Source organism: Bacillus sp. ZY-1-1 (assembly GCF_003047165.1).
GTDB lineage: Bacteria > Bacillota > Bacilli > Bacillales > Bacillaceae > Bacillus > Bacillus velezensis.
Genome location: NZ_CP027061.1, coordinates 3,425,806 through 3,482,560, shown reverse-complemented (window position 1 = coordinate 3,482,560; position 56,755 = coordinate 3,425,806). Strand labels below are relative to the sequence as shown.

Below are 56,755 nucleotides of genomic sequence, written 5' to 3'. Positions count from 1 at the left end.
TCGAAAAAATTGAAGGCACCCAAACCGTCCGCCTGTATACGGCAATCGGCCGCCGGTCGCCGCTGTACGCGGGAGCGTGCGCCAGAAGCATTTTATCGTTTCTGCCGGAAGAGGAGATTGACACATACATTCAGAAGACAAAGCTTACCGCAATCGCCTCAGGCACGATGACGGATCGGGCTGAACTGCTTCACTCCATTGAAAGATCCTTGCAATCAGGTTATACGATCAGCTATTCGGAATTAGAAGATTATACGGCGGCGATCGGGGCGCCGATTTTCAATCACGAAGGTAAGGTGGCTGCCGGAATCAGCATCGCCGGCTTCGAAGCCCGGTTTTCAGAGGACAGGCTGCCGTATTTAACCGAAAAGGTCAAAAACGCCGCACAGCATATTTCTGAGAAATTAGGTTATTGACCGAGCCAATTTTTCTTCACTCGCGTACATTACAATATCGATAGTAACGAGTGGAGGAAAGTAAATGGGACTTGTTTATACGGCGCTGGGGGATTCTTTGACGACGGGGAGGGGATCCGGGCCGTTTTCCGCCGGTTTTGTCCAGCGATTCGGGCGCATGATGGCAGAAGATTTACAGACAAGAACCGACGTATCCATCTTTGCCAAATCAGGCCTTGAGACGGGAGAAATTCTCGGGCTTATGTCCTTCCCGTATATTCAGAGGCGGATTCAGGCTGCTGATATGATTACGATTACAGGCTGCGGCAACGATTTGATCGATTCGGTTCAGGCATATCAGCAAACATCGGACGCTTCGGTATTCACCAGCGTGTCCAGTCACTGCCATGAGAACTTTGAAAAGATGATAGCCAAGATTGCTGCCTTAAAAGGGCCGCACCCGTCTCCTTATGAGATACGCGTCTTCAATTTATACAATCCTTTCCCGGGCATCTCCATTGCAGAAAAATGGATATCCTCTTATAATGCGCACCTCAGCACACTCGCATCGGCGCCGCACGTCAAAATTGCCGACGTCCACAGCGCTTTCAAAGGAAAAATGAATGAATATCTTTCTTATGACCGCGTACACCCCAACAGCAAGGGGTATGAAGTCATGGCATGCGTCCTGCGGGGGCTCGGATACGGAAGCCTCGCCCGCTCATAAACCGCGCGCTCCTTTTCATGGGGAGCGCGCTTTTCGTGCTCCTTAAAACAAACTTAAAATTGTCCGACTTTCGTTCTATCCGCGCAAAAAGTACGCTAGAATAATGGGGGATAAAGACAGAAATAGAATTGTGTTCAAAAAATGATAACAGAAAGGATGGATTGCTTTGCTGCGCGCCTTAAAACTGTCACTCGCGATGCTGATTATTATACTTGCGGCCGCCGCATTTACGTATGCGGAACATACCTCCGTCATACAGCCGGTTATGCTCGTGTTTCTCGGTGCGGTCATGTTCATTCAGGGGCTGGAGGAAAAACGGAAAGAAAACGACGGCTCCGGGAAATTCAATATCTATACCGCCGTTTTTGTATGGTCGATCTCCTTAATCGGTTTTACGCTTCACGCGATCTGAGTCTGATAGATCCTGAAAATGCTCCACAACGGGAAATGGTGAATAAAAACGGTGCAGTAAGGCTTTCCACTCCTGATATTCCGGCGATCCGCGAAAGCCTTTTGTATGATCTTCTAATGTCTCCCATTCCACAAGCAGCAAATATTTATGCGTCTTTTCCATACATTTGGACAAGGAATGGGACAGATAACCTTTCATGCCCGCGATAATCGGCTCCGCCCGGCGGAATGCCTCTTCGAATTCCCCCTCAAGACCTTCTTTTACATACAGCATGGCTGCTTCTCTGATCATCTGAAATTCCTCCTTTTTTTAATAGATACATTGTATAAAAATATGGGCCGTGACGGCCGGAAAAACAAAAAAATTTTAAACGCTATGAGAAAAAAATCCTTGCCAGCCTGATTTGGTTTAGGAGAAAATAACAGTTGGAAGGCAGGGGAATAGACAGTGAAAAAAGGGTTATACCTATTACTTTTACTCGCAGGAATCATAGGTTTGATCGGCTGCTCGAAAACGGAATCGGCCGAAGACAGAATGAAAGATTTCGTAAAAGACTGGAACGGCGGTCATTACGATAAGATGTACCAAAGCCTCACCCAGGATGAAAAGAAAAAACGATCCAAAAAGGATTTTGTAAAACGATATGAAACCATTTATGAACAAGCAGGGGTCAAAAATCTGAAAGTCACTGCCGAAAAACAGGACGAAGACGATAAGAAAAAAGATGACCTCCAGCACATCGATTATAAAGTCAGCATGGATACAAAAGCAGGGAAGGTCGCTTTTGAAAACACGGCCGTCCTGAAAAAAGAGAAAACAGACGATGGAGAATCATGGAACATTGACTGGAATCCTTCTTTTATTTTCAAACAGCTTTCCGATGACAAAACCGTGCAGATCGCAAATGAGGAACCGAAGCGCGGACAAATTTACGACAAAGACGGAAAAGGTCTCGCCGTGAATACCGAGGTGCCGGAAATCGGCATTATCCCTGGGAAACTCGGCAAGGATAAAGACAGCGTGATCAAAAAACTGTCTGAAAAACTGGACCTTTCTGAAGACGATATCAAAAGCAAACTGAACCAGGGCTGGGTAAAAGACGACTCCTATGTCCCGATTCAAAAAATCAGACCGGATGATGAAAGCAAGGTCAAAAGCCTGCTTGCATTAGACGGCGTGACGAAAACGAAAGTCAGCTCCCGCTACTATCCGTACGGCGAAAAAGCGGCCCATCTGACCGGCTATATTAAAACCATCACAGCGGAGCAGCTGAAAAAAGCGAAAGACGGCCAATACAGCGATACTTCCAAAATCGGCATCGCCGGCCTTGAGAATGTATATGAAGACAAGCTGCGCGGCAAGACCGGCTGGAAAATTTACGTCCCGCAAACAGGTGAGGTCATTGCTGAAAAGAAAGCCGAAAGCGGGCAGGATATTCATGTAACGATTGACATGAAAACGCAGACGAAGCTGTATGATTCTATGAAAGATGACAGCGGAGCGGCAGTCGCCCTCGAACCGCAAACGGGAGAGACACTCGCGCTCGTCAGCGCACCGTCTTATGACCCGAACGGCTTTCTTTTCGGCTGGAGCGGAAAAGAGTGGAAAAAGCTGAATGAAGATAAAAACAATCCGTTTTCAGCGAAATTCAACAAACTTTATGCGCCGGGATCAACGATTAAACCGATTGCCGCGGCAGTCGGCCTGACAAACGGCACATTGAAAGCATCGGAAAAGAAAAAAATCACCGGAAAAGAGTGGCAGAAAGATTCGAGCTGGGGCGGTTACCATGTCACACGCGTATCAGAGCGCCTGAATGAAGTGGATCTCGAAAACGCGCTGATCACATCGGACAACATCTACTTTGCGCAAAATGCCATAGATGCCGGAGCGGACGCGTTTACAAAAGGATTAAAAACATTTGGCTTTGATGAAGAGATTCCGTACCAATTTCCGATTGAAAAGTCCTCAATCGCTAACGGCAAGCTTGATTCCGAGATCCTTCTCGGAGATACGGGCTACGGCCAGGGGCAGATGCTGATGTCTCCGCTGCACTTAGCGGCTGACTATACCGCATTTGTAACAGACGGAAATCTCGTCAAACCGACATTGATCAAAGACGGAGAAAAAACACCGCAAATCTGGCATAAGCAAGTGGTGTCGAAAGCCAATGCCGAAGAAATCACGAAAGGGCTGAGAGGCGTCGTTGAAGATCCGCGCGGCTCTGCATATCAGCCGGCCGTAAGCGGCATTACCGTAGCCGGAAAAACCGGTACAGCCGAGCTGAAAACGTCTAAAGAAGATAAAGACGGCAAAGAAAACGGCTGGTTTGTCGGTTACGATTATAAAAAGAAAGACCTCTTGATTGCGATGATGATTCAAGACGTCAAAAAACGCGGCGGAAGCCATTACGTCGTTGAAAAAGCGAAAAAGCAGTTTCAGAATCATTAAATGACGATTTTTGCGGGCTGAAAGGAAAATCGGCCGCCGAAGCAGAATGAAACAGCATGGGCAATTCCTGAAAACAGAGATACAAGAGGCTCTAAGAAAAAGGGGGATTTCACATGCAGCGCATTCAATTGGCTGAAGACCTGGAATTTTCAAGAGTGATACACGGGCTTTGGCGTCTGAACGAATGGAATGTTTCAGACGGAGAGCTGCTGAATCTGATTGAATGGTGTATCAGCCAAGGCATCACCACCTTCGATCATGCCGATATATACGGCGGTTATACGTGTGAAAAGCTGTTCGGCGGCGCTTTGTCCCTTTCGCCTTCAATAAGGGAGCGAATCGAAATCGTCACAAAATGCGGGATTGTCATTGAATCACCGGAGCGGCCAGGAAACAAGTCGCATCATTATAATACGTCGAAGTCTCACATCTTAGCGTCGGCGGAGCAGTCGCTTTTGAATCTGAATACGGATTATCTGGATGTGCTGCTCATTCACAGACCGGACCCGCTTATGGATCCGGAGGCTGTGGCTGAAGCGTTTCACGCGCTGAAAAGCTCGGGCAAGGTCAGATATTTCGGGGTATCGAACTTTAAAGCGCACCAGTACAGAATGCTCGAATCTTATTTGGATGATCCGCTCATCACAAACCAAATTGAAATCTCGGCGTACAAGCTGGAAAATATTCATGACGGCACGCTGGATTTCTGTCTGGAAAAACGCATTCCGCCGATGGCGTGGTCACCGCTTGCGGGCGGGAGCGTCTTTACAGGACAATCAGATAAGGCCCTCCGAATCCGTGCCGCGCTTCGTTCCGTACAGGAAGAAATCGGCGCCGCTTCCATTGACGAAGTCATGTACGCATGGCTGTTCACCCACCCGGCAGACATCATGCCGATTGTCGGCAGCGGAAAAGAGAACCGCATTTCCGCCGCGGTGCGTGCATCCGCGTACAAACTCAGCCATGATCAGTGGTTCAGGATTTATACCGGTGTCCAAGGCTGCGATATTCCATAAACAGAACAAACGCCCGGAAGGTATCTTCCGGGCGTTTGTTTATGTGGTGTGCAATGTCTAAAAACAAGTAAGGTCACTTTGAAGTATAGCCGTGCGGATCAAGAGTAACAAGCGTCATGGCATATTATCTGACACATTTTTCTTTTTCAATACTGTCACACGGCCCAGTGCCAAATTGCCATTTGAAAATGGTTGAATAATCATTGAAAGCGTTTTATATTATAATTTACATCACTTTCCCCGGCAGCACTCCCCATATGCCATACTTCTCACAACTAGAAAATCTGGAGGCGCGTTTCATGTATATGACAGCGAGAGAACAAAAATTAATGAAACATCTATTATTGCAGAACCGTTACGAGACAGTGCATGAACTGGCAGAAGCTTTACAAGTCAGCACAAGAACCGTTCACCGCGAGTTAAAAACAATCAAACCGATGATGGAATCATTCGGTCTGGCACTTGATAAACAGCCCGGCAAAGGACTGAAAGCGGTAGGAAACCCGGAGGACAAACAAAAACTCCTGTCAGACCTGTCCTATGAACAGCATGAATACAGCGCTGAGGAGCGGAAACTTTTAATTCTATGTTCACTATTAGAGTCGCAAGAGCCGATCAAGCTCTACAGTCTGGCGAACGAACTGCAAGTGACAAACGCGACAATCAGTTATGATCTGGATGAGCTGGAGACCTGGATCGCGCCCTTCGGCTTGACGCTGATCCGAAAAAGGGGCTTCGGCATTCAGCTGACGGGTCCGGAAAATGCGAAACGGAAAATCGTCGGCAATCTCATCGTCAACCGGCTTGATATTCAGAGCTTTTTGGAAGCGGTTGAATTCAATATTAAAGGAAAACCTGACGATGCTGAAAAAATGTTCGGCGTCGTAAATAAAGCGGAACTTTTGAAAATGGACCGGCTCTTGATTCAGCTCAAGGAAAAAATCGCGATCGCCTTATCTGACAGCTCATACATGGCGCTTGCGGTTCATTTAACCTTTGCGATGGACCGAATCAGACTCGGAGAAACCATCACGATGGAGGCTTCGGAACTAAAAGCGCTGCAGCAGACGAAGGAGTACGGCTCTGCGATGGAAATGGCAAAAGAGCTTGAAAAAGCGTTCGGCGTTTCAATTCCGGAAGCTGAGATCGGTTATATCACCATTCATTTGCGGAGCGCCAACCGCCAATACAAAACGGAATTCAAACCGGAAAACATTGAAGTTGAAACGGCCTTGCAAACGAAGCAGCTGATCGGCTTCATTTCTGAAAAAATCAAAATTGATCTGACGGAAAACGGTTCTTTATACGACGGTTTAATCGCCCATCTGGAGCCTGCGATCAACCGGGTGAAAGAAAATATCGACATGTACAACCCGATGACCGAGCAAATTAAACGCGACTACTTTCTGCTGTACATGGCCGTAGAAGAAGGAATGGAAAAATTCTTTCCGGGGCTTCTTTTCTCTGATGATGAGATCGCTTTCATCGTTCTTCACTTCGGCTCCGCTCTGGAAATCAAACGGGAAGAAGCGAAGATCAAAGCGCTGATCGTCTGTTCCAGCGGCATCGGGTCGTCCAAAATGCTCGCATCCAGACTGAAAAAGGAGCTTCCGGAAATCCGTTCCTTTGATATGTCTTCCCTCATCGAACTGAAGGACCGAGACATCACCGCGTATGACATGATCGTATCCACCGTTCCGATCCCGTATGGAAACATTGATTACGTCATGGTCAGTCCGCTTTTAAACGAAGAAGACGCTGATCAGGTGAAGCAGTACATCAAAAGAAAAATTCCGCTGATTCTTGACAAAAAAAGAAACGGTAAAAGAGAAGAGAAGCAGCCGGAGACGCCTGATATGCTGGAAGCGGCCGGCCGTATGGCACATTATGCGGCGGTTATCCAAAGCGTGCTGCGGAACTTTTCGATCAAATCCATTGAGTCAAACACGGCGTACGAACTGTTTTTGAATCGTTTGTTTGCCATGCTTGAGCAAGAAGGATTTGTCCGTAATGCCAAACAAACCGCACAGCGCCTTGCAGAGCGTGAACGACAGGGCGGACTCGGCATTCCGGGAACGGCGATGGCGCTGTACCATCTCAAAAATGAAGAAATTGTCACGCCTTTTTTCAAAATTTATGATTTGACGGCTCCATGCAGTGTCAAAGGCATGGACGGAAATTCCCTGACCGTCGGCCGCGCTTTGGTGATGATGGCGCCGGCTGATATGCCCGCTGAAGGGTCGGAAATACTAAGTGCGGTCAGCTCGGCCATCATCGAGTCCGAAGACAGTATAAAAGCCTTCCAGACGGAGGATGAAGCCGATTTATACAAACGTTTAAACAAGCTGTTTTATCATTTCATTCAGGAGAAAGGACAGCGGTAAACAGAAAGCGCACACCTCATATGGGGTGTGTTTTTTTCTGCATGTATGAGGGTAAGGGGAAGGGAAGAAACTAAAAACATGGGACTATTGTATCATTCACGAATGGAATAGTTCTAAAACAAAATTGTTTTACAAGTTATATTTTTTGGTTTAAAATGGGTTGCGTGAGGAAGAAAATCTGACAGAGTTTTTTGTGATTTATGATTATGGGAGATGAAAATATGGAGACATTACAGCATATGATTCTGCATGACATTTCAAATAGCGAAGAGATCGAAGCTGTAAAAAGCGGTGCGCATACCCTGACCTACGCGGAATATCGAAAACGAATCAATCAGCTTGCACAAGCGCTTCTTGATAAAGGAATAAAAAAAGGCGACAGAGTGGCGATGCTTTGCAAAAACGGCCACGCGTCATCCATTGTCATGTTTGCGGCACTCGAAATCGGCGCGGTTGTTGTGCCGGTCAGCTGGCAATTAACACCTTACGAAATGAAAGGCATTTTAGCAGCCTGTGAACCGAAAGCTGTCTTTTTCGGCACTGAATTTAAAGAGATTATGGAAGAAGTGCTTCCTGCGCTGGTATCTTCTCTTAAACTGAAGGTCGAGACAGGAGCAGCTGCGGAGACAACGCCTGAGTTTGACGCTTTATTGACAGGCTCCGGTGATACACCGGATGTCGAAACGGTGTCTGAAAACGATACGGCATTGCTGATGTTTACCTCAGGTACAACCGGCAATCCGAAACGCTGCATGATCACTCACGGCGGCATATACAACTACGTAAACGCGACATTGGCTTACACGGGGAGAATGCAGCATGTCCGCTTCTTAGCATGCCATCCGAATTACCATACGAGCGCGATTATCTGCCAGATGGTCGGCACGATGAGCGGAACGACATTCATTATGACAGACAATCAGGACCCTGTGGAAAACTTGAAGCTCATCGAAAAAGAAAAAATTCAAACCATCATGGCGCTGCCAGTCTATTTCACATACCTGCTGAAAGCATGGGAAACGCACCAGACTGACATGTCTTCTATCGTTTATATGATGACGGGAGGCACAAAGGTGCCAAGCAGCCTGATCCAGCAGTATCTCGACATCGGCATCCCGCTCATGCACGGATACGGAAGCACGGAAGCGTGGGGCATCAGCTCTTGGAATCCGCAAATGGGAATGGATAAAGCCGCTTCCGCGGGTAAACCGATGGAAGAAGTGGACGTCCGCGTTGTAGATCCGGAAACAGGTGAAGTCCTTCCGCAAGGCTCAATCGGAGAAGTCGTTGTGACAAGTCCGTTTTTATTCAAAGGCTACGAAGGTAACGAAGAAGCGACACGAAAAGTGCTGAAAGACGGCTGGTTCCATACCGGCGATTCCGGCTATGTGGATGAAGACGGATTTATCTTTATCACCGGACGTTATAAAGATGTCATCATCTACGGCGGCGATAATATTTATCCTGACCAGATTGAAGAAGTCATTCAGCAAGTGCCGGGAATTCTCGAAACAGCGGTTGTCGGTATCCCTGATCCGCTCTACGGCGAAAAGCCGAAAGCGTTCATCGTGACAAACGGCAGAGAAGACCTGACAGAAGAAGAAGTGACCCGATTCCTTCAAGAACGTCTTGCTGCCTTTAAAATTCCGGACATTGAGTTCGTCAGCGAACTTCCGAAAAACAACCTTGGAAAAGTGAGAAAAGACGTGCTCCGCAAACAAGCGGTACGTTCATAATAGAGAACAAAAACCCGGCTGCCAGCCGGGTTTTTTTCTTGCGTTCCATGTGAAACATTTTTCTCCGAAAACGTTTTGAACTGTCTCAATCATGTTTATCCGGAAGACAGCAGAGGTAGACAAGAAATATGACAACGAACCAGAAGGAGGAACTTGACATGGAAAACTATCCGAAGGAATTCCCGGCGGAATCACAAAACCGCCAGCCGGGCATTGAAAACGAAATGAATCCGGCGCCTGTTTACGAATACAAAGAATATAAAGGCGCTGACAAATTAAAAGGGAAAACCGCGCTCATCACAGGGGGCGACAGCGGTATCGGACGCGCCGTTGCGGTTGCTTACGCGAAGGAAGGCGCAAATGTCGCGATCGTCTATTTTGATGAACACGATGATGCGGAAGATACAAAAAAACGAGTGGAAGAAGAAGGCGTAAAATGTCTGTTAATCCCCGGCGATGTCGGTGAGGAAGACTTTTGCAATGAAGCCGTTGAAAAAACGGTTGAAGAATTCGGGCGTCTTGATATTCTCGTGAATAACGCCGCGGAACAGCATCCGAAAGAAAGCATTAAAGACATCACAAGCGAGCAGCTTCACAGAACCTTTAAGACAAACTTTTACTCACAATTTTATTTGACTAAAAAAGCGATTGATTACATGAAGCCGGGCAGCGCGATCATCAATACGACATCCATTAATCCTTACACAGGCAACCCGCAGCTGATTGACTACACGGCTACGAAAGGCGCGATTAACGGTTTTACGAGATCCATGGCGCAAGCGCTCGTCAACGATGGTATCCGTGTCAACGCCGTGGCGCCGGGGCCGATCTGGACACCGCTTATTCCGGCGACATTCTCAGAAGAAACAGTCGCTTCCTTCGGTCAGGATACGCCGATGGGCCGGGCAGGCCAGCCTGTTGAGCATGTCGGCTGCTATGTGCTCTTGGCCTCAGACGAATCCTCTTATATGACCGGACAGACGCTGCATGTCAACGGCGGCAGATTTGTGACCACATAAGGAGGCTGACCGATGACGATATCGAAACATGACGTGAATGCATACTATCAAAAAGCGGGAATCGTTCTGACTGATGATGAAGTCGAAGACATTCAAATCATGGATTACGGCTTAGGCAAGCTTGAGGAAACCGGACTTCAGCTGTTTATTTACGTGAATACCGACCGCTACTGTTCGAAAGAATTGGTGCTCTTCCCGCGCCAGACGTGTCCGGAACACCGCCATCCGCCGGTCGGCGGCGAGAAGGGAAAACAAGAGACATTCCGCTGCCGCTGGGGGAAGGTGTATCTCTACGTGGAAGGCGAAAAGACAGAGAACCCAAGCGTCCTCCCGCCGGAAGAAGACAAGGAATACTACACCGTCTGGCATGAGATTGTGCTTGAGCCGGGCGGACAATACACCATTCCGCCGGATACGAAGCATTGGTTTCAAGCGGGAGAAGAAGGGGCGGTCGTTACGGAAATGTCATCGACAAGCACGGATGATCACGATGTTTTCACCGACCCGCGCATTTAAGGATGAGGCTGCACGCCTCATCTTTTTTGTATGGAAAAAAATAAATTTACCTGTATAATGGCTAATAAAGGAAAGAAGGTGCGGTCGTGTTTTCCTGTCAAATCCGGGAACATCTGACGATCAGATTGCTTGCCAAAGAAGATACGGACGAATTGTATTCTGTTATGAAGCGAAATCAAAACCATCTCAGCGAATGGCTCAGCTGGGCGGAAGAACTGGCTGACATCGATACGTACCGCGATGTGATCATCCCCGAATGGCGCTATAAATATGCGGAAGAGAATGGGTTTGACGCCGGAATTTTTGTGAAGGGCCGGTTTTGCGGCATGATCAGCATCCATAATGTCGATACAGTCAATCAAAAAGCAGAGATCGGCTACTGGCTGGATCGAGAGCATGAAGGATTCGGCATTATCACCGCAAGCTGCCGGGCGGTCACCACCCATGCATTTCAGGACCTCGGGCTGAACCGCATCATGATCAGCGCGGCTGAAAAAAACACGAAAAGCAGGGCGGTGGCGGAACGGCTCGGATTTCAGAAAGAAGGACTGACGAGAGAAGGCATTTTTGTACAGGGCGCCTATCATGACACGGTGAACTACAGCATGCTGAAGCGGGAATGGAGCGAAGATCGGCAGAAGAGCACATTTCTTGGTTTAAATGTCTCCCCAATGTGGAAAAGTAACAGCGGAGACGTTAAAAAGGAGTGATTCTTCATGAATCAAAATGAAATCAAAGAAAAAGTGCTTGAAGTACTGGATCATCATAAAGTCGGTTCGCTTGCGACGGTAGAGCAAGGCAAACCGCATTCACGCTACATGACATTTTTCCATGACGGCTTAACGATTTACACGCCGACGAGCAAAGACACTCATAAAGCGGAAGAAATTGAAAACAATCCGAATGTTCATATTCTGTTAGGGTATGACTGTGAAGGATTCGGTGACGCTTATGTGGAAGTGGCCGGAACCGCCAAACTGAACAACTCAGCAGATTTAAAAGAAAAGCTGTGGGATCCGAAACTGGAACGCTGGTTTGACGGAAAAGACGACCCGACCCTGGTGATTCTTGAAATTGAACCGAAGCAGATCAAGCTCATGAATGCGGGTGAAAAAACGCCGGCCGAGCTGGAACTTTAATAAATCATTTGATTATTCAGGGGCAATCTGTTATACTTAACTGCTAAGTGACAACATGCAAATAAAAAAGAAAGTAAACTTCTTTTTTCTGTTTTGATATAGAAGCTTCAGGCTTCAACGGACAGCTTGAAAAAAAGCTGAGCTTATTCTTTTCCTTCTGATATTCGCCCCTAACGAAGAGATGGAAAAAAGACTTTTTGTTTTACAATTCACACCGGCGCGGCTTCGGAGCCGCAGTGACGATTGAGAGGTAGGGCTTTCGTTGTCTTGTGTTCAAGAACTTCCATGGTGTTTACTTTCGAAGAATGATTCTGTCGGAACTGTTAATACGAATCACCCGCAGGCTAAGGCGGGCAACCATATATTATTTATTTGCGTAAGAAAAGAATAAGACAAAACCGCGCCGGACATCCGGGCGGTTTTTTTATGTAAACGGCCGAAACCTTGCCGCAGTCTGCAGAGTCTAATCAGTATGAAAAGATTTGGAGGAATCATACATTGCACGTTATTACTTCACAAGTACTGTTTATCTTCTGTTTTCTGCTGCTGATACATTCGATTGAAACGCTTGCCTATGCAACACGGCTTTCCGGCGCGAGAGTCGGATTTATCGCGTCCGCGCTGTCATTATTTAATGTCATGGTTATTGTGTCGCGCATGTCAAACATGGTTCAGCAGCCGTTTACCGGACATCTGATTGATGCCGCCGGATCAAACGCTCTGTCTGTTGTGGGCGCTCAGTTTCGATTTTTAATATTCGGCTCCACGGTCGGAACGATGCTCGGCATCTGTCTTTTGCCGACATTCGTCGCGTTATTCTCCAGGGCGATTATACACTTGGCGGACGGAGGAGGCTCCGTCATGCAGGTATTTAAAAAAGGATTTTCACTGAACGGGCTGAAGCATGCGCGTTCTTATATCAGACTGCCGTCAGTCTCCTATTTAAAGGGGCTTCAATTCCGAATGATTCCGAAACGCTTGTTTGTCATTAATATGGTCATTACGTCTATTTACACGATCGGTGTTCTGTCCGCTCTGTACGCCGGCCTTCTGGCGCCTGAGCACAGCACGACGGCCGTTATGGCATCAGGCTTAATCAACGGCGTTGCGACTATGCTGCTGGCCGTGTTTGTTGACCCGAAAGTCTCCGTACTGGCAGACGATGTGGCGAAGGGCAAGCGCAGCTACGTCTCCTTAAAATGGACCTCATTGACGATGGTCACATCAAGGGTCGCGGGCACGCTTCTCGCCCAGCTTGTATTCATCCCCGGCGCTTATTATATCGCCTGGGTGACGAAATGGATGTAACGCATGAAAAAAGCTCCTCTGCAGAAGAGGAGCTTTTTTATTGATAATTTCTCAGGCCGCGATCATAAATAAAATTACCGAACGGAATAAAGGCCGCGATAAAACCGGCGGCTGACCATTTCACATGCCATTTGACAGTAAACGCCGCATACGCCAGCACCGCCAGATAAATGATAAACAAACCGCCGTGAATGGAACCGGCAATGGTGACGGCGAGCGGATGATGAGCCCAATACTTCAGCGGCATCGCGATAAACAGCAGCACCAAAAGCGACATTCCTTCAATAAACCCCATCGTGCGAAGTCTGCCGATCGGCGTGTGTAACATACAGCTCCCTCCTGTCGGACATCTTTTTTCCTCTATACTATAAGCAAAGGGCAGTCCTAATATGACCATTTCGCGTCAGTTCCTGAAAAAACCTTCATGATTTCTGCCTGTTGTTCTTGTCATTTTTCGGATTTCTCTTGATAATATAGCCAAAAGGGTAAGGAAGGACTACAGTCATGAAACTAGATAATGTGGATCTGAGCATCATTAAAGAGCTGCAGCGGGACAGCCGCCTGTCCATGCGGGAGCTGGGCAGAAAAATCAAATTGTCAGCCCCGTCCGTCACAGAGCGTGTCAGACAGCTTGAATCCTTCGGCGTTATTAAGCGCTATACATTGGACATTGATCAAAAAAAGATCGGGCTCCCCGTCTCCTGCATTGTCGAAGCGACGGTGAAAAACGGAAAATATGATCAATTCAAAACCTACATTCAATCCATTCCCAACATTGAATTTTGTTTTCGGGTCGCCGGGGCGGCGTGTTATATGCTGAAGATTAACGCGGACAGTCTGGAAACGATCGAACACTTCATCAACCGCACCTCTCCGTATGCCCAAACCGTGACCCACGTCATTTTCTCAGAAATTGACACAAAAAACGTCCTCGATTAGAGAGAGCGTGAGGAAGTCTGTTATAATAACAGGATGAGTGTGAAAGAAAGAGAAGTGAAAAGCATGTCAAAAACAGTTGTATTAGCTGAAAAACCTTCAGTCGGCCGGGACTTGGCCCGCGTTCTGAAGTGTCATAAAAAAGGAAACGGATATCTTGAAGGCGACCGCTACATCGTCACATGGGCGCTCGGGCATCTGGTAACGCTCGCTGACCCTGAAGGATACGGCAAAGAATTTCAATCATGGCGGCTTGAGGATCTTCCGATTATTCCGGAGCCTTTAAAGCTCGTCGTCATTAAAAAAACAGGAAAACAGTTCAATGCGGTCAAAGCTCAGCTTGTCCGGAAAGACGTCAGCCAGATCGTAATCGCTACAGACGCAGGACGGGAAGGGGAACTTGTGGCCCGCTGGATTATCGAAAAGGCAAACGTCCGCAAACCGATTAAGCGGCTGTGGATTTCCTCTGTGACGGATAAGGCGATTAAAGAAGGATTTCAAAAGCTCCGCAGCGGCAAAGAGTACGAAAACCTGTATCATTCCGCTGTTGCCAGAGCGGAAGCGGATTGGATCGTCGGCATCAACGCGACCCGCGCCCTGACCACGAAATTTAACGCGCAGCTGTCATGCGGACGCGTCCAGACTCCGACACTGGCGATGATCGCCAAACGCGAAGCGGATATTCAGGCGTTCAAACCCGTTCCTTATTACGGTCTCCGCGCGGCGGCTGATCAGATGACGCTGACATGGCAGGATAAAAAAACAAAACAGACAAGAACGTTCGATCAGACGGTGACCGGCCGTTTGGCAAAAGACCTGCAAGGAAAGCCGGCAGTCATTTCAGAATTGAAAAAAACGGCGAAAAAAAGCTTCGCTCCCGGTCTTTACGACTTGACGGAATTGCAGCGGGACGCTCATAAGCGCTTCGGTTTCTCCGCAAAAGAGACGCTGTCCGTGCTTCAAAAGCTGTATGAACAGCATAAGCTTGTCACTTACCCGCGGACGGATTCCAGATTCCTTTCCGCAGACATCGTGCCGACTTTAAAAGACCGTTTAAACGGTATGGAAGTTAAGCCGTACGCCCAGTACGTCAATCAAATACTGAAGCGGGGCGTCAAAGCGCATAAAGGATTCGTCAATGATGAGAAAGTATCGGATCACCATGCCATCATTCCGACAGAGGAGCCGCTGATCCTTTCAAGCCTCAGCGACAAAGAACGAAAGCTTTACGATCTGATTGCCAAACGTTTTCTCGCCGTGTTAATGCCGGCGTTCGAATACGAAGAAACAAAGGTCACAGCCGATATCGGCGGCGAAACATTTACCGCAAAAGGGAAAACGGTTCAATCGCCTGGCTGGAAAGCCGTGTATGATATGTACGAGGATGACGACGATCATGAGGAAGACAAAGACCAGACGCTCCCGGATCTTCAGCAGGGGCAGCGCCTCACTGTCTCATCATTGAAAGAAACGAGCGGTCAGACGAAACCGCCGGCGCGCTTTAATGAAGGCACGCTGTTATCCGCGATGGAGAACCCAAGCGCCTTTATGCAGGGAGAAGAGAAGAACCTTGTGAAAACATTGGGTGAAACCGGCGGACTCGGAACAGTCGCCACCCGCGCTGATATCATTGAAAAACTGTTCAACAGTTTCTTGATCGAGAAAAAAGAAAAAGATATTTTCATTACGTCAAAAGGGAAGCAGCTCTTACAGCTCGTCCCGGAAGATTTAAAATCGCCGGCCTTAACCGCTGAGTGGGAGCAAAAGCTCTCCGCCATCGCAGCGGGCAAACTGAAATCCGCCGTGTTCATTAAAGACATGAAAACATATGCGGGCAAAACGGTGAAGGAGATCAAAAACAGCAGCCAGACTTTCAGACATGACAACATTTCAGGCACCGCCTGCCCTGATTGCGGCAAAATGATGCTTAAAGTCAACGGCAAACGCGGCACGATGCTCGTATGTCAGGATCGTGAGTGCGGCAGCCGGAAAACGCTGGCAAGAAAAACAAACGCCCGCTGTCCGAACTGTCATAAGAAAATGGAGCTTCGCGGCCAGGGCGAAGGCCAAACCTTCGCATGTGTATGCGGCCACCGGGAGAAACTGTCCGTCTTTGAAAAGCGGAAGGCGAAAGATAAATCCGGACGCGCATCCAAGCGGGACATTAACTCTTATATGAAAAGCCAAAACAAAGAGGAGCCGATGAACAACGCGCTGGCAGAACAGCTGAAAAAACTCGGCCTGGATAAATAGATCAGAGAAAGGCAGCATTTGTAAAGAAATGCTGCCTTTTGTTGTGTTTTTTACTGTAATGGGAATACGATCCATGTGAAGAGGGAAAAGGTGAGAGGCGGCGCTTCCATTTAAAATTTTCCAATGTGAAAAAATGCTAGTATTCTTTTATCGTTTCCTTTATAGTAAAAATACTTTGTGAAAAAATAAGATATGGGTCTAAAAAAGGATTTGTAAAATAGGAGGATGGACTGTGAAGCAATTCGTTTTTCGTCTGATGATCCTTTTGATTTCGATCGTTCTGACGGCGGGGTGCGCGGAGGCCGGCACTGAAAAACAGACGGCGGCCGAACCGTCCGGACCGCTTCAGCCCGCAGAGCATTTTATTTATCATAAATTGATGAACGGGCGGGGGATGATCCGGACGAACATATCCGGTGAGCCGGAATATTTATCTGAGTCTCTCGGACTATGGATGGCATTTTTGCTGAACAGGAAAGATGAGCGGCAGTTTCAAGCGCAATATCAGCTTCTCACCGATTCGTTTCTGACGAAAAACGGGCTCGTGTCGTGGAAGATTGACGGGAATAAAGCGAGCGGCACCAATGCCTTAATTGACGATTTCAGAATCATGAACTGTCTGAATGAGGCCGGAACCCTGTGGGGAAACAGTGAATACGGGAAAACAGCGGTGCAGATCGGGAAGGCGCTGGAAAAATACAATACAAATGACGGGTATTTTACGGATTATTATGATGCCGCTTCAAATGCCGCATCAAAGACCGTGACCTTGTCCTATGTTGACCCCGGCGCCTTACAGATGCTCAGAGAAAAAGGGATTATCGATGAGAAAACGGAAAACCGGAACTTTGATGTTCTCAATCATGCGCCCCTGAAAAATGGTTTTCTGCCGAAATCATTCAATACCGAAACAAAGGAATACAAATATGACAGCGAAGTGAATGTCATCGACCAGCTGTACGCCGCCGTGAATCTGAAGCGGGGCGATGGCAAGGCTGCCGCGCTGTCAAAATGGATGATAGAGGAATTTAAGTCGCGCGGACAGCTGTACGGACGATACAGCGCAGACACGAAGGAGCCGGCGGTTCAGTACGAATCACCGTCCGTTTACGCCCTGGCCGTTCTTTTTTTAGCAGAACAAAAAGCTGATCCGGCTGTCATCAAGCCGCTTTATGAAAGAATGACTTCATTTGAAACACTGGACACGCTGAAACCCGATTACGGCGGCTATATGAGCGGGAGCGATACACATTCTTTCGATAACCTGCTGCCGCTTCTGGCTGAAAGGAAATTGTTTAATGAAAATATCATTCAATGAATCACAAAAACTGTGCAGCTACACAGCAGTTATGCTGGTGCTGCTGTCTTTTTTTATTTACTATGCGTCTCAGCAATCCGCAGGGCTTCTGATAACCTGCATCACATTGCTTGTTGCGGGAGCCGGTATATGGTTCGGGGCAATCTACGCGCTCGTCATGACCTTACTCGTCTTATTTGTTCTCGGCAGCCTGCTCCTGTGGTTTCAGACCGGGAGCTTTATGGCGTCTGCCGATGCCGAAAGTCTGCAGGTGCTGGTCATTTGGGGGATTGCGCTGCTGCTCTTTTCTTACATAGCGGGAAGGATTCACGAGTTGGCGAAGGGGCTTGAACGCTCAGTGAAACAGCTGCGTGAAGAGATTACGAGCTTTGTCGCCGTCGACAGGGTGACCGGCTTTGACAACCATCTGCGGATGAAGCTGGAGCTTTCCGAGGAAATCAAGCGGGCGGAACGCTACGGCAATTCCTTCGTCTTTTTGCTGCTGCACATGCATTATTTCAAGGAATTCAAATCCCTGTACGGAGAAAAAGAGACCGATCGGCTGCTGGCGTTTATCAGCCGCCAAATCCGGTCAAGCGTTCGGGAAACAGACAAAAAATTCAGGCCGTCCGCCGAACGGTTCGGCATCGTGCTGACCCATACGCCTGAAGAAAACATGCCGGCCGTTCTGGCGAAGCTGAAAAAGGAATTGGATACGTACCGGCTGCAAAACGGTAAATACGTCTCCATCACCTTCCGTGTATGTTACTTGGCGTACCGAAAGGATTTACAAACGGCCGAGCAATTTTTAAATGAACTGGAAAACGAGATGATGATGAATGAACTCTAAATGGATACGTCTCTTACTCTCGGCGCTTTTCATGATTTCGGCCGTTTATGTTCCCCGTCCGGCGGAAGCAAAAGACAAAAAGGACGGTATTCTCATTATTTATACAAGCACGGACGGCAAAGAAACCGCTGAGGTCAAAATGCTTGATCTGACCGCGGGCCATTTCTCATCCGCCGTCACTGTGAAAAGCGACGGAGACATCACAGCCGCGGACTTCAAAAAGAATCGGCGCGTCATCTATTACGGCGTCACGAAAAAAAAGCTCAGCACATCATTTGTGTCACTGATCAGCAGCATGCCGCAGCAGCTTATCAGCATCGGCTATAACGCCGGACAGTTCCGCCAATTTGCGGGGTTGTCCCTGACAGAAAAAGAAACGGTATACCGCATTTACGGCAAAAAAGAAAAAACAGACATGCCGCTTGAAAAAGGGATGTCCGTGCTCGGCGTATCGGGAGTAAAAGGAAAGTCCCTTTATACATACCGGTCCGGTGACGGCAGCACCCGCCCTTTTATGTGGAAAACGGCGCGCTCTGACTATTATTTCGGTGTGACGAGCCTGTTAAATGATTCGTTTCTGACGGCGAAATCGCTGCGCAGCGCATTCGGAGAATCACAGGGCGGCACCCTCCTTTATTTGCGGCTTGAAGACATCAGTCCGATGTCAGATGAAACATTGCTTTACGAAGCGGGCGCTTATCTGCATAAAAGACACATTCCGTTTATTCTGGCGGTCATTCCGGTCTATCTCAATCCGGAAAACGGAGAAAAAGTATACCTGGCGGACAAGCCGAAAATGGTCCGCGTCCTGAAAAAACTTCAGCAAATGGGCGGAAGCATCATTATTCACGGCTACACGCACGCATACCGATACAGCGAAACGGGAGAAGGCTTTGAATTTTGGGATGCCAAAGCGGATCAGCCGATTACGTCAGAAAATGCGGATGATACTCCGGTCAAGCTTGAAAAGGAACAGGATTTTCCGAATGAAAAAGCGTACCGGGCGTATGTGAAGCCTTTCCGTGAAAAAGAAAACATCTACACGAGAACGAAGCTGGAGCAGGCGATTGACGATCTGACAGAGCTCGGCCTTTACCCGCTGTCATTCGAAGCGCCGCACTACACGATGTCTGAAGAAGGCTACAAAATCGCATCTTCTTATTTCTCCAGCATTTTCGGACAAGTGCAGCTCAGCGGCGCGACGTGGAAAACCTCGGGCGCCCCTCCGTTCGTCTCAAAGCCGGCTATGCTGGACGGGATGACGCTGTACCCTGAAACAATCGGTTATGCCGATAACTCAAAGGAAAATCCGCTCGGAGATATGGAGAATCATATTTCTCAGATGATTGATTTCGGCGGCGGAACGGCGGGCGGTTTCTACCATCCGTATCTCGGCATGAAATACCTTCCCGAGCTCGTCAATCAGATGGAGCGGATTCCCGGCGGCGAGTGGCTCGATCTGAAGAAAACGAAGCAAACGGTAACGTCGGACAGCGTCAGGATCAAAACGGACGGAGACGGAACCATTCATGTGGAAAACAAGATTCATCCGGTAACGGCCTTTTTCAATCATCACCAGCAGACGCCTCTTGAAAAAGCGCTTTGGATTCTCTCCGGCGTGGTGTTATTGTTTATCATCATGTTCGCCTGCTACGTCCTTTATTTGCGCGCCACATTAAAAAAACGAATCTTTAAGGAGAGAAGAAGCCTTGAGTAACATTCTGTTTTTTATCTCATTAAGTTTAATATGGGTGATGCTTCTCTATCACATGTTTCTGATGCAGGGCGGATTCAGGCATTATATGACCTTCGAACGGAACATTCCGAAATGGCGCGCAAAGATGGGGGAGCTCCCGAAGGTCAGCGTGCTCATCCCCGCGCATAACGAGGAGGTCGTCATCAGGCAGACGCTGAAGGCGATGGTGAACCTGTATTATCCGAAAGACAGGCTTGAGATCATTGTCGTTAATGATAATTCCTCCGACCGGACGGGAGACATCGTCAATGAATTTTCCCGTCAGTATGACTTCATTAAAATGGTCATCACAAAGCCCCCGAACGCCGGAAAAGGAAAATCTTCGGCGCTGAACTCAGGGTTCGCGGAATCGAACGGAGACGTGATCTGCGTGTATGATGCGGACAATACGCCGGAAAAAATGGCGGTGTACTACCTGGTTCTCGGTCTGATGAATGATGAGAAAGCGGGAGCGGTTGTCGGGAAATTCCGTGTTATCAATGCGGCGAAAACGATCCTGACGAAGTTTATCAATATTGAAACCATCTGTTTTCAGTGGATGGCGCAGGGCGGCAGATGGAAATGGTTCAAAATCGCCACCATCCCGGGAACGAACTTCGCGATCAGGCGGAGCATTATCGAACAGCTCGGCGGCTGGGATGATAAGGCGCTGGCGGAGGATACCGAGCTGACCATCCGCGTGTATAATCTCGGCTATCATATCCGCTTTTTCCCGGCGGCTGTGACATGGGAGCAGGAGCCTGAGACATGGAAGGTCTGGTGGCGTCAGCGGACAAGATGGGCGCGCGGCAACCAGTACGTCGTTCTTAAGTTTTTATCCCAATTTTTCAAGCTGAAACGCAAGCGGATCATCTTCGATCTGTTTTATTTCTTTTTTACGTATTTTTTGTTTTTCTTCGGTGTGATCATGTCAAACACGATTTTTATCATCAATCTTTTTTACGACCTGCATCTGACAGTCGGGTTTTTGGCGATGATTTTGTGGATACTGGCCTTTTTCCTGTTTATGACTGAGGTCATGATTACTTTAAGCATTGAAAAAACAGAAATGAACAAACAAAACTTCTTTATCGTATTTCTGATGTACTTTACATACTCTCAGGCTTGGATCGTGCTCGTCATCTGGTCATTATTCACAGAGATCAAGCACCGATTGTTCAAGCAGGAAGTCAAGTGGTACAAAACGGAGCGATACAATCAAAATAAAAGCGGGTGACCTTTTTGAAAAAAGCGATATTGATAACTGGCCTTTTGCTATTGATGTATAACGGGCAGGCGGCCGCGGCCCGGGAGCTGAAAACGGACGGTTCCGCTCTCGGAACAAGCGCCGGCGCAAAAGAGCAGCAGGCGCTGACTGGCGATCTGATGACACTGTACGGGACGAAAGACAGCTCAGAGCTGACCTATCAGATTCCTGCGGGAGCTTCGAATGCCGATCAGTCGCTTCTGATTGATTACGAGGCGTCAAACTTATTAATTGCCCCGTCTTCTTTAACCATCGCCATTGATGATGAACCCGTCAAATCCATAAAGCTTGACGGCAGCTCCAAGCGGAAAACGGTGAAGCTCAATCTCAGCAAAAGCCAATCCGCCCAAGGCTATCACAATGTATCATTACGATTTTACGGCGTATTAAAAGAGGGCGTCTGCGTCAGGCAGGATACGTCAGGCAACTGGATAAAAATTTATCCGGACAGCCGCCTTGTGCTTTCAGAAGCAAGCAAGTCAAAGGGAGCGGATCTCGGCCATTTCCCGTATCCGTTTGCCCAATCAGGCAATACGGGTGAAGAAACCGATATTATCCTTCCTGACAAACCGACCTCGGCGGAAGCTGAAGCCGCAGTCAAAGCAGAAGGATTTCTGAAAACGGCAGACAGCAGGCTGAAGGTATCCTATGTAAAAGAATCCGATGCCGGCAAAATCAGCAATCCGTCAATTGTCATCGGCGCTGATCAGCATTGGAACGGGAAAATAAAAGAGCTTTTCGAACGGGGGAACTTCAAAGCGGAAGACAACAAACTCCTTCTCGCCGAACGGGTTCTGACATCAGGGGACAAACGGCAGCCCGTCCTGTTTGTCACGGCGCACTCAGACAAAACGCTGGCGGATAAAATCCGCGTCATCACAGACAGCGCTTATTCAAGCCAGCTGGGCGGAGATACTTTGACAATCGGCCGCCTTCAGCCCGCTGTGGAAAAGACAGGCAATAAACTGACACTAGAGGACTTCGGCGCGGGAAATGTAATGGTCGGATCAAACAAAACGGCGTCAGAGCACTTCTTTTACCCTGCGGCGGCCGCTGTTGATAAAGACGGTAAGGTCAAGCTTTCACTTACATTAAAAACGTCGGAATCGATCCGGACGAAGGCGGATTCAGATGATGACGCTGAGAGAGCGGAGCTGAACGTCATGGTCAACGGACAGCCGAATGCGGTGCGTCTTGATGATCTCGGCAATCAAGATAAAGACGGCTTTTACCACGTCTCCATCCCGATTGATCCGAAGCTTTTGCGAAGCAGCAGGTACATTGATCTGCAATTTGTCACATCAGGTTTGAAACATAACAACCCGTGTATCGACCGTGACGAAAATAAATGGGTCTATATTGATAAAAGCAGCATGCTGACGTATCCGGTAAGTGATGCGGCGCAGAAAGCGGATTTCGGGCAATGGCCGCTCCCGTTTGCGGGCGGCGTGAAAGAGAAAACAGTGATCGTCATCCCGGATAATGTAAACATACAGACACTGAAAGAACTTTCTCTGGTGGCGGATTCATTCGGAAACGGCTTTACCGTAAAGACGGCATCAGACATGAAGGAAGCGGATGCCAAAGGCCGGAATGTTGTGTTTATCGGAGGCCTGCCGCAAATTCCGCTTTTGAAATCAAACGCCTCTAAGCTTCTCGTGCCGTCAGACCGCAGCGGCGCGTACGATGTTTCTTCGTTTCAGATGCTGAATGAGACAACGAAACAAGTCGCGTTTACCCAGGAATCACCTTGGGACTCCGGCCGAAGCATCGCTGTTTTTGCTCCGTTATCAGGCAGCGGCGCGTCTGTCACAAAAGAGCTGATCAGCTTTTTAGACAGCACAAGCGATGCCGCAACCGTCGTCAACGAAACGGCCGGCAAGCAGCTGTTTTCAAACCATCAGCAAATCAAATCCGACGACAGCAGTCCGGCGCCTGATACGAAAAGCCGTTCCGCAGCACTGAACGTCACGTATATCGCTGTTTTCGCGGCGCTTATAATTATTGCGGCCGGTCTGATCTGGCTGACGGCAAGAAGGAAAAAAAGAAAAGCGGATAATGAAAAAAGTGAAGAGTAATGAAGGAAAAAGAGGCCGTTAACAGGCCTCTTTTTTTGTATTTTTATTTCCATTTTTGGCGGTGATTTTTTTATTTTTGAAACAGCATAAAAGCCCCTTTACAACTGAACGGGACGGGAGTATGATCTCTTTTATAATCTATATCGCTTAATCTGTAATCAGAGCGGGGGAACCAATTTGCGGCGCGTCATGCCGCTTGGGGTGAATCCTTTTTCAGGTAGGGCCAACTCTCATCAGCCCGAATCCGACAGCTAACCTCGTAAGCGTTCATGAGAGGAGATGAATGAAACCTGTGCACGATTATGGCGCAGGGGCATCCGTTTGCCTCTGTGTCTTTTTGCTGTGCCGAAATATGGCATGCAATCGTTATTCAGAGACATCATAGCAGTAAGGGTTTGTAAATCAAACGGAAAATGAAAAAAAGGGGAAGACAAAAAATGTACCATTCAATCAAAAGATTTTTGATTGGGAAACCGCTGAAATCACAGGCGGCCGGAGAGCAGAAACTCACGAAACTCAAGGCGCTCGCCATGCTTTCTTCAGACGCGCTGTCATCAGTTGCTTACGGAACGGAACAGATTCTGATCATTTTGGCTGCGGTAAGCGCGGCCGCGTTTTGGTATTCCATTCCGATCGCAGCGGGTGTTCTCATTTTGCTGCTTGCTTTGATTCTGTCCTACAGACAGATTATTTACGCTTATCCGCAAGGCGGGGGCGCTTATATGGTGTCAAAAGAAAACCTTGGTGAGAAGCCGGGCCTGATTGCGGGGGGCTCATTGCTTGTTGATTATATTCTGACTGTTGCGGTAAGCATTTCTGCCGGAACTGATGCGATTACATCGGCATTTCCGGCTTTGCACCCGTATCATTTGCTCATTGCTGTTTTGCTTGTGATTCTGATTATGATTTTAAATTTGAGAGGGCTGTCAGAGTCGGCGTCCATTTTGGCGTATCCCGTCTATCTGTTTGTGGCGGCGCTTGTCCTTTTGATCGTCGTCGGACTGTTTAAGCTCATGACGGGGCAGGTTCATCCGGCCGAGCATACACCGATCGGCACGCCCGTAGCGGGCATCACGCTGTTTTTGCTGCTGAAGGCCTTTTCATCCGGCTGCTCGGCACTGACCGGTGTGGAAGCCATTTCAAACGCGATCCCGGCCTTTAAAAATCCTCCGGCGAAAAACGCGGCCCGCACTTTGGCCATGATGGGGATTCTGCTGGCGATCTTATTTACAGGGATTACGGTGCTGGCGTACGGCTACGGCACGGGTCCGAAGCCTAACGAGACCGTTATTTCACAAATCGCCGCGGAAACTTTCGGACGCCATACGGTGTATTATTTCATTCAAGGCGTTACATCATTGATTCTCGTGCTTGCGGCGAATACGGGCTTTTCCGCTTTTCCGCAGCTGGCGTTTAATTTAGCGCGCGATCAGTATATGCCGAGAATGTTTACGGTACGAGGCGACCGATTAGGCTTTTCAAACGGAATCATCTTTCTCGGTATCGCGTCCATCCTGCTCATTCTTTTATTCGGCGGCCGCACGGAACATTTAATTCCGCTTTATGCCGTCGGCGTGTTCATTCCGTTTACGCTGTCGCAGACGGGAATGTGCATCAAGTGGATCAGGCAGAAGCCGAAGGGCTGGGCGGTAAAAATGCTGATCAACTCATGCGGCGCCGCCATTTCATTTATGGTGCTGTGTATTTTATTCGCGACGAAGTTCAATCTTGTCTGGCCGGTGCTGTTATTCATGCCTGCTGTCGTCATGCTGTTTTTCGTCATTAAAAATCACTACACCGCGGTCGGCGAACAGCTACGGGTCGTTGATCAGCAGCCTGAGGAAATCAAGGGAACCGTCGTCATCGTGCCTGTCGCCGGTGTCACCACCGTCGTCCAAAAATCGATTCAGTATGCGAAATCATTATCGGATCAGGTCATTGCGGTTCATGTTTCCTTTGACAGAGAACACGAAAAAAAGGTGGAAAAGCGCTGGGAAGAGCTTCATAACGGCGTCCGCCTCGTCACCCTGCATTCCTCATACCGCAGTCTGGTTCACCCGTTTGATAAGTTTTTGGAAACGGTCGAACAAAAAGCGAAAAAAGAACAGTTCTCCGTGATGGTGCTGTTTCCGCAATTTATTACGAAAAAACGCTGGCAGACCATCCTTCACAACCAATCAGCCTTCTTGCTCCGCGTCCGGCTGTTTTGGAAGAAGGACATCATCGTCGCCACCCTGCCGTATCATTTTAAAAAGTAACGGAAAGACCGCAGGCTGAAATGCCGCGGTCTTTTTTGTAAAGGAGGGCGACATGGCACAAGGCGCGTTTGTCATCATACAAAATGAGGGGCGGAAGATATTGCTCGTAAAACGAAAAGACATTCCCTTATGGGATTTGCCCGGAGGCAGGGTCGCAGAAGGTGAAATACCTGAAGCCGCAGCCGTCAGAGAGGCCTTCGAAGAAACCGGTTATAACGTGACCATTCTGCATAAAGCCGGTGAGTATGAAAGGCCGGCATTTGAAGATACACAGCATGTATTCATCGGAGCCATTACCGGAGGAACACCGCTGATGAACGGGCGGGAAACCGCCGCATTACGCTGGTTTTCCCCAAACCGGCTGCCGCTGTTCATGGTGCCGAACAGAAAACGGCAAATAAAAGACGGACTCAATGGGGCGGCAAATCGTAAGGCAGTCCTTAAAGACCGAAATTTGTTATCCATCCTTGATCTGCTGAGAAAAAAGCTGAGAGTATAGCCCGTGTTTCAACCCGTATGAAAAAGGGGATGAATACAGGTAAAAGGAGGATGCAGTATGCCAAGTAAAACAGCAGGACACGTAATGACGGAGCTGCTTGAACAATGGGGAGTCGGTCATATATACGGCATTCCCGGAGACAGCATTAATGAATTTATCGAAGAACTGAGACATGAACGAAATAACCTGACATTCATCCAAACCCGGCACGAGGAAGTCGCAGCCCTGGCTGCCGCGGCTGAGGCAAAACTGACCGGGCAGATCGGTGTCTGCCTTTCAATCGCAGGACCGGGGGCCGTTCATCTGCTGAACGGTTTATACGACGCCAAAGCGGACGGCGTTCCGGTGCTGGCGATTGCGGGACAGGTGGCTTCCGATGAAATCGGCCGTGACAGCTTTCAGGAAATCAAATTAGAGCAGATGTTTGAGGACGTGGCGGTATTCAACCAGCAGGTACATACGGCAGAAGCGCTGCCCGATCTTCTGAATCAGGCGATCCGCACGGCTTACAGCAAAAAAGGCGTTGCCGTTTTAACCGTTTCTGATGATTTATTCGCGCAAAAAATCAAACGGGAGCCGGTTTACACATCGCCGATATACCTCAAAGCTGATATAGAGCCGAAAAAAGAACATCTCGTGACATGCGCGCAATATATTAACAACGCAAAAAAACCGGTCATTCTCGCCGGCCAAGGGTTAAAATCAGCAAAAGAGGAGCTGCTCGCATTCGCCGATAAAGCGGCCGCTCCGATTGTGATCACCCTTCCGGCAAAAGGCGTCGTGCCTGACAGCCATCCCCACTTTCTCGGGAATCTCGGGCAAATCGGCACAAAGCCCGCCTACGAAGCAATGGAGGAATGCGATCTGCTGATCATGCTCGGCACATCGTTCCCGTACAGGGATTATCTCCCGGATGATACGCCTGCCATTCAGCTTGATTCGGATCCGGCAAAAATCGGGAAGCGCTATCCCGTCAATGCGGGAATCGTCAGTGATGCGGCTCTGGGGCTGAAAGAGCTGACGGAATACATTGAATATAAAGAAGACAGAAGATTTTTGGACGCCTGCACCGAGCACATGAAGCATTGGTGGAAGGAAATCGAAAAGGATGAAACCGAAGCGACTCATCCGCTCAAGCCGCAGCAGGTCATTGCCCGGCTTCAGGATGCGGCCGCAGAGGACGCCGTCCTGTCAGTGGATGTCGGAACGGTTACAGTGTGGATGGCCCGCCATTTTAAAATGAAGAAGCAGGACTTTATCGTCTCAAGCTGGCTCGCCACAATGGGATGCGGGCTTCCGGGAGCGATTGCCGCAAGCCTTGCCGAACCTGAGCGGCAGTCCATCGCCATTTGCGGAGACGGCGGATTTTCAATGGTGATGCAGGATCTGCCGACGGCTGTTAAATATAAACTGCCGATTACGGTTGTCGTTTTAAACAACGAAAATCTAGGCATGATTGAATATGAACAGCGGGTCAAAGGCAACATTGACTACGTCACCCAGCTGCAAAATATGGATTACGCCGCCTTTGCAGAAAGCTGCGGGGCAAAAGGCATCAAAGTGACGAAACACGAGGAATTGGCTCCCGCTTTTCATGAAGCGCTCAACTCAAATGAGCCGGTCGTCATCGACGCCGTCATCGGCGACGAGCCGCCGCTTCCGGGAAAAATCACTTACGGCCAAGCGAAGGGCTTCAGCAAATACATGCTGAAAAACTTCTTTGAAAACCAAAAAATCGAAATGCCGTCACTCAAGAAAAGCTTAAAACGGCTGTTTTAAGAAGCCGGTGGTTATAAAAAAATTAACAGGCAGCATGCCTGTTAATTTTTATTTATTTACCCAGATAAGCCATAGTAAAAGCCCGGCTTTTTATTTTAGTTTTTTCTTCAATAAGGTCATGTCGGGTTATATGGAATAGGTCAGCCAATCTCCCAGAGAACCGCCCATCTTTTTATAGAACTTTTGTGCACGGTAATTATCAGATGCAGTTATCCACGACATATGCGCATACCCGTTTTCTTTTGTAAATGCCTCACAACTTTTAAACAGTTCTTGGGCTGCTCCTGTACCTCTTGCTTTTTCTGCCACGAATAAATCATTCATTATTGTTATTTTATCTGCTTTCGTCGTACTAAAACTAAAATATAATGTTGCAAAGCCAATAAGTTCCCCATCTTGTTCAGCAACGAATTGAATACCCCTGTTCTTCTCAAATAACATTTTAATCAAATGATGTATCTTTTCAATCGGTGGCTTAGGTCTTTTATAAAAATCCACGATATATAAATACATTAAATCGGTCAATTGTTTTACATCATAGTGTTCTGCGCTTCTGATTATCAAATGTTTCCCTCCTCACTCTTTTTAAATTTTTGTTATGCAAAACTTACGCAAACATTCTAAATAATGAAATATTTTATATTGGTTTTGAATCGGTTTGTTGTTTAAGAAAAAATAAGAAGGCGGAATCATTCTCATGAAGCGCTTAACTCAAATGAGCCGGTCGTCATCGACGACGAGCCGCCGCTTCTGGCATTCAGCATGAGGATATGTATTTAATGCCCGCTCTATTACTTTAAGGAGGGAACAGAGTGCAAGCAGTCAAACAATTGTCATTCATTCCGGAAGTATCGGGCTGTTTTTTATCCGTTAAATTAAATTCATCTTTTAAAGTCTCAGCTGTGCGAGAAGGCTTTATAGTCAAGGCTTTTTTCACTGGTGTACTTATTTGTCGCACGATAAAATTGCAATAACTGAAAGGAGGGGTGCAAGTGATAAAGAGAAAAAGGACTCAGAGGAGTTTAGATAATGGATGATAAAAAGAAAGAGGTTCAAAGAAAATACAGAGAAGAGATTAAGAGAAAGAAACAGCAAAAAGAAGATGATAAAAACTTCACAAGAGAGGCCTTTATTGTTGTGACGATAATCGTGCTGTTTATTTTTTTGAATTTCATGTTCAAAAGTTTTTAACAAAAAACCCCTGATCCCCCACTTGTACCTATGAATTTTATATTGTGCAATGTATGGGATGCGATACTTTTGCTTTTCTAGATATATATGAGGATGAGGATATGTTTGAAGTAACAGGTCCAGATTATCATACTGATAGGTTGTACTATAAAGAATATAGAGTCTATCCAAAAGAGCCAATGAAGGAGAATCCTTTTGGTCCTCCTCAGTTATCAGATTATGATGAGAAATTTGAGTTTGCAAATTTGCCAGACTTAATAAGTGAGATTAGAAATGAAGCAATATATGCATATCGACAACGTATGAATTTATTATGTAATACGGGTATTAGAATGTTAATTGAAACAATATGTAAAGTAAAAGGAATCGATGATAAGAGACAAAGAATAAAAAATGGAAAACCGATTTTCGACAAAAATAATGAGCCAGTCATGGTTCCCATAAGTTTAGAAGAGAAGATAAAAAAGCTTAAAGAAAAAGAAATAATTAATGATACACAACAAAGGATATTCCTTGAAATTAAAGATATAGGAAACCAAACAGTGCATCAATTCTTCAAGCCTAAAAGGTCAGATTTATTACAGTACTTGGAGACAATAGATTCAATTCTTTATAGTATTTTTGAATTGCCGCATATAAAATTCGAAAAACATACAAGTAGTAATTAATAAGTGCTTTTTTAAAAAGGAAGGTGCTACTAACACCCTCCAATCACAACAGAGATAGCTCCCTGCGAGAGCGTGATCATGACGCGGCCGCGTTTGTGGGAAATCACGCTCTGATTCATATTGTAATGGAGGATGGGGAGCATGACAAGAGAAAAACAAACGTATGTTCCTATTCTGATGAAGAGAAGGAAAAGCTCTGCTTTTACATAAAACCGATGTTCTTGAAAATATCAGTGAATTCAAAGAGAAGTATCGGAAAATCGTTAGTGCAGGCATTGCACAGTGGATCAGAGACTTTCAAAACGGTCGAATAGAGGTAAACACTGTGGACGACTTAAAAAAGCTCATAGAGCTCAATATACAGCTTCAGAAGGATGAAGAAATTTAAAAACAAACTCAAACTCAATTAGATGGCTCGGGGGTGGGTGATGATGAGCGCCGTGAGCCTCTATCAAAAAACAGGAAAAGGACCAGTGCTGACGTACACCGTCAAAAAAGGCGGAATATTATCGTCATTGCATAGAAGTCAGGCGTAAGCATGGCCGCCCTGCAAAGGTTGAACGGTATCAAGGACCCGAATTTTTCAAAGTCGGCCAAGTATTAAAGCTGGCGGATTCGGCCGGCTCTCCAACAAAAGGAAAGAAATCATCTTACACGCTGCCGTCAGGCGTTTTTAAAGTGACAAGCCCCTTAACTAAGGGAACAGCTGTGAAACAGATCCAGACGGCTTTAGCGGCTCTTTATTACTACCCGGACAAAGGGGCGAAGAATAACGGAATAGACGGCTATTACGGACCGAAGACTGCAAATGCAGTCAAACGGTTCCAGTCCATGTATGGATTGACTGCGGACGGTATTTACGGGCCAAAAACGAAAGCAAAAATGTTGTCTCTTCTGAAATAAATGAAACAGCCCTTTAATAGGGCTGTACCACAATTCTATATATTTCATAAAAATAAAGAAGTATATAGAATTGTGGTTCGCATCAATGGTAGAATGTGTTTGTTGGAAGCCGTTTCAAATACTTGTAAATTTGTATAAAATTTGAAGGGTAACCTTACGAAGAAATAGTGAAACAACACATTGCCTGATAAACATCGTGCAAAACCCAAATCCTATAGTTCAGTTGGCACTGCATATCCCGATTTTGTGTCATTATGCACTAGATAGAAATGATTAAAATATCCTAAATAATTCAAAAAAGGTGTTTACAACCTTATTTATATCCCATATATTAGAAAAGAAGGAAAAATATTCAATAGGGAGATACTGACGTGAAAAAGAGTAAATTTTTACTTACCACCATGTTCTCTACAACTATGTTGATTTCCGGTTTAGGCTTGGGATTTGGGAAAAGTGCACATGCTGAAGAATTTCCGCAACTTACTAATGAAAAAGTCCAAACGGAAATACAGGAAATGAAAGATGCCGGCATGACAAGTGAGGAAGTACAGAAATTCTATGAAATGAGTAAAGAAGAGTATGCGTATGTACAAGAACATGCAGAAGACTTGTATAAGGATTCCCAAAAAGAAATCAAAGAATTGAAAGCCTCTGGTCAAATTGATGAAGTTCTTCCTAAATACAAGGAGCCTGAATATCAGCCCAAGAACCAAATTGCAGCAAAAGCGTTAGGTACAAAAGGTGATGTTCTTACAAGCTATGAAATTAATTCTGGAAGTTGGTCTATTGGTGTAGGACATGCTGCGGTTGTTTCAACTAACAAATCAAAAACAGTTGAAGCATGGGCGAAAAGCTGGAGCCCTATAAACCAAGATGGAGTTCGCAGATATAATAATAACTGGGGAAGTAAAAAGAAAGTTTATGGTCTATGGGTTAAAGGATCGAATAACAATAAGTATATAAACGCTGCAAAATATGCGGAAAAGCAAGCAGATAATAAAAAGAAATATAATTTCAACTTTTTAAATAAAAAGACAACTGCTAAATTTTATTGTTCTCAATTAGCTTGGCGTTCTTGGAAAAACCAAGGTATTGATATTGACAATGTCAAATGGGACAGCGTTGTAACACCAATGGAGCTTGTAAAATCCAATAACACAACAATCTTTTATCACAAGGGTTAAACAAATTGACAAAAACAATCGGTGCTGCACCGGTTGTTTTGTCATTTCAAAGGGAGGAAAATATGAATAGACTTAAGACCCTGTTTATTTTCATTTGCATACTGATAGTCACAACCTCTTGCGGTCTCATCCAAACTGGGAATGAAAAAGAGGAAAGAAGCAGCAATAAAAAGACTGTATTAAAGGATATTGACAATGCAAAATTTATTGTTGGTTTTTCTAACACTTTAGATAGGGGAAGTGAGATTGGGGTTTACGGTGAAGATGGTGCTAAAATGGATAGCTTGGAATTGAAAGATGGTATAAATTTCACGATGTCTTCATATAACAAAAACGATACGTTCTTCTCATCAAATAGAAGCAATAATCACTTGATGATAGACAATAAAACCGGAAAAATAAACAAAATAAATGAAAAGAGTTTGTCAAAAACAACTGAGGATGAAGGTGCTTTCTTTATAAATAGTTCTGACGGTTATATCATCCATGACATTAACGTTGGATATACAGACAAAGGGCTGGAAAGTGAACTGGTATATTGGAAGGGAAACAGCCGAAAAAACAAGAAACAAATAAAGCTTGACGGAGAACTTGGATCAGCAATCGTCGCTAAAAATAAAATTTATGTCATTTCAAGTGATGAAGAAAGTATGTCCATCCTTTCAATTAACCCAGAGAGAAATAAGCAAGAGAACAAGGCATCCATACCGAATAAAGGGATATACTTCATGGATGAAAAGGATGCATTCCAAGCTCTAGATGAAAATACATTTGTACTGGCAGTTAATGATAACGTGAATGAGAAAGAGAATTCTAAGCTCATATTAATAGACAGAGAGACTCTTAAGGTAAAAAAAGAAGTCGAGATGGAGAAAGGGTTTCATCCTGCAAAATTGAAAATATTAAAAGATAGCATCTTAGCTGTTTCTTTTGAGGGGAAGCTGCAGGTGTTTGATAAAAAAATGGTTAAGAAAAAATCTTTTGATTTTTATGCTGGGGATGATAACAAATTAATGAATGATGTTCAATTCAATGACAGAGAGATGTATGTTTTACTCAAAAACTTTGATATCCAGCGTGATAACAAGCTTGGAGATATCACGTCTTATGATTTGAAATCAGGCAAAAAGGTAAAAACAATCCCGCTAAAAGCAAAAAAAGAGTGGGAAATTGCCCGGTTCGAAATTTTAAAATAAGTAGGAGGTGTTTATATTAGCCCGTTTTTGAGCCCTGCATATATCATACTCATTATTCTTCCGGCAGCTTCTTTTATGCTGGGGATAATAGGGTATTTCATCTTTAAAAAAGTATGGACTATGGTTGTCGTCGTATTGATCCTGTCATTGATATTTATGTTTGTTGTGATAGGGGCAGAGCCAACATTTTTAATTTGGGTGTTTATCATGACGGGAGCCTGCCTTATCTCCGGTTCAATCACTAAGACTATAATGAATTTTACAAAGCGAAAATATTAAATGGTATAATCAAGAGTGTACATCAAAACCATAATCCCAAAAATCCCGCGACGAAAATTGCGGGATTTTTTCGTTTGTGTTTATTGTAGGAAAAGTTATAATATTACAAAAATAGTGATTAGAGGGAGGGATAAGTGTGGACCAAGTTTTACCGTCGTCCCAAGTTGGTGTCAAGATCAATGAATGGTACAAAATGATTCGCCAGTTCAGTGTGCCTGATGCTGAGATTTTAAAGGCTGAAGTAGAACAGGAAATAGAGGAGATGGAAGAGGATCAGGATTTGCTTGTCTTTTATTCATTGATGTGCGTGCTTTCGTCACCAATTGATGTTAGATTCCTTGGAGCCGGAAGACAGATATAGAGATCGCCCTACAGTCGACGAACTGCTTGAAAAAATAGAAAAACCACAAAAAAGACTTACAGGCCTCTTGAAATATTACTCATTGTTTTTTCGTGGAATGTATGAATTTGATCATAAAGAGTATGTTGAAGCGATAAGCTATTATCGCAAAGCAGAGAGAGAGTTGAATGCTGTATCAGATGAAATGGAGCAAGCTGAATTTCATTACAAAATAGCTGATGCCTATTATCAAATTGATCAGCACTTTGTTTCCCTCAATCATTTAAAAAAAGCCAAGCAATTGTTTGAAAAAAGTCAACTATACAAAGTGAAAGTGATTGGCTGTAATATGATGGTCGGTGCTAACATGTACGATATGTACAGGCTGACGGAGGCAGAATCATATTATCGGGAAGCATTAAGTATCGCCCGTGGCTTGGATGAGGAAAAAGTGAAAAGAATTATCGGAGTGATCTTTCATAACTTAGGCTTAGTTTATTTAAGAGGGAAAAATTTGATTGCTGCTGAAGAGAATTTCAAAAAGGCAATAGACGTGAAAGAACATATTGATACAGTGTATGGAGTGAGATCATTATATATGATGGCGAATGTCCTGTACCAATGTGATAAAGCCAAGGAAGCACGTTTCTTTTATGAAACGGCTTTAAATCGTGCTCGGACTTCTAATGAAGAGGAATATTTGGCTAAATTAAAAATCATTAATTCATTGTACGAAGAATATAATGAAACAGAAGTGAAACAAAGCTTAGGTTACTTGGAAGAGAAACGCCTTTGGTCTGATTTCGCAGAGCTAACCGAAAAATTAGGTGACTTTCATTTTGAGAAGAGAAACTATGCAGAGGGAAGAAACTTTTTAAAGAAAACCATACATGCCCAAACACAAATACTTAAGGTTACGGAGGCTATATAATGAAGAAACTTATAATCAGCTCCGCTTTAATCGGTATTCTTTTTACTGGATTATTAAGTGTGACAAATGTTTATACTGCTGAAATGAGTGACTCTGGAACTTTTTATATCGCTGAAAAAGCTATAAATATTTAAGTGTTCTCCAATTTTTGACCTCCACCTTTTAAGACTGGGGGATTTCTTTTTCTTATCCAGTAATCAACATACGCTGCCTCATAAGGTTCTTAACCGTTACTTGTATTGCGTTCACCTTTCCGTTTTGCTGTGAAGTGTTTTCTTGAACGATGCATGCATGAGAAAGACGCCGTCCATTTTTAAGCCTATCTTCAATCATTCAAGGACAAACAAAAGAGCTATCGAGAAGATCTCGACAGCTCCTTTGTTTGTTGAGCGGCTTGCTTGCATATAGTCGTCCTAAACGAAAACGATGATTGTGAAAATCGGCAGCTGGCGAGCGATGGCTGATTAAAAAACTTATGAAGGACCAGTGCAATTCATCTCAAGAACAGCCAGAGAGCGGTCACAACAGCGATCATAAAGTAATCTCCCTCATTCAGTGTAGTTCCATTTTTGACAAACACAAGTGCCGTCCGGTTTGTCTTTGTCCCTTTCGGGGTTTTAAGCGCAATGTTCTTCCCTATATTGTAATAAACAATTTTAAACAAATAATATGCCAGCGAACAGAATAAAAAGAGCAACATGAACTTGCCAATAAACAATATCATGTTTCATTACTCCCTTTTGCATGCAGTTTTTTCGTTTGAATATATGACGGAAAAGTCAGGATGTTATATAAAAGGAGAAGTATTTTACAGAGGCTGGTATTAAACATTAATGAACGGTTCGCCGCAACATCCCCAGATCCGGAATCATTTCAAACCGAAAGAGAAGCCCGAGGATTATTAAAAAACAGCCCCTAATGTGTCCGCTTATTTTTGAACATTTGATCCAAGATGAACATAAAGAGGGTGAATAAGAAGGACACCGTAATCATATCTATCAGAAATATATTAGAGGTTCTTTTTATTAATAGCAGCCATACCACCTGCAAAACTAAAGAAATAGAAAAATAGGATATATATGTCATGATTCTCATATTTGTTACCCCCTTAGCCTAATTTCTCTTTTGTGATCTTATCCAAATTAGTAAAAAGGATATCCAGGCCCGAAAATAAGAAAGTGATGAACAATGAAAGAAGAATTTCTCCACCTTGAAATATAGATATGTTCTCAATGATATGATTGGAAACGTATTGGATTGAGAAGTAAACAGCAGCCCATGCAAAAATGAATTCAAGTATATAGGCTGACCAAGCAGGTAATTTAAAAATATGAGTAATTCCTTTTACAATTGCCATAAGGATTAGCATATAAATTAAAGCTAAAATACTTACGACAACAGAAAATATGTATAAGTCTGAAAGTGAACCATAGATGATATACTCTCCGAAAAAATGATTTACAGTTATAGCTGCAAAATAAATAACTAGGCTAGGTACAGTTATAGCGAAGAACAGGGAGAATCCAATAAGTACGATGAATGCTGCATGAGCTAAGCGGTTGGGCGGTGTATCCACGATCTCTTTTTTTAATAGAAACATAAAAATAAGAGATGAAATCACAAGGCAGCATAAGAAAGTGAGCAAAACAGTAAAAAAGACAGTCATGTGACATCTCCAATGAAAAAGTGCTATTAGAGTGAATCTAACAGCACTTTGCATTTACTTCATACGTATTTTCCTGACGATCATTTATGAATGATTTTAAAAAGCTTTCATTGCTAAAGTTGTCAAATGAGCGAGGTTTTTAGCCTGGCTGTCAGAAAGTCCGGACTTTTTAAGTGAGAGATAAAGATTCTTTTCCACATCAGTCCAGCTTAAGGCGACATACTCGTTCAGCATTTTCTTTAAAACCGGTTCTATATGTTGATTGAAAACGGATTCGAGTTCATTTCTTATTTTCTTTCCCGCTAATTTTTCAACAAGATTGAATAATTTTGTTTTATTTTTCAGCACCTCTCTGATTGCATCTTTGACTGGTTTTGACACAGATGCATCGCTTTGTGCTTTAAGTCCGTAGGAAAATTGCGTATCAGTCTGATAAAAAAATGATTTTGTCGTTCCAGTGGCATTGGCAGTATTATGATGATTTTCTTTAGCTAAGGATGCGGGGACAAAAGCAGTAGTTACAAGGGCTAAAGATGCGGCAAACAGAATGCCTTTAGCTGCGTGTCTAATGGGAAATCCTCCTTTAGAAATGTAGTGTAGAGAGAAATGAAAGACTATGTATTTAGGCGGGACCTTTATGATCCGCTTTGAACATTTTTCCCTCTCAGATACCATTCTATCAATAGGTATTTTTTGGGTAAATAGGATTTTAATACGATATTTTTCTCGCAATTCAAAATCTTCTTTGGCAGGATTTATTTTAGCTGCAGTTTCGTGAAATAGAACATGGGCTGGAGCCTGCATGTATAGGCTGATTGAGGCGGAATCACATTTATCGGAGCGGTTTTTATAATGCAGGCTTAGGTAAAAAAATAAACAGGCGGCATGCCTGTTTATTTTCGTTTGCGTGAAAGAGCGAAGAAAAACGGGAAGGCGGAACCGGCCAAAAACGTACCGAATAAAAACATGCCTCCGATGAACACATGGTAGTTCACCCCGCCGATCCAAAGCCCCGTGATTAAGGAAACGATACTTAATGCGATCATCACAAAGCCGGGAATCAGACGTTTCTTACCCGTTGTCCGATAAGCAAAAAGAGAACAGAAGATGCCGATGACAATCGGCACAATCCACAGATAAAAAAGGATAAATACTGACATAAGCAAAACTCCGATTTTTCTTCTATCATACCAAAAACGCCCGGAAAAAGATACGAACGGCACCCGGCGTCAAAAGAAAAACCGGCCGCTGACGGCCGGTTTTTTTCTAACGGAATGAATCGTAAATCACAAACAGATTAAGCGCGATCACCAAAACCGCAATCAGCCAGGCGAGAGCCGTCACCCATTTTCGGTTCGTCAGGGCGCCCATCAGGCGTTTGTTGCTTGTAAACATAATCAGCGGCACGAGCGCAAAGGAGATGCCGAATGAAAGAACGACCTGGCTCCATACGAGCGCTTCTGTGGCGTTGACCCCCGAGATAATGATGATCATCGGCGGAATGATGGTAATGAAACGCCGCAAATAAAGCGGGATACGGTAACGGATGAAGCCCTGCATGATAATATCGCCTGACAATGTGCCGACAGAAGAGCTTGAAAGCCCTGCGGCCAGCAGCCCGATCCCGAAGAGAATGGCTGAAGCCGGTCCGATATAGTGGCCGAATTGCTGATAAGCCACGTCTAAATCTTCTACATACAGCCCGTTCTTGAAGAAAAGCGCGGCGGCGACGATGAGCATGCTTGCGTTAATCGCCCCGGCGATCACCATCGCGATGAGAATGTCAATCGTCTCGAATCTAAAAATCTTTTTCCGCTCACTATCCGTTTTTCCGACGACACGGCGCTGTGTCAGTGCGGAATGTAAATAAATGGCATGCGGCATCACGGTTGCGCCGAGTATCCCGGTTGCCAAGAGCACACTGTCCATTCCGTCAATTTTCGGGATAAACAGCCCTTCGAGAACGGAGGCGGCGTCAGGTTTGGCAAAGAAGGTCTGCAGAGCGAAGGCGATCACCACGACAAACAGAAGTCCGGCGATGCCCGCTTCCAGCGCCCGGTAACCCCGGCGCTGCAGCTCTAAAATCGCGAATGATCCGATCGCCGCGATAATGGCCGCTTCAACCATCGGTATGCCGAACAGCAGGTTGAGCCCGAGCGCCGCCCCGATAAATTCTGCCAGGTCAGTTGCCATAATCACCAGTTCACCCTGTATCCACAGCCCAGCGGATACCCATTTCGGATACCGGTCTCTGGCGATTTCCGGAAGGTTTTTACCCGTGGCAATGCCGAGCTTCGCGGAAAGAACTTGGATTAAAAAAGCCATCAAGTTTGAAAAGAGGATGACCCACAGCAGCATATACCCAAATTTCGAACCAGCTGAGATATTCGTAGCGAAGTTTCCCGGATCAATGTAGGCAATCGCCGCGATAAAGGCTGGGCCTAAGAAAGGCAGAAGCCGCTTGAATCCCTTGCTTTTGCCGTCAAGTGCATCCTGCACGGCTTTTGCTTGCAGTGATTGTGCTGAGATGTCTTTGCTCATTATGTCTCACCTAAATTCTGATAGATTTTTAGCTAAATAACAAAAAGTTTCCTAGATGCAAATTATTTTATCTACATCATAAATCCGCTATTATGAGATGTCAAGTTCTTTATGTTCAATAAACCGGCACATTGATGCCCTGTTTTATCTATGATATGTATCCCGCCGAAGAAAGGTCCGAAAATGAAAACGGCATCGTTCCGGGAAAGAAGCGATGCCGTTCGCAAAGCGTGTTTCCGCCTCCAATCATGCACGGATGCGTGGAGCGTTCTTTTAAAAAGGTGAAAAGAGGACACTTGCCTATATAACTTCACAACTTTCTGTCCGCCCAACTGATTTGAGAAAAAGACGCTGTATTTCCTCCGTTTTCCCGGGTAAATAGAATAATAATGTTTCTTTCCATTGGAAGATAAAACCTTTCTGTACCATTCAAATGACCTCCGGAAAAACTCCGGCCGCTCTGAATAAACGTTTGAATCAACGATATATCAGTGATTCCAGTCCAATAAACGGCTGTTATCTATCAAAAAAAGAATCGGCATGGTCACTTGCGAAGAAAAGAAGTTGGAGCATTAGACTTATTTCAGTCTCCCGGGCAAAAAAGTATAATAACGTCAGGAAAGCTTTCCGGCCATATGATAAAAGAGGGGGAATTTTCTTGGTACGTCGTTTGTCGATCATTTCTTTAGCCATGATTTTTGCTGTTTCTTTATTCGCTTTTGGCGGCTCTGCATCAGCAGCAGCTTTCAAACCTAAAGCTGAACCGGACGTTTCCATTTTAGCCAGCGGGGGCACAGTCGGTATTTACGGTGCTAATATGCGCTCATGCTCTAAGGTCAGCTGTTCAACGATCACAACATTCTCAAGCGGTAAAAAAATTACAGGTTCTTGGGTCACCGGAGAATATGTTCAAGGCCACTACACCAATTCTAATAAATGGCTGAAAGTCACGTATGCAGGAGCGACAGGCTACGTTTCAGTCACCACACTATCTTATTATTACGGTTTATAAGCAGAAAAACCTCGTTCTCTTGAGAGCGGGGTTTTTCTATATTCCGATTCAATTTCCGCGTTTCGTTTCATCCTCGTGTTTCATCAGCTGATCGATTTCTTCCTTAGAAGCGTTTTTTTTCCACTCTTTCGCCTGACTTGTCGCAATGGGAATAGCCCGTCCTTCTTCATAACCCTCATCTACCATCGCATTCGCGATTTCGATCGCTTTTTTCTTCACAGGTTCCTCGAGATTCTTCAATGATTGCGGATAATCCTTCATAGACCAAGGCATGTCTATCACTCCTTTATGAAAAGTGTTTCCCGCCTGAAGAAAAAGAAAACCGCCTCATCAAAAAGAATGACAGCTATTTTTACGAGAGACCAGCAATTTCCGAATAAAATATAAAGGATAAAGAAGCAAGTACAGATTGAATGCCCACCACATGAGATCAAAATCACCGATAAATACCCAAAAGGCAATCGCTTGCAGGCCTGAACAAAAGGTCAGCACAAGTGATATTAATGCGAAAGGGCGCCATAACGCATGTTTCCGTTTATAAAGAAACAAGCTGTACAGCCCGGTCAATGAAATGAAAATATCTAGGGGAAAGAATGACCAGTTCCAGGCCATTATCATGGCGTTATCATAATCTTTAAACGCCATGTTTTTTGGAATCCACTCAAAAAAAGTAACAATCCAATAAATGATAAATCCAATATCTGTAATGAGGAAGAGAACCTTTAACCCTTTCATCATCTGTTTCTGTCCGTATGAACGCTGATGCCGTTTGATGACGTTTCACTTTCGGAAATAAAGTTTAAGGAAACGACACCGATGATGATCAGAAGAACAGAGACAGCTTTTATAACAGAGAACTGTTCATGAAAGAAAAAAATTCCGATCGCGGAAATCAGTACGATCCCCATTCCCGACCAGACCGCATACGCGATGGAGACACTTATATATTTCAAAGTCAAAGTAAGAAAACAAAGGATGCCGATATAAAACAATAACAATAAAATACTTGGAACAAGTTTTGTAAATCCATTTGATAATTTCATGCTGACCGTACCCAATACTTCAAAAATGATCGCTAAACTTAAATAAATCCATTGCATACAGCATTCTCCTTCAATCGTATTATTCAAAATTATACAATATATAGAATTTGAAGAAAATTAATCAATGGAATGTTTTCCGGATAAAAAGTCCGGCCGGGTGTAAAAAGAAAACGCCATAAAGGTATACTATGTAGAAAGAAATCAGAAAGGACGTGCAGGACGGGTGACAGAAGAGCGGACAGACCTGGAAAGACAACTGAGAGACATTCAAAAATGGGAAAAGGCGCAGCAGAGGGCGATGTTCTGGCAAACATTCACCCGCTTGCCGTTTCAGCTTTTGGACAAGCTGACACCGCAATTTATTCAGAGGAAAATCGGACTCATTCTCGATGAAACGGGAACGTTTATTCAGTCAGGCGGACAGTACCTTACATCAGAAAAGCGCATCATGAAAAAGTTTCAAAAACGGCTGCCGCACGGTACATGTCAAACGCTTCACGACATCCGCAATGCGCCGCTTGCCGTCATGGACGAAATCGCAGAAGCCATAGCGCGTACAAGCGTAAAGGCCGCGACGGTGCAGGGAGCCGCAACGGGAGTCGGCGGCGTGTTTACGCTTGCGGCAGACATTCCGGCGATGCTCGGCCTGTCCTTAAAGACGCTGCAAGATATCGCGGTTGCTTACGGCTTTGATCCGAAAGACAAAAAAGAACGCGTGTTTATCGTCAAATTGCTTCAGCTTGCATCCAGTGACGTCATCGGAAAAAAAGCGATCCTGCAAGATTTACGGCAATATGATCAAAACGACCAAACCTATCAGCGCGTCGCCTCGCAAATCCAAGGCTGGCGGGAAGTCGTTTACAGCTACCGCGATACGTTCGCCGCGAAAAAACTGCTGCAAATGGTTCCGGCCGCAGGCATCATCTTCGGCGCGTCCGCCAACCGTTCAGCTTTAGAAAGCATCGCGGAAACAGGCATCATGCTTTATAAAAAACGCCGGATTCTAAAACGCATGAACGATACAGAATGATAAAAAACCACCCGAAAACACATTCAATGTGTTTTCTTTGTTTATCAGTTCTGAAATCGGGAAACCAACAACCAACACCAATTAAAGGAGGAATTCAAAAATGGCACAAGATAATAACAAAATGAGCAGAGAAGAAGCAGGTAAAAAAGGCGGAGAAGCTACAAGCAATAACCATGACAAAGAATTCTATCAGGAAATTGGTCAAAAAGGCGGAGAAGCCACAAGCAAAAATCACGACAAAGAATTCTATCAGGAAATCGGTGAAAAAGGCGGAGAAGCCACAAGCAAAAATCACGACAAAGAATTCTATCAGGAAATCGGTGAAAAAGGCGGAGAAGCCACAAGCAATAACCATGACAAGGAATTCTATCAGGAAATCGGCCAAAAAGGCGGAGAAGCTACAAGTAAAAATCATGACAAAGAGTTTTATAAAGAAATCGGCCAAAAAGGCGGAAATAGACGAAGCAGCTAATAAAAGCATAAAAGGCAGACAACCTGCAGATCAAAAGCGATCCGGCACATCAGCTGGATCGCTTTTGATTTTGGGAAAACCTTGATCTGAGCCGCAAAACCGATACAATAAAATGAAAAAGGGGTTTTTCACTCGTGTCTGACAAGCTGAATTTGCTCGCTATCGCCAATAAAGTCAAAGAAAAACACGACAATTTTTCAATCGCGGAGATCAATGACCACTGTGTGCGCCTCGCAGTGTTTACGGGAGAATATGACTGGCACCATCACCCTGACTCAGATGAATGGTTCATCGTTCTGGAAGGTGAGCTGCTGATCGATTTTAAGGACAAAGAAACCGCAGTGCTCAAAGCAAATGACAGCCTGCTCATCCCGAAAGGCACGATTCACCGCACCCGCTCTTACGTCAGAACCGTGAATCTCTGTGTCGAGCATACGCATGCGAAAACAGTCATCACAGAGGAACGGTCATGCTGATCAAAAAGATTGTATGTGAAACAGACGCTGCAAACGCTGAAGCATTTGCGCAAGCACAGTCAAGGTGGGGAGCATTATCATGTGTAAATGGCTTCGTCAGACAGGCAGGCGGCTGGCGGAAAAACGCAGACGGCCTGTTCATCGCAGAGAGCATCAGCGTTTGGGAGGACAGACAGGCCTATGATGATTTTATGGAGAACGAACATGACCGCATATACGAAGAAAACGAGCAGAAGGCTGCGATTCTTTCAATAGAAGTGATGCTGTACGAGGGGGATGAACCTGTCATTCACGAGCTGTTACATCACCCCGACATCCGGTACGAACCGGACTGGACAGTTGTGCGCACATAAAAAAAGCCCCTTTAGAGGCTTTTTTATTTTCGTCCGGGAAGCGTGTTGTGGACATACGGCGGGACGGGGTCCAGCTTAGCTATTTCGCCGTGCGCTTTCGGTTCCTTTTCGTATTCAAATGGTTCTCCGTCCGGCGCTGTTTCCTTCAGCCAATTTTGTTCAGCGCTTTCTGCTCCATCTGAGAAATGAATAAGCTTATGGGAGAATGACTGTTTTTCCAGCGCCTTCGGGAATGTGGAAGGAACGATCGGACCTTCCTGTTCTTCTAATTCTTTAATGGCCGCAAGCCATTGGTTTTGATGCATGGTATCGCGGGCCAATAAAAAGCTGAGCATATCTTTCACGCCTTTATCATCGGTCATTTCATACAGGCGTGCGACTTGAAGCCTTCCTTGTGATTCGGCGTTCAGATTGGCGCGGAAGTCTGCCAGAAGGTTTCCGCTTGCGACGATATAGCCTGCGCTCCACGGAACGCCCGTGCTGCTCTCCGGCATTGCGCCGAGTCCTGAGACAATGGCATGATGCGGGTTCATCCCGCCTAAAATGGACCCGATGACCGGATCATCAGCCGCTTTTTCCTGCTCTGCCAGCGGGGCGTCTTCTAACAGTCTCGCAATCATCGTCGCGATCATTTCGACATGGCCGATTTCTTCCGTCGCGGTATCCATCAGAAGATCCTTATATTTTTCATTGCCCCGTGTATTCCATCCTTGGAACAAATATTGCATGGCGACGGATATTTCCCCGTATTGTCCCCCTAAAATTTCCTGCATCTTTTTTGCGAACAGCGGGTCAGGACGATCCGGTTTAGCCGGATGCTGCAGTTTTTTCGTATGTGTAAACATGTCTCCATCTCCTTTTTTGCTCTGTCCCTATTTACTTCCCCGGCGGGAAAAGGGATGAAACGGAGATGGGCGTATTGGTCCTGCTAAGGCTCGCGGCGCAAGGATAACAAATCCTGCACAAGCCCGCGGCCGATCACCTGTTCATATTGTCCGTAAATCGGGTCGAGGCGTTTCATCCATGTGTTCTTTTCCGCTTTGCTCAGCACATGAATATGAATGGATGAATTCTTCTTTATCTCTTCAAGCTGGTCTTTATTCATTTTCTCAGCGGAGGCTTCGTTCCATTCCGTCGTTTCTCTCATCGCCTCCGTTAAGATGGTTCTCGTTTTTTCTGTCTGTGAATTCCAGAAATGCTCGTCGGTCATCACGGCATAACCGAGGTACCCGTGATTGCTGATTGTCAAATAATCTTGAACATTATAAAATTTTTTAGAATAGATATTTGAAATCGTATTTTCCTCTCCGTCTACGAGATTGCTTTCCAAGAGCTGAAACGTGGAATTAAAGGAATCCTGCCGCGGGTGCGCGCCGAGCAGGCGGTACTGGTCTTCGATCACGCTGCTCGGCATGATCCTGAGCGCCTGTCCTTTCAAATCGTCCGGAGAGAAGATCGGCCCTTTATTTGACGTGAGCTGCTTAAACCCGTTCGTCCAGTACGCCAGTCCTTTCAAATGATGCTTTTCTAAAGAAGCGAACAGGCGCGTGCCGATTTTGCCGTTGAGGCCTTCTTGCACGGCTTTATAGTTTGTAAACGCGTACGGCAGATCCAAAACACCCCATTCGGGAGACAGTGATCCGAGCTTTGAGGTGGAGGGGGCGATGAATTGCACGTCCCCGTTTTGGAGGGCGTTTATTTCTTCATTATCTGAATAGAGGCTCCCGTTTGGAAATACCTCTACTTTAATGGTGCCGCCGGACTTTTGATAGACCAGGTCGGCAAATTTATTCGCCGCCCGCCCTTTAGGCGTGTTTTCAGCCACGACATGGCTGAATTTGAAAACCATTTGATCTTTCAGGCCTTCCTGTTCGTCATCATAATACGGTTCTTCCGTTGAGAAACGATCATGAAAGCCGATGAATAAAGCGGTTCCGATACCGAGCACCATCAGGCTGAGACAAGTCAGCAAGCTTTTCATCGAAAACCCCCTCCGCCATTTTCTATAACAAGCATAATCGGGCGGGCCGTTTTCGTAAAGAGACGGAAAGGAAGAGGCCAATGACGAAAAAAAAGCTTACCATCCGCTGGAAAATCACCATACTTTCTTATATCGTCGTGCTTTTTACCTTTTTGATCGTCGGCATCGTGCTGGTCGGCAATATCCAGCATACAGAGGAGCGCGAGCTGAAAAAACGGCTGATGAATACCGCGCGGACGGTATCTGAGATGACCGATGTCAAACGCGCCCTGGAGCAGAAAAAACAAAGGGAAGACGTGCGCCATGCGGTCGAAGAAATAAGGATCATCAATGAAGCGGACTACATCGTCGTCATGGATATGGATCATATCCGCTATTCACATCCCGTCAGCACAATGATCGGAAAGCGTTCAAGGGGTGAGGACGAAGCCGCGGCGTTCGCCGAGCACATTTATTTTTCCGAAGCAAAGGGAGAGATCGGCACCGCCGTCCGCGCTTTTTATCCCATCAAAGACCGGGATTTGAATCAGATCGGCGTCGTCCTTGCCGGTAAAACGCTGCCCGGATTCGGTGAAATTCTTCTTCAGCTGAAACATGAAATACTGTTTATCGTTCTGCTGGCGCTCGGGTTCGGACTGGCCGGCTCCTTTTTGCTGGCCCGCCACATCAAAAAACAAATGTTTTGGCTCGAGCCCCATGAGATCGTGAGAATGTATGAGGAACGGACCGCTACGTTTCATTCGATGAATGAGGGCGTCATTGCGATCGATAATCAGCATCACATCACCATTTTTAATGAAAAAGCGAAGCAGATATTCAATGTCAGACAAGAGACCGACGGCAGGCTGATCTGGGACGTGTTAAAAGATTCGCGGCTCCCTGAAATCGTCGAGCGGAACCGAGCCGTATATAATGAAGAAATCCAAGTCAGCGGAAAGGTGATCATGAGCAGCAGAATTCCGATCGTCATGAAAAAGAAGGTCATCGGAGCCGTCGCCATTTTTCAGGACAGGACGGAAGCGGCGAAAATGGCGGAAGAACTGACAGGTGTGAAAAATTTTGTCGATGCGCTCAGAGTCCAAAATCATGAACATATGAACAAGCTTCACACCATAGCGGGGCTGATTCAGCTCGGAAAATCAGAAAAAGCGCTCCGGCTTGCTTTTAAGGAATCATCAGAACAAGAAAGCGTCACTGATTTTCTTCATCAGGCCATTCAGAATGACGCCGCGGCGGGGCTGCTGTTAAGCAAAATCAAAAGAGGAAAAGAGCTTGGCATTTCTGTGAAAATTGATGAAAACAGCAGTTTCTCGGCATTTCCGGAGCATGTCGACCAGCATGACATCGTCGTCCTGCTCGGCAATTTAATTGAAAATGCGTTCGGCGCATTCGAAACAGCGGACACGGAGGACAAACATATTGACATCAGTATCGAGCAAAATGATGAAGTGCTTGCTATATTAATAGAAGACAACGGAAGCGGGATTTCCGATCAGCACATCCCGCGCCTTTATGACAAAGGGTTTACCGTCAATAAAACGGGAGGAACGGGATACGGCTTGTACCTCGTCAAACAAATCGTCGACAAAGGGATGGGCGTTATTGAAGTCGACACACGGCAGGGACAGGGAACGGCATTTTCTATATTATTTCCGATGAAGGGGGAGAAATCATTCGATGGACATCAAGGTGCTGCTTATTGAAGATGACCCGATGGTGCAGGAGGTGAATAAAGAATTTATTACCGGTGTTTCAGGGTTCAGCGTCATCGCCACGGCCGCTGACGGAGACGAGGGAATCAGGCTTATAAAAGATCTGCGGCCCGGGCTCGTGGTATTAGACGTATACATGCCGAAAAAAGACGGAATTAAAACGCTCCAGGAAATCAGAAAACAAAAACTCGAAGTGGACGTCATCATCGTCTCGGCCGCAAAAGACAAAGAAACAATCCAGCTTATGCTGCAAAACGGTGCGGCCGACTATATTTTGAAGCCGTTTAAGCTGGAGCGGATGAGGCAGGCGCTCGAAAACTATAAACAATATAAACGGAAAATTGAAGAGCATGACACGATGTCGCAAGAGCAGCTTGACATGCTGCTGAAAATTCCGCAAAATCCGTCCCGGGATCTGCCGAAGGGGTTAAATCATTTTACGATGAATGAAATTTTGACCTATATGAAACAGCAGACGGAGCCGCTTTCAGCTGAAGAAGCCGCCAAAGCGCTCGGAATCGCAAGGGTGACGGCGCGGCGTTATCTTGATTTTCTTGAGAAGGACGGCCAGATTAAGCTCGACATTCAATACGGGGGAGTGGGACGGCCGGTTAACCGCTACAAATTCGTCCGCTAGCCGAGACCAAAAAGACCAAAATGTCCGTTATGATCATAAGCTTCCCCTCTTCGTATGAAAACGCTATCATTTTTGTATAGACGCAGCGAGAGGCAAGGGGGAGTAGGAATGAAAATTTTCAAAAATCTTACGGTGCAGGTCATCACGGCGGTGATCATCGGCGTCATTGTCGGACTCGTTTGGCCTGAGGCCGGGAAGCAGATGAAGCCGCTCGGCGATACATTTATCAATGCGGTAAAAATGATTATCGCACCGATCATATTCCTGACGATCGTGCTTGGCATCGCCAAGATGGGAGACATGAAAAAAGTCGGCAAAGTCGGGGGAAAAGCATTTATTTATTTTGAAGTCGTGACCACCATCGCCCTTATTATCGGGCTTCTGGTCGTCAATATCATGAAACCCGGTGAGGGCCTTGATTACAGCAAGCTTGAAAAAGGGGATGTCTCTCAGTACACCCAAAACGGGGGACAGGGGATTGACTGGATTGAATTTATCACTCACATCGTTCCGTCAAATATGGTTGACGCTTTCGCAAAAGGCGACATTCTTCAGGTCTTATTCTTTTCTGTTTTATTCGGTGTCGGCCTGGCGGCGCTCGGTGAAAGAGGCAAAAGCATTATTGATTTCTTTGATAAACTGTCGCACGTTTTTTTCAAAATCATCGGCTACATCATGCGCGCGGCGCCGATCGGCGCATTCGGGGCCATGGCCTATACGATCGGGCACTTCGGCCTTGATTCCATCAAGCCGCTGGCGAGTCTGATGCTGTCTGTATACGTTACGATGTTCCTGTTTGTATTTGTCGCTTTGAATATCATTTGCAAACTATTCGGTTTCAGCTTGTGGAACTATCTCCGTTTTATTAAAGATGAACTGCTCATCGTTCTCGGCACAAGCTCTTCTGAGTCCGTCCTTCCGCGGATGATGGATAAAATGGAGCGTTACGGCTGTTCCAAATCGGTTGTCGGCCTTGTCATTCCGACGGGATATTCTTTTAACCTGGACGGCACCTCGATCTATCTGTCCATGGCGACGGTTTTTCTGGCGCAGGTGTTCGGCGTTGATCTTACCATCGGCCAGCAGGTTACGATCATTCTCGTGCTGATGCTGACATCAAAAGGCGCGGCGGGTGTAACCGGAAGCGGATTTATCGTGCTCGCCTCCACTTTATCGGCGCTTCAGGTTATTCCGCTGGAGGGACTGGCGCTGCTCCTCGGCGTTGACCGCTTTATGAGTGAAGGAAGGGCGATCGTCAACCTGATCGGAAACGGAATCGCCACCATCATCGTAGCCAAGAGCGAAAATGAGTTTGACGAAGCGAAAAGCACACAGGCTGTAAAAGAAATGAAAACGGCGGTATAAAAGGAAAGGAACGGCATGCATCCGGCATGCCGTTCTTTTTTTCGGCCGCCATGAGTAAAAAAGATAAATTTGTTTAAATTTATTAGGAGGTGGACAAAGACCTTAGCGTCATTTTGTTATATAATTTACAATTAGAGAGTGAAAGATGAAATCTAAGGGCTTTTTGTCCTAGCAGGAGTGTATAAATGGCGGCTATTTTTAAATTTTTTCAGCATCCGGGTGTCAGACGTTTTTCCGTTTTTCTTGTTTTGACTGGGGTGTTAGTTGTATTCCGAAGTATGATTAATTTGATTTTGCTTACGTTTATTTTTACTTTTCTGATGGATCGGCTGGAGACTGTCATCCGGCACGTGTTGAACCATTTTTTCCGGATCAGCCAGAGGGTGGTCATCACCATTTTATATATTGCGCTGGCTGTCGGGGCGACTGTCGGAGGCTTTGTCTTTTACCCGATTGTTGCCAAGCAGATTGAACAGCTGATTAAGCAGATCAAGCACATCGCGTATCATCCCGATGTCATTCCGTTTTATGATGAGATATCGAGCGTGTTCGGCGATATCAATATCGGTTCCTATGTAAAAGAAGGTTTTAATGTACTGTATACATACTTGGCCGATATCAGCACTTTCGGTTTGCAGGTCGTGATGTCACTGATTCTCAGCATGTTTTTCCTGTTCGAGAAAAAGCGGCTCACGGAGTTTATGAAAAAATTTCAGCACAGCAAGCTGTCTGTTTTTTACTACGAACTTGCTTATTTCGGCAGCAAATTTGCGAGAACATTCGGCAAAGTGCTTGAAGCCCAATTTATTATCGCGCTGGTGAACTGTATCCTCACCTTGATCGCATTGGCGATTCTGCATTTTCCGCAGCTGTTCGGCCTGTCCATCATGGTCTTTTTCCTCGGGCTCATTCCCGTGGCGGGTGTGGTGATTTCGCTCATTCCGCTCAGCATCATCGCGTATACGACGGGCGGCGCTGCGTACGTCATCTACATCGTGCTGGTCATTTTCGTCATTCATGCGATTGAGACGTACTTCCTTAATCCGAAACTGATGTCAGCAAAAACGGAACTGCCGATCTTTTTTACCTTTACGGTTCTGATTTTCTCAGAACATTTCTTCGGCATTTGGGGCTTGATTATCGGAATTCCGATTTTTGTGTTCCTGCTTGATATTCTGGATGTCGTCAATAATGAGGAGAAGGAAAAAAACGGACCGGTCCCGGATAAGACATAACGACGGCTCCGGCTCTTCACGAATATATGACTAATGTTATAATGCAGACAGTGCCTATGTACGGGCACTGTTTATTTTTTGTGAAAAAGGAGGAAGGCTGTATGACTGAGCCGATTTTACATATTGAAGGCCTTGACAAAACAATAGGCAAAAAGCACATTTTAAAAAACATCAGCATGGATGTCAGGCAGGGCGAGATCATCGGTTTGCTCGGTCCGAACGGGTCGGGAAAAACCACACTTATCCGAATCATCGTCGGCCTTTTAAAGAAAAACAGCGGCACGATTACAATTAACGGCTTTCAGCACGATGCTGATTTCGAAAAAGCGCTTGAATCCGTCGGAGCGATCGTGGAAAATCCTGAATTCTACCCGTACCTGACGGGGTGGGAAAATCTGAAGCACTTTGCCAACATGCACAAAAACATCAAAGAGGACAGGCTTCAGGAAGTCATCGAGCGGGTCGGGCTCACAAATGCCGTTCATGACAAAGTTAAAACGTATTCCCTTGGCATGCGTCAGCGTCTCGGGATTGCACAGGCCATTCTTCACCGTCCGAATCTGCTCATTTTAGATGAACCGACAAACGGGCTTGATCCCGGCGGAATGAAGGATTTCCGCGATCACTTAAAGGAACTCGCGGAGCTTGAAGGGACGAGCATCCTTTTTGCGACGCATTTATTGCGTGAAGTGGAGGACCTTTGCGACCGTGTCATCATCATTCAAAAAGGTGAGATCAAAACAGAGGTTGTTCTGCGCGGCGCTGCGGAAAAAGAAGAAAAAGCCATCCTCGACATTCAGCCGGCTGACGAAGCCTTCGAATGGCTGTCCCAGCAGCAATTCGTTCCGGAGAAAAACGGCGGGAGCATTACCGTCACCGTAGCGAAGAAGGACATCCCGGCATTAAACCGTGCGCTCGTCGGACAAGACTTTCTCGTGTATTCCATCATGCCGTATGCGGAATCACTGGAGGATGAATTCATGAAAGTGACGACGGCGCTTCAAGAGGAGGGGAAGACGAATGTTTAAATTGACAGCGAATGAGCATATGAAACTCTTTAACCGAAAAGTCTCATTAGTGGCGCTGATTCTGATGGCCGTTCTCCAATTTATTATGGCGCTTGTCATTAAACGGCTTGTCATCAGTTCCGGAACGGATGAGAATTTCATCGGCTATATGGCGTACGCCCCCGGGCTGAATATTCTGCTTGAGGCATTAACGATCGTGATCGCGGCAACGATCATTTCCGCTGAATTTGATAAGAAAACGATCAAATTTTTGTTAATCCGCCCGGTAAAGCGGGAGCGGATTTTTGTATCTAAACTCATTACCGTATTTTTGGTCAGCTTGTACCTGTATGCGGCGTACTATATTCTGTCTCTGCTGTTCGGCATGGCTTTCTTCGGAGTGTCGGTGACATCTGAATCAGGGACGCTTCTTGTGAACACCCTGAAAGTAATCGGCACGAACTGGGTCGAGGCGTTTGCGATGGCATGCTTTGGCTTGTTGTGTTCTTCTGTATTCCGAAACAGCGCAACGGCCGTCATTTTGTCATTTATCGTGCTGTACGGCGCAAAATCACTCGTGACGATTATGTCGCTCTTCCAAAACAAATGGGGAAGTTTTCTGCTGTTCGCAAATACTGACCTGACGCAATATATGAGCGGGGCGAAACCGCTGTTTGCGGGAATGACGCCGTTATTTTCCGCAGGCATTATCATTATCCATATCGTATTCTTCTTAGCCGTTGCTTGGTGGAGCTTTTGCAAACGAGATGTTCGGGTATAAAGTAAAGGAATGACATTTTTGTGAAAAAGATCACGATAAATCAATAATTTATGCTATTTTGATTTATAATAAAGGTAATGACGGAGGTGCTCACTTGAGAAATTTTATTACCGCATTACCGATTGTGTTATTGCTTGGTTTTTCCTTTTTGTCATTCATGTTTCAATTCGAACATCTTGTTTATTTCAGGCTTGCGCTGGGTTTGTTTTCTACAGTGGGGCTGTTTCTCTTATATAAAATGAAGACGGGATTCCGTTATTTCATCATCTACCTGTATGCAAGCTGGGTCGTGCTTGCGGCGGTTACCGCGTTTGAAGAGCCGATTTTTTCAAGCTTTTTCTTTGGCGGGCTTGTGATGACGATGGGTTATCTCACATATATGCTGATTTATCTCGGGCTCAAGCAGGACCGCGGCCCGGAAGCAGTCTGAACGCGCTATTCCATGGAATAGCGTGTTTTTTTTGTACAGCCTCACAGTTGCGAAACGAGACTTGAATCTCTATAATACTTATTAACTTTATCGGAATTATAATGGGGGGATTCCAGTGTCTTTATGGATACAGAATGAACGGCAGCGGGAATGGATGGAAAAAATCGGCCTGCTTGCAGACGAATTTCAAAAAACAGCCGCGCTTGATGATGAGGCGGGCCGTTTTCCCGCGGAGAAAATTCAAAGACTGCGCGACGCGGGATATACGGCGTTAACGGTACCTGAGGCATTCGGCGGTGCAGGCATTTCCGTTTATGAGATGGTGCTGTTTCAGGAACGGCTGGCGCGGGGAGACGCGGCCGTCGCTCTCGGAATCGGCTGGCATTTATCCGTCATGGGTGAGCTCGGAGAAGGAAACAGCTGGGATGAAGATGTCTTTTCATTTATCACAGAAGAGGTGAAAAAGGGAGCCGTCCTGAACAGGGCAGCGACGGAACGGCAGACCGGCAGTCCGACGAGGGGAGGAAGACCCGGCACCTCCGCTGTCAAAAAAGACGGAAAATGGGTGCTGAACGGCCGAAAAACCTTTACAACCCTTTCGCTGACTTTGGATTATATGCTTGTGACGGCATGGATTGAAGAAAAACAGACGACCGGTGTTTTTCTCATTCATAAAGATCAGGCAGGCGTTTCAGTCGAAGAAACATGGGATATGATTGCCATGAAGGCGACCGGAAGCCATGATCTCCTTTTAGATCATGTCACGGTCAGTGACGAGCGGCTTGTGGAGCTTATCAGCGGGCCGAGAGCGGCGAAAGTGAATGGCTGGCTGCTTCACATTCCAGCTGCTTATCTGGGCATCGCTCAAGCGGCAAGGGACTATGCCGTCCGGTTTGCATCCGAATATTCGCCGAACAGCCTGAACGGACCGATTAAAGACGTGCCGGCCGTTCAGCAGCGTGTCGGGGAAATGGAGCTTGAATTGTTAAAAGCGAGACAGTTTCTCTTTACGGCGGCCCAAATGTATGATGACCCGAAACGCCGCCCTTTCATCAAAAGCGAGCTCGGTGCGGCAAAACATATTGTGACAAATGCCGTCCTTTCTGTTGTTGACAAAGCAATGAGAATCACCGGCGCAAAAAGCCTGGAGCGAAATAATCCGCTTCAGCGGTATTATCGGGATGCCCGGGCCGGCCTTCACAATCCGCCGATGGACGATGCGGTCATCGGCAAATTAGCGGCGGAAGCCTTTGAGTAATAAAAAAAGAGCCTGAAAAAGGCTCTTTTTATGTATGGCTGTTGTGCCGGAGCAGTTTTTGATGCTTGCGGTCAATTCTGTCATAGATCACATTCATCAGCTTCTGATTATTCATAATGGCCGCCTTGTTTTCTTTTATCAGCTGTTCGTATGTTTTTATTTTACGTTTCGCCATGAGCCCGCACCTTCCTTACATATTTGTATTCGCTTTCTAATTCTCCGAGCGATAATTCATATAAATGCCGTTCCGACTTTTTGTATATTCCGTTATTGATCAGCAAATGGATCAGATGTTTTTTTCGTCCTTCAACGGATGATCTGAGCTGAGGAGAAGACCTCATGATTACCCTCCTAATCAAATGATATTGAGAATCATTATCAGTTAATGAAAGTATACAATGGACATATTCATATGTAAAGGAAAAATACCGCCAATTTTTCGACAAAAGTTTCCCGGGGAATAATGCTGTCGAATATTGCATTTGGTCAGATCAAAGCTGCTATTTTTCCGCTTTTCCATCCATACTATGAATGAGAATGGAGGAGTCCTTGCATGAATGATCAAACGGCAAACTTAAAACGGGGCGAAAAAGGCGCGATTCTTAATATCGCCGCGTACCTCATCCTTGCCGCCGTCAAACTGGTGATCGGTCTTATTTATCATTCCGAAGCGCTCAGAGCGGACGGGTTAAATAATGCCACGGATATTGTCGCATCACTGGCTGTGCTGATCGGGCTCCGGATTTCCCAGCGCCCCGCGGACAGTGATCATGCCTACGGACATTATCGGGCTGAAACAATTTCTTCATTAATTGCGTCTTTTATTATGATGGCGGTCGGTATTGAAGTGCTGATCGGAGGAGCAAAGGCGATTGTCAGCGGAACGGAGGCCGAGCCGAGCTTCATTGCGGCATGGACGGCGCTCGGAAGCGCGATTGTCATGTACGGCATGTATGTATATAACAGCCGTCTGGCGGATCGGGTTAAAAGTTCTGCGCTTCATGCGGCGGCGAAAGACAGCCGTTCTGACGCCTATGTCAGTATTGGGGCGTTTATAGGCGTCTTAACGGCCCGGCTTCATCTGCCGTGGATTGATCCGGTCATTGCCTTTCTGATCGGAATTATCATCTGTAAGACGGCATGGGACATCTTCAAAGATGCTTCCCACTCATTAACGGACGGGTTTGATCTGAAAGATTTGGAGCCGTATAAACACACAGTGATAGAAATAAAAGAGGTCAGCAGGCTGAAGGATGTGAAAGCAAGGTATTTGGGGAGCACGGTTCATGTGGAAATGGTCATTACGGTAGATCCGGGACTGTCTGTGAAAGAAGGCCATGAAGTAGCCGATGAAGTCGAATATGCAATAAAACATGAACATGATGTGACTCATGTCCATGTTCATGTAGAGCCTGAAGTCATAAACAAAGATCGTGAAACGAATTAAATATGCTGTGATAAAAACTCTGTGACTTCTTCGGGCGTTTTCGCGTTTGCGCTGTGAAGATGCGCTTTCTTTTCGCCGTTTTTAAAGATCAGAAGGCTCGGTATGCCCATTACCTGATATTTGTCGGCAAGCTCAGGGAGCTCGTCTCTGTTCAGCTCATACCAATCATTTTGATTATATTCTTCCAAAATATCGCCGATGAACATATTCATGCGCGTGCAGTCAGGGCACCAGTCAGCGAAAAATTTCACGATGATTTCCTTGTCGGATTGAATAAGTTCATTAAATTGTTCTGTTGTACTGATTTTTTTCATATGACACATCTCCTTTTCCATGCCATTTTAATATAAAATAAAAAGGAATTACATACAAATGCTTTCATATTCAGAATGCCCAAAAATAATTAGATCATTTTCTGAGGAAAGTGATAAGATAGTAAAGATGAATTGTTGTGGGGGGAATATCCATTGAAAACAAGTCTAGGATTGGTGTACGGCGGAAAGTCAGCCGAACACAATGTATCGCTGCAGACAGCATTAGCTGTAACAAAAGCGCTTAATACTGAGAAGTTTGATATACATCCGATTTACATCACTGAAAAAGGAGAATGGCAAAGAGGCCCGCTGCTGACTGAGCCGGTTTCCAACGTGAAAATGCTTCAGCTGGAACAAAACGGTGAAAGTTTCGCTCTATCAGCATTGAACCGGGAAATGTTTCCAGAAGCGTCGCCTGACGAAAAGGCGCCGATCGATGTCGTATTTCCGCTTCTCCACGGACCGAACGGTGAAGACGGCACGATTCAGGGTCTGCTGGAATTGCTGAACGTTCCTTATGTCGGCAACGGCGTGCTTGCATCATCAGCCGGCATGGATAAAGTCATCATGAAGCATTTGTTCGCTCAAGCGGGGCTTCCGCAGGCGAAGTACGCCGCTTTCTTAAAAAAGGACTGGAAACAGACGCCGGACAGCTGCTTACAGCAGGTTGAAGAGGAGCTGGGATATCCGTGCTTCGTCAAACCGGCGAACCTCGGGTCAAGCGTCGGAATCAGCAAATGCCGAAATCGCGAAGAGCTTGAAAAAGCCTTCGAACTGGCTTTTGAGTATGACCGGAAAATTGTGGTGGAAGAAGGAATCGCCGGCAGAGAAATCGAAATCGGCGTACTCGGAAATGACGAACCGAAATGTTCCGCCGTCGGTGAAATCGCGCCGAAAACCGACTTTTACGATTACAAAGCGAAATATGAAGACGGCGACACGGATTTAATGATTCCCGCGCAAGTGACGGATGAACAATATGCGGAAATCAGCGAGATGGCGATTAAAGCCTTCAAAGCGATTGACGGATCAGGCCTTGTCCGCGCCGATTTCTTCCTGACCAATGACGGTCAAGTGCTCATTAACGAAGTGAACACAATGCCGGGCTTTACGCCATTCAGCATGTTCCCGCTGCTTTGGAAAGAAGCAGGCGTAGATTACAGTGATCTGATCGAACAGCTGGTTGAGCTGGCAAAAGAACGCCATGCCGAAAAACAGCTGATTAAACATACATTTTAATGAAGACGG

General features: G+C 45.8%; 59 protein-coding genes, 4 pseudogenes and 1 riboswitch (1 of these 64 cut by a window edge). Of the genes and pseudogenes, 47 read left to right on the top strand and 16 right to left on the bottom strand.

All coding sequences use genetic code 11. The annotated features are described in order from the left end of the window. From C5I45_RS17475 to C5I45_RS17465, 3 genes are all read left to right on the top strand, one after another. Positions 1-416, top strand: the 3' portion of a protein-coding gene (locus C5I45_RS17475; protein ID WP_014304354.1) for an IclR family transcriptional regulator. It extends 334 nt beyond the left edge of the window; the window shows 416 of its 750 coding nt (coding positions 335-750); its start codon lies off the left edge, out of view; its stop codon occupies positions 414-416. Positions 417-480: 64 nt separating this feature from the next. Beyond that, positions 481-1,122: a spore germination lipase LipC gene (locus C5I45_RS17470; protein WP_003156284.1), complete on the top strand. Its 642-nt coding sequence runs from the start codon at positions 481-483 to the stop codon at positions 1,120-1,122. Between the two features lie 196 nt (positions 1,123-1,318). Next, positions 1,319-1,534 (top strand): YczI family protein, encoded by a 216-nt coding sequence (locus tag C5I45_RS17465; RefSeq protein ID WP_369719110.1) that lies wholly within the window; start codon positions 1,319-1,321, stop codon positions 1,532-1,534. On the opposite strand, the gene C5I45_RS17460 is transcribed toward C5I45_RS17465, so the two are convergent. Beyond that, complete coding sequence (locus C5I45_RS17460; protein WP_003156282.1) at positions 1,505-1,825, bottom strand: antibiotic biosynthesis monooxygenase family protein; 321 nt, start codon at positions 1,823-1,825, stop codon at positions 1,505-1,507. The two genes, C5I45_RS17465 and C5I45_RS17460, sit on opposite strands and share 30 nt — an antisense overlap. Positions 1,826-1,981: 156 nt before the next feature. Between C5I45_RS17460 and C5I45_RS17455 the strand changes: the two genes are divergently transcribed. From C5I45_RS17455 to C5I45_RS17415, 9 genes are all read left to right on the top strand, one after another. Then, positions 1,982-3,985: a penicillin-binding transpeptidase domain-containing protein gene (locus tag C5I45_RS17455; RefSeq protein ID WP_014304355.1), complete on the top strand. Its 2,004-nt coding sequence runs from the start codon at positions 1,982-1,984 to the stop codon at positions 3,983-3,985. Between the two features lie 113 nt (positions 3,986-4,098). After that, entirely contained in the window at positions 4,099-5,001 is a 903-nt protein-coding gene (locus C5I45_RS17450; protein ID WP_043866837.1) for an aldo/keto reductase, read from the top strand. Positions 5,002-5,300: 299 nt separating this feature from the next. After that, the gene (locus C5I45_RS17445) at positions 5,301-7,385 is read left to right on the top strand and encodes a BglG family transcription antiterminator (protein WP_003156277.1); all 2,085 of its coding nucleotides are present in this window, start codon (positions 5,301-5,303) and stop codon (positions 7,383-7,385) included. Positions 7,386-7,606: 221 nt separating this feature from the next. Next, a complete protein-coding gene (locus C5I45_RS17440; RefSeq protein WP_025853751.1) occupies positions 7,607-9,121 on the top strand; it encodes a class I adenylate-forming enzyme family protein in 1,515 nt (504 codons plus the stop codon). 158 nt (positions 9,122-9,279) lie between these two features. Then, a complete protein-coding gene (locus C5I45_RS17435) occupies positions 9,280-10,140 on the top strand; it encodes an SDR family oxidoreductase (protein ID WP_017419250.1) in 861 nt (286 codons plus the stop codon). A 12-nt stretch (positions 10,141-10,152) separates the two neighbouring features. Further along, a complete protein-coding gene (locus tag C5I45_RS17430; RefSeq protein ID WP_014304360.1) occupies positions 10,153-10,656 on the top strand; it encodes a D-lyxose/D-mannose family sugar isomerase in 504 nt (167 codons plus the stop codon). 86 nt (positions 10,657-10,742) lie between these two features. Next, positions 10,743-11,366, top strand: a complete 624-nt coding sequence (locus tag C5I45_RS17425; RefSeq protein ID WP_025853750.1) for a GNAT family N-acetyltransferase — start codon at positions 10,743-10,745, stop codon at positions 11,364-11,366. A gap of 6 nt (positions 11,367-11,372) precedes the next feature. Then, positions 11,373-11,795, top strand: a complete 423-nt coding sequence (locus C5I45_RS17420; protein WP_025853749.1) for a pyridoxamine 5'-phosphate oxidase family protein — start codon at positions 11,373-11,375, stop codon at positions 11,793-11,795. A gap of 498 nt (positions 11,796-12,293) precedes the next feature. Further along, complete coding sequence (locus C5I45_RS17415) at positions 12,294-13,103, top strand: lipid II flippase Amj (protein ID WP_014304362.1); 810 nt, start codon at positions 12,294-12,296, stop codon at positions 13,101-13,103. Between the two features lie 37 nt (positions 13,104-13,140). On the opposite strand, the gene C5I45_RS17410 is transcribed toward C5I45_RS17415, so the two are convergent. Beyond that, positions 13,141-13,431, bottom strand: coding sequence for a DUF3817 domain-containing protein (locus C5I45_RS17410; RefSeq protein ID WP_003156265.1), 291 nt, complete (start codon positions 13,429-13,431; stop codon positions 13,141-13,143). 176 nt (positions 13,432-13,607) lie between these two features. Between C5I45_RS17410 and C5I45_RS17405 the strand changes: the two genes are divergently transcribed. The 10 genes from C5I45_RS17405 to C5I45_RS17360 all read left to right on the top strand — a co-directional run bounded on the left by C5I45_RS17405 (position 13,608) and on the right by C5I45_RS17360 (position 28,055). Beyond that, complete coding sequence (locus C5I45_RS17405; RefSeq protein ID WP_003156263.1) at positions 13,608-14,042, top strand: transcriptional regulator LrpC; 435 nt, start codon at positions 13,608-13,610, stop codon at positions 14,040-14,042. Positions 14,043-14,105: 63 nt separating this feature from the next. Beyond that, the gene (locus tag C5I45_RS17400) at positions 14,106-16,292 is read left to right on the top strand and encodes a DNA topoisomerase III (protein WP_024084897.1); all 2,187 of its coding nucleotides are present in this window, start codon (positions 14,106-14,108) and stop codon (positions 16,290-16,292) included. Between the two features lie 232 nt (positions 16,293-16,524). Then, on the top strand, positions 16,525-17,610 hold the full coding sequence (locus C5I45_RS17395) for a hypothetical protein (protein ID WP_015388695.1): 1,086 nt from the start codon (positions 16,525-16,527) through the stop codon (positions 17,608-17,610). Continuing rightward, the gene (locus tag C5I45_RS17390) at positions 17,591-18,439 is read left to right on the top strand and encodes a diguanylate cyclase domain-containing protein (RefSeq protein WP_014304365.1); all 849 of its coding nucleotides are present in this window, start codon (positions 17,591-17,593) and stop codon (positions 18,437-18,439) included. The genes C5I45_RS17395 and C5I45_RS17390 overlap by 20 nt, the downstream gene beginning before the upstream one ends. Further along, the gene (locus tag C5I45_RS17385; protein ID WP_043866842.1) at positions 18,429-20,156 is read left to right on the top strand and encodes a DUF2334 domain-containing protein; all 1,728 of its coding nucleotides are present in this window, start codon (positions 18,429-18,431) and stop codon (positions 20,154-20,156) included. The genes C5I45_RS17390 and C5I45_RS17385 overlap by 11 nt, the downstream gene beginning before the upstream one ends. After that, the gene (locus C5I45_RS17380; RefSeq protein WP_003156256.1) at positions 20,149-21,411 is read left to right on the top strand and encodes a glycosyltransferase family 2 protein; all 1,263 of its coding nucleotides are present in this window, start codon (positions 20,149-20,151) and stop codon (positions 21,409-21,411) included. The genes C5I45_RS17385 and C5I45_RS17380 overlap by 8 nt, the downstream gene beginning before the upstream one ends. A gap of 5 nt (positions 21,412-21,416) precedes the next feature. Continuing rightward, complete coding sequence (locus C5I45_RS17375; protein ID WP_107994539.1) at positions 21,417-23,519, top strand: cellulose biosynthesis cyclic di-GMP-binding regulatory protein BcsB; 2,103 nt, start codon at positions 21,417-21,419, stop codon at positions 23,517-23,519. 134 nt (positions 23,520-23,653) lie between these two features. After that, positions 23,654-23,800, top strand: a riboswitch (cyclic di-AMP (ydaO/yuaA leader). A 156-nt stretch (positions 23,801-23,956) separates the two neighbouring features. Continuing rightward, a complete protein-coding gene (locus C5I45_RS17370; RefSeq protein ID WP_003156252.1) occupies positions 23,957-25,777 on the top strand; it encodes an APC family permease in 1,821 nt (606 codons plus the stop codon). 52 nt (positions 25,778-25,829) lie between these two features. Beyond that, positions 25,830-26,276 (top strand): NUDIX hydrolase, encoded by a 447-nt coding sequence (locus C5I45_RS17365; protein ID WP_107994538.1) that lies wholly within the window; start codon positions 25,830-25,832, stop codon positions 26,274-26,276. Between the two features lie 57 nt (positions 26,277-26,333). Further along, positions 26,334-28,055, top strand: coding sequence for a pyruvate oxidase (locus C5I45_RS17360; RefSeq protein ID WP_014304370.1), 1,722 nt, complete (start codon positions 26,334-26,336; stop codon positions 28,053-28,055). A gap of 126 nt (positions 28,056-28,181) precedes the next feature. On the opposite strand, the gene C5I45_RS17355 is transcribed toward C5I45_RS17360, so the two are convergent. Further along, a complete protein-coding gene (locus tag C5I45_RS17355; RefSeq protein ID WP_107994537.1) occupies positions 28,182-28,619 on the bottom strand; it encodes a GNAT family N-acetyltransferase in 438 nt (145 codons plus the stop codon). A 248-nt stretch (positions 28,620-28,867) separates the two neighbouring features. Between C5I45_RS17355 and C5I45_RS19690 the strand changes: the two genes are divergently transcribed. The 10 genes and pseudogenes from C5I45_RS19690 to C5I45_RS20130 all read left to right on the top strand — a co-directional run bounded on the left by C5I45_RS19690 (position 28,868) and on the right by C5I45_RS20130 (position 34,881). Continuing rightward, the gene (locus C5I45_RS19690) at positions 28,868-29,029 is read left to right on the top strand and encodes a hypothetical protein (protein ID WP_154018559.1); all 162 of its coding nucleotides are present in this window, start codon (positions 28,868-28,870) and stop codon (positions 29,027-29,029) included. A gap of 55 nt (positions 29,030-29,084) precedes the next feature. After that, the gene (locus tag C5I45_RS17350) at positions 29,085-29,246 is read left to right on the top strand and encodes a hypothetical protein (RefSeq protein ID WP_014304372.1); all 162 of its coding nucleotides are present in this window, start codon (positions 29,085-29,087) and stop codon (positions 29,244-29,246) included. 101 nt (positions 29,247-29,347) lie between these two features. Then, positions 29,348-29,914: a DUF4145 domain-containing protein gene (locus tag C5I45_RS17345; RefSeq protein ID WP_224979435.1), complete on the top strand. Its 567-nt coding sequence runs from the start codon at positions 29,348-29,350 to the stop codon at positions 29,912-29,914. 125 nt (positions 29,915-30,039) lie between these two features. Then, positions 30,040-30,302, top strand: a pseudogene (locus C5I45_RS20005) (hypothetical protein). 260 nt (positions 30,303-30,562) lie between these two features. After that, positions 30,563-30,817 (top strand): annotated as a pseudogene (locus C5I45_RS17335) (peptidoglycan-binding domain-containing protein); the annotation flags it as partial. A 416-nt stretch (positions 30,818-31,233) separates the two neighbouring features. Continuing rightward, positions 31,234-32,001 (top strand): septation ring formation regulator EzrA, encoded by a 768-nt coding sequence (locus C5I45_RS17330; protein WP_079890911.1) that lies wholly within the window; start codon positions 31,234-31,236, stop codon positions 31,999-32,001. A gap of 62 nt (positions 32,002-32,063) precedes the next feature. Then, the gene (locus C5I45_RS17325) at positions 32,064-33,197 is read left to right on the top strand and encodes a hypothetical protein (RefSeq protein ID WP_025853743.1); all 1,134 of its coding nucleotides are present in this window, start codon (positions 32,064-32,066) and stop codon (positions 33,195-33,197) included. A 75-nt stretch (positions 33,198-33,272) separates the two neighbouring features. Continuing rightward, entirely contained in the window at positions 33,273-33,476 is a 204-nt protein-coding gene (locus C5I45_RS17320) for a DUF2651 family protein (RefSeq protein ID WP_228767510.1), read from the top strand. A gap of 136 nt (positions 33,477-33,612) precedes the next feature. Further along, positions 33,613-34,747: pseudogene (locus tag C5I45_RS17315) on the top strand (response regulator aspartate phosphatase). Then, positions 34,747-34,881, top strand: coding sequence for a hypothetical protein (locus C5I45_RS20130; RefSeq protein ID WP_254922222.1), 135 nt, complete (start codon positions 34,747-34,749; stop codon positions 34,879-34,881). The pseudogene C5I45_RS17315 and the gene C5I45_RS20130 overlap by 1 nt, the downstream one beginning before the upstream one ends. Positions 34,882-35,240: 359 nt before the next feature. Here C5I45_RS20130 and C5I45_RS20000 read toward each other — a convergent pair whose 3' ends face one another. From C5I45_RS20000 to C5I45_RS17285, 5 genes are all read right to left on the bottom strand, one after another. Further along, entirely contained in the window at positions 35,241-35,471 is a 231-nt protein-coding gene (locus C5I45_RS20000) for a hypothetical protein (RefSeq protein ID WP_025853742.1), read from the bottom strand. A gap of 384 nt (positions 35,472-35,855) precedes the next feature. Continuing rightward, the gene (locus C5I45_RS17300; RefSeq protein ID WP_025853740.1) at positions 35,856-36,413 is read right to left on the bottom strand and encodes a hypothetical protein; all 558 of its coding nucleotides are present in this window, start codon (positions 36,411-36,413) and stop codon (positions 35,856-35,858) included. Between the two features lie 96 nt (positions 36,414-36,509). Continuing rightward, entirely contained in the window at positions 36,510-37,217 is a 708-nt protein-coding gene (locus tag C5I45_RS19820) for a hypothetical protein (protein WP_224979436.1), read from the bottom strand. An 89-nt stretch (positions 37,218-37,306) separates the two neighbouring features. Next, positions 37,307-37,573 (bottom strand): hypothetical protein, encoded by a 267-nt coding sequence (locus C5I45_RS17290; protein WP_003156241.1) that lies wholly within the window; start codon positions 37,571-37,573, stop codon positions 37,307-37,309. A 106-nt stretch (positions 37,574-37,679) separates the two neighbouring features. Then, complete coding sequence (locus C5I45_RS17285) at positions 37,680-38,957, bottom strand: Nramp family divalent metal transporter (RefSeq protein WP_088005335.1); 1,278 nt, start codon at positions 38,955-38,957, stop codon at positions 37,680-37,682. 655 nt (positions 38,958-39,612) lie between these two features. Here C5I45_RS17285 and C5I45_RS17275 point away from each other — a divergent pair. Further along, positions 39,613-39,966, top strand: a complete 354-nt coding sequence (locus C5I45_RS17275; protein WP_007410203.1) for a hypothetical protein — start codon at positions 39,613-39,615, stop codon at positions 39,964-39,966. Between the two features lie 57 nt (positions 39,967-40,023). On the opposite strand, the pseudogene C5I45_RS17270 reads toward C5I45_RS17275, so the two are convergent. The 3 genes and pseudogenes from C5I45_RS17270 to C5I45_RS17260 form a co-directional block, all read right to left on the bottom strand. Next, positions 40,024-40,239 (bottom strand): annotated as a pseudogene (locus C5I45_RS17270) (DUF2188 domain-containing protein); the annotation flags it as partial. A gap of 57 nt (positions 40,240-40,296) precedes the next feature. Continuing rightward, positions 40,297-40,704, bottom strand: coding sequence for a DUF5360 family protein (locus C5I45_RS17265; RefSeq protein WP_025853738.1), 408 nt, complete (start codon positions 40,702-40,704; stop codon positions 40,297-40,299). Further along, positions 40,701-41,066, bottom strand: coding sequence for a DMT family transporter (locus tag C5I45_RS17260; RefSeq protein ID WP_015388683.1), 366 nt, complete (start codon positions 41,064-41,066; stop codon positions 40,701-40,703). The genes C5I45_RS17265 and C5I45_RS17260 overlap by 4 nt, the downstream gene beginning before the upstream one ends. Positions 41,067-41,232: 166 nt before the next feature. On the opposite strand from C5I45_RS17260, the gene C5I45_RS17255 reads away from it, so the two are divergent. From C5I45_RS17255 to C5I45_RS17240, 4 genes are all read left to right on the top strand, one after another. Next, entirely contained in the window at positions 41,233-42,039 is an 807-nt protein-coding gene (locus tag C5I45_RS17255; RefSeq protein WP_003156231.1) for an EcsC family protein, read from the top strand. Between the two features lie 100 nt (positions 42,040-42,139). Then, positions 42,140-42,511 (top strand): glucose starvation-inducible protein GsiB, encoded by a 372-nt coding sequence (gene gsiB / locus C5I45_RS17250; RefSeq protein ID WP_003156229.1) that lies wholly within the window; start codon positions 42,140-42,142, stop codon positions 42,509-42,511. Between the two features lie 134 nt (positions 42,512-42,645). Then, positions 42,646-42,987 (top strand): cupin domain-containing protein, encoded by a 342-nt coding sequence (locus tag C5I45_RS17245; RefSeq protein ID WP_025853737.1) that lies wholly within the window; start codon positions 42,646-42,648, stop codon positions 42,985-42,987. Next, the gene (locus C5I45_RS17240) at positions 42,981-43,340 is read left to right on the top strand and encodes a DUF4937 domain-containing protein (protein ID WP_025853736.1); all 360 of its coding nucleotides are present in this window, start codon (positions 42,981-42,983) and stop codon (positions 43,338-43,340) included. The genes C5I45_RS17245 and C5I45_RS17240 overlap by 7 nt, the downstream gene beginning before the upstream one ends. Before the next feature lie 23 nt (positions 43,341-43,363). Here the strand turns inward: C5I45_RS17240 and C5I45_RS17235 are convergent, their stop codons facing one another. Both C5I45_RS17235 and C5I45_RS17230 read right to left on the bottom strand, forming a co-directional pair. Beyond that, entirely contained in the window at positions 43,364-44,185 is an 822-nt protein-coding gene (locus tag C5I45_RS17235; protein ID WP_003156225.1) for a manganese catalase, read from the bottom strand. An 83-nt stretch (positions 44,186-44,268) separates the two neighbouring features. Continuing rightward, complete coding sequence (locus tag C5I45_RS17230; RefSeq protein ID WP_003156223.1) at positions 44,269-45,321, bottom strand: TRAP transporter substrate-binding protein; 1,053 nt, start codon at positions 45,319-45,321, stop codon at positions 44,269-44,271. Positions 45,322-45,401: 80 nt separating this feature from the next. Between C5I45_RS17230 and C5I45_RS17225 the strand changes: the two genes are divergently transcribed. The 8 genes from C5I45_RS17225 to C5I45_RS17190 all read left to right on the top strand — a co-directional run bounded on the left by C5I45_RS17225 (position 45,402) and on the right by C5I45_RS17190 (position 53,746). Next, the gene (locus tag C5I45_RS17225; protein ID WP_014304391.1) at positions 45,402-47,024 is read left to right on the top strand and encodes a two-component system sensor histidine kinase DctS; all 1,623 of its coding nucleotides are present in this window, start codon (positions 45,402-45,404) and stop codon (positions 47,022-47,024) included. Further along, the gene (locus C5I45_RS17220; protein WP_003156219.1) at positions 46,999-47,670 is read left to right on the top strand and encodes a two-component system response regulator DctR; all 672 of its coding nucleotides are present in this window, start codon (positions 46,999-47,001) and stop codon (positions 47,668-47,670) included. Before C5I45_RS17225 ends, C5I45_RS17220 begins: the two co-directional genes overlap by 26 nt. 108 nt (positions 47,671-47,778) lie before the next feature. After that, positions 47,779-49,035 (top strand): C4-dicarboxylate transporter DctP, encoded by a 1,257-nt coding sequence (gene dctP, locus C5I45_RS17215; RefSeq protein WP_012116859.1) that lies wholly within the window; start codon positions 47,779-47,781, stop codon positions 49,033-49,035. A 185-nt stretch (positions 49,036-49,220) separates the two neighbouring features. Next, positions 49,221-50,270 carry an AI-2E family transporter gene (locus tag C5I45_RS17210; RefSeq protein WP_003156215.1) on the top strand — a complete coding sequence of 350 codons (1,050 nt, stop codon included), beginning with the start codon at positions 49,221-49,223 and terminating at the stop codon, positions 50,268-50,270. Between the two features lie 101 nt (positions 50,271-50,371). Then, positions 50,372-51,298, top strand: coding sequence for an ABC transporter ATP-binding protein (locus tag C5I45_RS17205; RefSeq protein WP_014304394.1), 927 nt, complete (start codon positions 50,372-50,374; stop codon positions 51,296-51,298). A gap of 19 nt (positions 51,299-51,317) precedes the next feature. Continuing rightward, the gene (locus C5I45_RS17200) at positions 51,318-52,058 is read left to right on the top strand and encodes an ABC transporter permease (protein ID WP_088005483.1); all 741 of its coding nucleotides are present in this window, start codon (positions 51,318-51,320) and stop codon (positions 52,056-52,058) included. Positions 52,059-52,152: 94 nt separating this feature from the next. Further along, a complete protein-coding gene (locus tag C5I45_RS17195) occupies positions 52,153-52,488 on the top strand; it encodes a hypothetical protein (RefSeq protein ID WP_107994536.1) in 336 nt (111 codons plus the stop codon). Between the two features lie 115 nt (positions 52,489-52,603). Continuing rightward, the gene (locus tag C5I45_RS17190; RefSeq protein WP_107994535.1) at positions 52,604-53,746 is read left to right on the top strand and encodes an acyl-CoA dehydrogenase family protein; all 1,143 of its coding nucleotides are present in this window, start codon (positions 52,604-52,606) and stop codon (positions 53,744-53,746) included. A 28-nt stretch (positions 53,747-53,774) separates the two neighbouring features. Here C5I45_RS17190 and fbpB read toward each other — a convergent pair whose 3' ends face one another. Both fbpB and C5I45_RS17180 read right to left on the bottom strand, forming a co-directional pair. Then, positions 53,775-53,921, bottom strand: a complete 147-nt coding sequence (gene fbpB / locus C5I45_RS17185; RefSeq protein WP_003156206.1) for a Fur-regulated basic protein FbpB — start codon at positions 53,919-53,921, stop codon at positions 53,775-53,777. Next, the gene (locus tag C5I45_RS17180) at positions 53,908-54,087 is read right to left on the bottom strand and encodes a Fur-regulated basic protein FbpA (RefSeq protein WP_003156203.1); all 180 of its coding nucleotides are present in this window, start codon (positions 54,085-54,087) and stop codon (positions 53,908-53,910) included. The genes fbpB and C5I45_RS17180 overlap by 14 nt, the downstream gene beginning before the upstream one ends. A 212-nt stretch (positions 54,088-54,299) precedes the next feature. On the opposite strand from C5I45_RS17180, the gene C5I45_RS17175 reads away from it, so the two are divergent. Continuing rightward, complete coding sequence (locus C5I45_RS17175) at positions 54,300-55,193, top strand: cation diffusion facilitator family transporter (protein ID WP_107994534.1); 894 nt, start codon at positions 54,300-54,302, stop codon at positions 55,191-55,193. Here C5I45_RS17175 and C5I45_RS17170 read toward each other — a convergent pair. Continuing rightward, positions 55,190-55,507 carry a thioredoxin family protein gene (locus C5I45_RS17170; RefSeq protein ID WP_003156200.1) on the bottom strand — a complete coding sequence of 106 codons (318 nt, stop codon included), beginning with the start codon at positions 55,505-55,507 and terminating at the stop codon, positions 55,190-55,192. The two genes, C5I45_RS17175 and C5I45_RS17170, sit on opposite strands and share 4 nt — an antisense overlap. 153 nt (positions 55,508-55,660) lie before the next feature. Here C5I45_RS17170 and C5I45_RS17165 point away from each other — a divergent pair, with 153 nt between their 5' ends. After that, positions 55,661-56,746, top strand: coding sequence for a D-alanine--D-alanine ligase (locus C5I45_RS17165; protein WP_003156199.1), 1,086 nt, complete (start codon positions 55,661-55,663; stop codon positions 56,744-56,746). The last annotated feature ends 9 nt before the right edge of the window (positions 56,747-56,755 follow it).

What these genes read in the sequence shown, in the direction of transcription:
- C5I45_RS17470 (WP_003156284.1), top strand. Translation starts at nt 481, where the DNA reads ATGGGACTTGTTTATACGGCGCTGGGGGATTCTTTGACGACGGGGAGG.
- C5I45_RS17175 (WP_107994534.1), top strand. Translation starts at nt 54,300, where the DNA reads ATGAATGATCAAACGGCAAACTTAAAACGGGGCGAAAAAGGCGCGATT.
- C5I45_RS17345 (WP_224979435.1), top strand. Translation starts at nt 29,348, where the DNA reads ATGTTTGAAGTAACAGGTCCAGATTATCATACTGATAGGTTGTACTAT.
- C5I45_RS17320 (WP_228767510.1), top strand. Translation starts at nt 33,273, where the DNA reads ATGCTGGGGATAATAGGGTATTTCATCTTTAAAAAAGTATGGACTATG.
- C5I45_RS17405 (WP_003156263.1), top strand. Translation starts at nt 13,608, where the DNA reads ATGAAACTAGATAATGTGGATCTGAGCATCATTAAAGAGCTGCAGCGG.
- C5I45_RS17450 (WP_043866837.1), top strand. Translation starts at nt 4,099, where the DNA reads ATGCAGCGCATTCAATTGGCTGAAGACCTGGAATTTTCAAGAGTGATA.
- C5I45_RS17410 (WP_003156265.1), bottom strand. Translation starts at nt 13,431, where the DNA reads ATGTTACACACGCCGATCGGCAGACTTCGCACGATGGGGTTTATTGAA.
- C5I45_RS17300 (WP_025853740.1), bottom strand. Translation starts at nt 36,413, where the DNA reads ATGACTGTCTTTTTTACTGTTTTGCTCACTTTCTTATGCTGCCTTGTG.
- C5I45_RS17200 (WP_088005483.1), top strand. Translation starts at nt 51,318, where the DNA reads ATGAAACTCTTTAACCGAAAAGTCTCATTAGTGGCGCTGATTCTGATG.
- C5I45_RS17180 (WP_003156203.1), bottom strand. Translation starts at nt 54,087, where the DNA reads ATGAGGTCTTCTCCTCAGCTCAGATCATCCGTTGAAGGACGAAAAAAA.
- C5I45_RS17205 (WP_014304394.1), top strand. Translation starts at nt 50,372, where the DNA reads ATGACTGAGCCGATTTTACATATTGAAGGCCTTGACAAAACAATAGGC.
- C5I45_RS17325 (WP_025853743.1), top strand. Translation starts at nt 32,064, where the DNA reads ATGAATAGACTTAAGACCCTGTTTATTTTCATTTGCATACTGATAGTC.
- C5I45_RS17265 (WP_025853738.1), bottom strand. Translation starts at nt 40,704, where the DNA reads ATGATGAAAGGGTTAAAGGTTCTCTTCCTCATTACAGATATTGGATTT.
- gsiB (WP_003156229.1), top strand. Translation starts at nt 42,140, where the DNA reads ATGGCACAAGATAATAACAAAATGAGCAGAGAAGAAGCAGGTAAAAAA.
- C5I45_RS17220 (WP_003156219.1), top strand. Translation starts at nt 46,999, where the DNA reads ATGGACATCAAGGTGCTGCTTATTGAAGATGACCCGATGGTGCAGGAG.
- C5I45_RS17225 (WP_014304391.1), top strand. Translation starts at nt 45,402, where the DNA reads ATGACGAAAAAAAAGCTTACCATCCGCTGGAAAATCACCATACTTTCT.
- C5I45_RS17210 (WP_003156215.1), top strand. Translation starts at nt 49,221, where the DNA reads ATGGCGGCTATTTTTAAATTTTTTCAGCATCCGGGTGTCAGACGTTTT.
- C5I45_RS17385 (WP_043866842.1), top strand. Translation starts at nt 18,429, where the DNA reads ATGAACTCTAAATGGATACGTCTCTTACTCTCGGCGCTTTTCATGATT.
- C5I45_RS17230 (WP_003156223.1), bottom strand. Translation starts at nt 45,321, where the DNA reads ATGAAAAGCTTGCTGACTTGTCTCAGCCTGATGGTGCTCGGTATCGGA.
- C5I45_RS17330 (WP_079890911.1), top strand. Translation starts at nt 31,234, where the DNA reads ATGTTGATTTCCGGTTTAGGCTTGGGATTTGGGAAAAGTGCACATGCT.
- C5I45_RS17435 (WP_017419250.1), top strand. Translation starts at nt 9,280, where the DNA reads ATGGAAAACTATCCGAAGGAATTCCCGGCGGAATCACAAAACCGCCAG.
- C5I45_RS17350 (WP_014304372.1), top strand. Translation starts at nt 29,085, where the DNA reads ATGGATGATAAAAAGAAAGAGGTTCAAAGAAAATACAGAGAAGAGATT.
- C5I45_RS17445 (WP_003156277.1), top strand. Translation starts at nt 5,301, where the DNA reads ATGTATATGACAGCGAGAGAACAAAAATTAATGAAACATCTATTATTG.
- C5I45_RS17240 (WP_025853736.1), top strand. Translation starts at nt 42,981, where the DNA reads ATGCTGATCAAAAAGATTGTATGTGAAACAGACGCTGCAAACGCTGAA.
- C5I45_RS20130 (WP_254922222.1), top strand. Translation starts at nt 34,747, where the DNA reads ATGAAGAAACTTATAATCAGCTCCGCTTTAATCGGTATTCTTTTTACT.
- C5I45_RS17370 (WP_003156252.1), top strand. Translation starts at nt 23,957, where the DNA reads ATGTACCATTCAATCAAAAGATTTTTGATTGGGAAACCGCTGAAATCA.
- C5I45_RS17400 (WP_024084897.1), top strand. Translation starts at nt 14,106, where the DNA reads ATGTCAAAAACAGTTGTATTAGCTGAAAAACCTTCAGTCGGCCGGGAC.
- C5I45_RS17420 (WP_025853749.1), top strand. Translation starts at nt 11,373, where the DNA reads ATGAATCAAAATGAAATCAAAGAAAAAGTGCTTGAAGTACTGGATCAT.
- C5I45_RS17430 (WP_014304360.1), top strand. Translation starts at nt 10,153, where the DNA reads ATGACGATATCGAAACATGACGTGAATGCATACTATCAAAAAGCGGGA.
- C5I45_RS20000 (WP_025853742.1), bottom strand. Translation starts at nt 35,471, where the DNA reads ATGATATTGTTTATTGGCAAGTTCATGTTGCTCTTTTTATTCTGTTCG.
- C5I45_RS17440 (WP_025853751.1), top strand. Translation starts at nt 7,607, where the DNA reads ATGGAGACATTACAGCATATGATTCTGCATGACATTTCAAATAGCGAA.
- C5I45_RS17360 (WP_014304370.1), top strand. Translation starts at nt 26,334, where the DNA reads ATGCCAAGTAAAACAGCAGGACACGTAATGACGGAGCTGCTTGAACAA.
- C5I45_RS17260 (WP_015388683.1), bottom strand. Translation starts at nt 41,066, where the DNA reads ATGCAATGGATTTATTTAAGTTTAGCGATCATTTTTGAAGTATTGGGT.
- C5I45_RS17365 (WP_107994538.1), top strand. Translation starts at nt 25,830, where the DNA reads ATGGCACAAGGCGCGTTTGTCATCATACAAAATGAGGGGCGGAAGATA.
- C5I45_RS17460 (WP_003156282.1), bottom strand. Translation starts at nt 1,825, where the DNA reads ATGATCAGAGAAGCAGCCATGCTGTATGTAAAAGAAGGTCTTGAGGGG.
- C5I45_RS17235 (WP_003156225.1), bottom strand. Translation starts at nt 44,185, where the DNA reads ATGTTTACACATACGAAAAAACTGCAGCATCCGGCTAAACCGGATCGT.
- C5I45_RS17465 (WP_369719110.1), top strand. Translation starts at nt 1,319, where the DNA reads ATGCTGATTATTATACTTGCGGCCGCCGCATTTACGTATGCGGAACAT.
- C5I45_RS17290 (WP_003156241.1), bottom strand. Translation starts at nt 37,573, where the DNA reads ATGTCAGTATTTATCCTTTTTTATCTGTGGATTGTGCCGATTGTCATC.
- C5I45_RS17390 (WP_014304365.1), top strand. Translation starts at nt 17,591, where the DNA reads ATGAAAATATCATTCAATGAATCACAAAAACTGTGCAGCTACACAGCA.
- C5I45_RS19820 (WP_224979436.1), bottom strand. Translation starts at nt 37,217, where the DNA reads ATGCAGGCTCCAGCCCATGTTCTATTTCACGAAACTGCAGCTAAAATA.
- fbpB (WP_003156206.1), bottom strand. Translation starts at nt 53,921, where the DNA reads ATGGCGAAACGTAAAATAAAAACATACGAACAGCTGATAAAAGAAAAC.
- C5I45_RS17170 (WP_003156200.1), bottom strand. Translation starts at nt 55,507, where the DNA reads ATGAAAAAAATCAGTACAACAGAACAATTTAATGAACTTATTCAATCC.
- dctP (WP_012116859.1), top strand. Translation starts at nt 47,779, where the DNA reads ATGAAAATTTTCAAAAATCTTACGGTGCAGGTCATCACGGCGGTGATC.